The organism is Micromonospora sp. RTBAU3-60 (genome assembly GCF_054963695.1).
This window is the reverse complement of sequence record NZ_JBUEGB010000057.1, coordinates 1-43778: the sequence shown is the minus strand read 5'-3', so window position 1 is coordinate 43778 and position 43778 is coordinate 1. Positions and strand designations below refer to the sequence as shown.

Here is a 43778-nt window from a genome sequence, read left to right as displayed (position 1 = left end):
ACCCGCCAGGCTGTGAGGCCGGGTGGGGGAGGGTGCCCTACGTCGCCTGGGCGCGGGGCGTGGTGCCTTGCGCCGGGTGGGACCGGCCTTCGACCGGTCCCCCCGACTGGTCGTGGTGATGACCGCCGATACTTCGAGTTTGTCGACCACGGCGCGGATGACCAGGTGCCCGCTGGCCTTGTCGGTGACGGTCTTTGCCTGATGGGTCAGGCCGCGGGCGGCGATCCGCCGCCAGGCACCCTGGTCGCGGTCGCCTTGCCACCGGCAGGACTGGTGGGGGCAGATCGCCCACTTCCAGCCTGGGGTGGTGGGGCGGTCGGGGGCCTTGCGATGCTGCAGCGGAGCCAGGCACTGCGGGCAGTGCTTCGAGGTGTTGCGGGCAGGCGTGGTGACCACGGCGATACCCACCTCGGCGGCGAGGTGCCGCATCCGGTCGGCGATCTGCCCGCGCACCTGCTGGGACAGGCGCGTGTTGAGGGTGGCCCCCATGTCCCGCGCTTCCAAGGACCGCAGGTCTTCGACGTAGATGACGGTCGCCCGGGAGGCGATGGCCTGGTCGACGGCCCAGCGGGCGGCGGCCCACGCGAGCGCGACGTTCAGGTTCGTCCGGCGGGCGGAGACGTGGCGGATCTCGTCGCGTAGTACCGCCAGTTTGCCGACGAGGTGATGCTGCTCGTTGCTGCCGGTGAGGCGTTGGTAGTGGTCGGCTTTGGCGTGCAGCCGCTCACTGTGCCGGCGCAGCCGGTGCTGCTTGGCGAGGACCCCGGCCGCCCGGAACTGACCACCCGCCCCCAACGCCGTGATCCGCCCATCCTCGTGCAGTCGCAGGGCTCCCGCGCTGAGGAGAGTGTTCAGGCCCCAGTCCACACCGAGCGCCACCATGTGACCGGTGCGCCGGGCCTTCGGCACGGCGTGCGTGTACGCCATATCGGCACGCACCTGCCGGCCGGTCACGCGCAGGGTGGGCAGGTGCAGTATCGCCGAGGCGGGGACCGTGGGCGGCAGGCTGATCGGACAGGCCACCCACGTCCAATCCGCGTAGGCTCGCGGATCCGGGCGGGTGGGCAACTGCAACCGCAGCAACACCCTCGCAGGGTCGGTGTCGCTGCGTTCGATGCTGGCCTGCTGCCGGTCACACGCGGCCAGCAGCAGCATCCGCGCGACCCGTGGGACGCCTTCAAGCTCGAACACGTCCACTGGCAGCCGGCCATTGGCGGCAAGGAACCTGGCGGCCTGCCGAGTACGGCCCTTGACGATGCTGGACGGCAGATGCTCCCCGCCCGGAACCGCCTTGCGTACCTGCTCCCACTCCTGCGCGGTGCGCTGACGCGGATCGGCCGGCCACGTCGCCAACACACCGGAGGTCAGGCCCGCACGCCACCACGCCGAACGCAGAACCCGCCCCGCCTGCTCCTGCGCCATCCGCACGACCCGGTCATTGACCCTCACACCCACCGGCGCGGTAACCGTCCAACCCAGACGCCGCAGCGCCATCCACGCATTCGACGGAAGCTTCCGACCACCCGCGTCGTGTCCGGAGGCCAACACCTCCACATCCGCGCAGTTCCACCGCTCCGCCAACAGGCCGGACACCATCCCCGCCACCAGATCGGCACACCAGCCGATCCGCTGCGCAAGCACCGCCTGCGACAGAACCTCACCGCTCTCCTCGTCCACCCCCGAACGGAGCACGGCCTGGGCGCAAGCGGTACGGGAAGTCTCACCCTCAGCCAGGGGCAACTTTCCGGTCACCGGCTCATCGCCCCGCCATCGATCCAGGAGGACCCGCGATCACGACCGGCCCACGTCACCGGAATCTCCCCCGAACCAGCCCAAAAGCGGAAACGCCACGGTCCACACGGCTAACCTAGGATCACCGACGATTCCTAATCAAGTTGGTCAGCCTGCTCGCCACGCTCGCAACGCGATAGGTCAACGCACTATGCCGAGGCCATCGGCAGCAGCACGATGAACCGGGTGTCGCCGGGCTGCGACTGCACCCGGATGTCACCGTGGTGTTTGTTCACGATGATCCGGTAGGAGATGTCCAACCCCAGGCCGGTGCCCTCGCCGACCGGCTTGGTGGTGTAGAACGGTTCGAAGATCCGCGGCCGGATCTCCGGCGGGATACCGCTGCCGGTGTCGTGGACCTCCACGATCAGCCGGTCCTCCTTGCGGCCGGTCCGGATAGTCAGTGTGCCGGTTCCGCCCATCGCGCCGAGCGCGTTGTCGATGAGGTTGGTCCAGACTTGGTTCAGCTCGGCGGCGTAGGCCGGGATGGCGGGCAGGGTCTCGTCGTACTCCTTCACCACCTGCACTCCGGACGGGATTTTGGCCTGGAGCATGACCAGGGTGGCGTCGAGCAGGTCGTGGACGTCCACGGTCTGGTAGGGCGCCCGGTCCAGCTGGGAGTACTGCTTCGCGGCGCCGACGAGCCCGGAGATCCGGCCGACCGCGTCGTCGATCTCGCCCATCAACAGTTCGGTGTCGATGGTGTACGTGATCCAGTGGATCGCCGACTCCAGGTCGTCGGCCCCGACCGCGGCGTCGACCTGGCTCAGCCACCCCGCGTCGATGCCGCCGGCGACCAGCGTCGGGGCGATCTCCCAGGCCCCGCGGACACCGTGGTCGTCGAGCCAGTCGGCGAGCTCGTCCTCGGCGTCGCTGGCGGCCAGCGGGGTCAGCGGCGGCGCGGCGGCGGCCCGCTTCACCGCCTCCTCCTGCAGGGCGACGAGGTCGTGCAGGCGCCGGCCGTCGAGCCGACCGTCGGCGATCAGGGCGAGCTTGTGACGCATCTTCGCGACCCGGCCGCGCAGTGCGGAGGTGGCCCGGACGGCGGCCGCGGCCGGGTTGTTGAGCTCGTGGGTCAGCCCCGCCGAGAGCGCGCCCAACGCCAGCAGCCGTTCCCGTTCGCCGACGATGGTCTGTGTGTTGCGCATCCCGATGAACAGCCCCTCGAGGAGGTGGGTGGCCATCGGGAACCAGGCCCGCATCGCCTCGGCGATGATCTCGGCGGGCAGCGCGAAGACCTCGCAGTCGGTCACCGCGAAGAGGCTGTTGGCGTATTGCTGCTCGGCCAGGTCACCGATGTACGCCTGCATCGCCCCGCCGTACACGCCGCGCTGGCTGGTACGGCTCACCTCGACGTCGTCGCCCTGCACCCGGCGGCGCATCGCTACCGTGCCGCTGAGCAGCACGTAGAAGCAGCTCGCCGGCTCGCCCTCGACGTACACGGCGTCGCCGGCGTGGCGCTGTTCGACCCGGCCGTGTTCGGACAGGTGCGCCAGCTGGTGCGGGGTGAGCGCCTCGAAGAGGAAGAGGCTCCGCAGCTCGTCCGGGGTGAGCCGGCCGTCTGTCGTGGTCACTGTGCCTCCAGGTAGCGGTGCACGAGCGACACCGCCATCGCGCCCTCGCCGACGGCCGAGGCGACCCGTTTCACCGATTCGGCCCGCACGTCACCGGCGGCGAAGACGCCGGGCATGCTGGACTCCAGGTGGTACGGGTCGCGCGGCAGGGTCCAGCCGGGCGGCCGGCGGCCGCCTCTGGTCAGGTCGGGGCCGGTGAGGACGAACCCGCGCGGGTCGCGGGCGACGGCCCCGTCGAGCCAGTCGGTGCGGGGCTCCGCGCCGATGAACACGAACAGCCACGAGGTGTCGACCCGGCGGACCTCGCCGCTGCGGATGTCGCGCAGGGTCACCTGCTCGAGGTGTTCCTGGCCGGCTCCGGCGGCCACCTCCGTGTGGGGGTGGACCTCGATGTTGTCGATCCGCGCGATCTGCTCGATCAGGTAGCTGGACATCGACCGGGTCAGGTCGGCGCCGCGGATCAGCAGGTGCACCCGCTGGGCGTACCGGGAGAAGTGCACGGCGGCCTGGCCGGCGGAGTTCGCCCCGCCCACGATGTAGACGTCCTGCCCGGAGCAGCTCGGCGCCTCACTCGCCACGGAGCCGTAGAAGCAGCCGCGGCCGGTCAGCTCCGCCAGGCCGGGTGCCGGGAGCATCCGGTACGAGACGCCGGTGGCGAGCACGACCGTGTGGGTGGCGATGCTGCTGCCGTCGGCGAACCGCAGCACCCGCGCCGCCCCGGCGTCTTCCAGGGCCACCACCTCGCGGGCGGTGAGCAGTTCGCTGCCGAAGCGCAGTGCCTGCCGGCGGGCCCGGTCGGTCAGCTGGGCGCCGGAGACGCCGTCGGGGAAGCCGAGGTAGTTCTCGATCCGGCTGCTCTGCCCGGCCTGGCCGCCGGTGGCCCGCCGCTCGACCAGCACGGTCCGCAGCCCCTCGGAGGCGCCGTAGACGGCGGCGCCGAGTCCGGCCGGGCCGGCTCCGACGACCACCAGGTCGTAGAAGTCCGCGGCGGGCGCCGTGGTCAGGCCCACGTGCGCGGCCAGGTCGGCCTCGGTCGGCTGCACCAGCGATTTGCCCTCGGTCGTGACGATCAGGGGTACGTCGTTCGCGGTCACCCCTGCGGCCGCCAGCAGCTCGGCGCCCTCTGGCTCGTCGGCGAGCACCCAGCGGAACGGCACGAGGTTGCGGGCTAGGAAGTCGCGCGCCTTGAAGGACGGGGCCGACCAGCGGTGCCCGACCACGCGCAGGTCGGTGGTGGGCGTCGTCGCGGTGGCCAGCCAGGCCTCCAGCAGCGAGTCCAGCACCGGATAGAGCTTCTCCTCCGGCGGGTGCCACGGCTTGAGCAGGTAGTGGTCGAGGTCGACGACGTTGATCGCGTTGATCGCGGCGTCGGTGTCGGCGTACGCGGTCAGCAGGACCCGACGGGCGGCCGGGAAGAGATCCATGGCGGCCTCGAGGAACTCGATGCCGTTCATCTGGGGCATCCGGTAGTCCGCGATCAGCACGGCGACCTGCTCCCCGCGCAGTTTCAGCTCGCGGAGCGCCTCCAGCGCCGCCTCGGCGGAGTCGGCCCGCACCACGCGGTAGCGGTCGCCGTAGCGGCGGCGGATGTCGCGGGCGACCGCCCGGGAGACGGCCGGGTCGTCGTCGACGGTGAGGATCGCGGGGTTGGGCATGCCGTCAACTAAAGCACCTCTCGGGGAGTGGGTCCGAGCGGGAAGCCGGGCGACGCCGTGTTCTGGATGCAATCAAGAACAAAGCGGAGCATACTGCGCAACGTGGCCACGATTCCGGACTTCGAGCGCATGCTGCGCGGCGCCGCGCTCCGGGTGACCCGTCCACGGCTGGCGGTGCTGAGCGCGGTGCACGCGCATCCACATGCCGACACCGCGTCGATCTTCGGCGCCGTGCGCAGGGCGCTTCCCGAGGTGTCCCACCAGGCCGTGTACGACGTGCTGCACGCGCTCACCGCCGCGGGGCTGCTGCGGCGTATCCAGCCCGCCGGCTCCGTGGCGCGCTACGAGTCGCGGATCGGGGACAACCACCACCACGTGGTGTGCCGGTCGTGCGGCGTCATCGCCGACGTCGACTGCGCCGTCGGCGAGGCGCCCTGCCTGACCGCGTCCGACAACCGGGGCTTCTCGGTCGACGAGGCCGAGGTCACCTACTGGGGTGTTTGCCCCGAGTGTCTCGCGGCACCAGCAGCCAGTTGACAGAACGAGTCATCAAGACGGGAGAAGGACCGACGTGTCTGACAAGAAGGCCGCGACGGAGAGCGTCAGCGAGAGCGAGAACCCAGCAATCCCCTCCCCCACTCCCAAGCCGATCCGGCGGCCCAGAACCAACCAGGACTGGTGGCCGAATCAGCTGAACCTGCAGGTTCTCCACCAGCACGCGCGGCGGGTCACTCCGATGAGCGAGGACTTCGACTACGCGGAGGAGTTCAAGAAGCTCGACGTCGAGGCGTTGAAGCGGGACGTCTTCGAGGTGATGACGACGTCGCAGGACTGGTGGCCGGCCGACTACGGCCACTACGGGCCGCTGTTCATCCGGATGACCTGGCACTCCGCCGGCACGTACCGGATCGAGGACGGCCGCGGCGGTGGCGGCGACGGCGCCCAGCGGTTCGCCCCTCTCAACAGCTGGCCCGACAACGCGAACCTCGACAAGGCGCGCCGGCTGCTCTGGCCGGTCAAGCAGAAGTACGGTCGGAAGATCTCCTGGGCCGACCTGCTGGTCTTCGCGGGCAACTGTGCCCTGGAGTCGATGGGGTTCAAGACGTTCGGCTTCGGCTTCGGCCGGGAGGACGTCTGGGAGCCCGAGGAGATCTTCTGGGGGCCGGAGGACACCTGGCTCGGCGACGAGCGCTACAGCGGCGACCGGGAGCTCGCCGGCCCGCTCGGCGCTGTGCAGATGGGGCTGATCTACGTGAACCCGGAGGGCCCCAACGGCACTCCGGATCCGCTGGCCGCCGCCCGGGACATCCGGGAGACCTTCGGGCGGATGGCGATGAACGACGAGGAGACGGTGGCGCTCATCGCCGGCGGCCACACGTTCGGCAAGACCCACGGCGCCGGCCCGGCCGAGTACGTCGGCCCGGAACCCGAGGGCGCCCCGCTCGAGCAGCAGGGCCTGGGCTGGAAGAACAGCTTCGGCAGCGGCAAGGGCGGGGACACGATCACCAGCGGGCTCGAGGGAGCCTGGACACCCACCCCGATCACGTGGGACAACAGCTTCTTCGAGACCCTCTTCGGCCACGAGTGGGAACTGACCGAGAGCCCGGCCGGCGCGAAGCAGTGGCGGCCGAAGGGCGGCGCCGCGGCGGACGCCGTACCGGGCGCCCACGACCCCGCGGTCAGGTACGCCCCGATGATGGCGACGACCGACCTCGCGCTGCGCGTCGATCCGATCTACGAGCCGATCTCGCGGCGGTTCATGGAGAACCCGGACCAGTTCGCGGACGCGTTCGCCAAGGCGTGGTACAAGCTGCTGCACCGCGACATGGGACCCGTTTCGCGCTACCTCGGCCCCTGGGTTCCGGAGCCGCAGCTGTGGCAGGACCCCGTCCCGCCGGTCGACCACGAGCTGATCGGCACCGACGACATCGCCGCCCTCAAGCGCACGGTCCTGGCCTCGGGGCTGTCCGTCTCGCAGCTGGTCGCGACCGCCTGGGCGTCGGCGGCCAGTTTCCGCGGCACCGACATGCGCGGCGGCGCCAACGGGGCGCGGATCCGCCTCGAGCCGCAGAAGAACTGGGAGGTCAACGAGCCGGCCCAGCTCGCCACCGTGCTGCAGCGGCTGGAGCAGATCCAGCGGGAGTTCAACGACTCGCAGTCCGGTGGGAAGAAGGTGTCCCTCGCCGACCTGATCGTCCTCGGCGGTTGCGCGGCCGTCGAGCAGGCGGCCAGGAACGCCGGGCATGAGGTCACGGTCCCGTTCTCGCCCGGACGCACGGACGCGTCCCAGGAGCAGACCGACGTCGAGTCGTTCGCCGTGCTCGAACCGAAGGCGGACGGGTTCCGCAACTACCTGCGAGCGGGACAGAAGCTGTCGCCGGAGACCCTGCTGCTGGACCGCGCCAACCTGTTGACGCTGACCGTTCCCGAGATGACGGTCCTGATCGGTGGCATGCGGGTGTTGAACGCCAACGTGGGACAGGCACGGCACGGCGTCTTCACCGACCGGCCCGAGACGTTGACGACCGACTTCTTCCGGAACCTGCTCGACATCGGCACGGAGTGGAAGACCTCCGCCTCCGCCGAGAACGTGTACGAGGGCCGGGACCGCGCCACGGGCGAGGTCAGGTGGACGGCTACCGCCGTCGACCTCGTCTTCGGTGCGAACTCCCAACTCCGAGGCATCGCGGAGGTCTACGGCAGCGCCGACGGGCAGGAGAAGTTCGTCCAGGACTTCATCGCGGCCTGGGTCAAGGTCATGAACCTGGATCGCTACGACCTCGCCTGATGGGCAGGGGGCCCGGTCCGGCGAGGAGCCAGCCCGGGCCCCGTGTCCGTTCGAGCCGGCGACGTGGTCGGGATCGTCCTCGTTCCGACCGGTTCGGTGCCCACAGCACAGGGGCATGCCTGGTGGGCATGCCCCCTGAACGCTCCGGTGGCCTGTCAGCGCATGTCGACGCCGATCTCGGCGGCCGACGCCCACGGGCCGCCGTTGATCTCGGTCAGCGCGACCAGGCGCACGTACCGGGCGTCGCGTTCGGCGAACGGCGTCCACTTCTCGCCGCTACCCGGGGCGAAGGTGCCGCTGGCGACCGGGCTGCCCCAGGTGGCGCCGTCGGTGCTGAGGTAGACCTCGAACCGACTGATGGTGCCGTTGACGCCGCTCTGCCGGGGCAGATAACGGAAGGCGCAGACGGCGTCGGTACGGCCGAGGTCGACCTGGATCTCGTGCGGGTAGCCGGCCCGGGGGGTGCTGTACCGGGTGTGCCAGATGGTGTCGACGTTGCCGTCGATGGCGTTCGCCGCCGCACCGTTCTCCGCCGCGGTCTCCTCGCTGTCCGCGTGGACGACGGCCGTCGGCGTGGTGGCGTCGGGCGCGCAGGACAGCCGCAGTGCCGCCTGATACCGCACCTCGCCGGTGCTGCCGTCCGGCGCCTGCCAGGTGACGCTGGTCCGCGAGCGGCTGTCCCGCGCCCCCGCGGCGTCCGGGAAGGCCACTGCGTACGTCACCTGCCGGCTCTCCCCCGCGGGCAACCGCGGCAGCTCAGCGCCGCCGGTCGCTACCGCGCTGGCGCCATCGATGTCCAGATCCACGACGACGTCGCTGAGCAGAGCATTGCTGCGGTTGGTGACCGTCACTGTGACCGTTGCGGTGCCGTCCTCGGCGTAGACGACCTGCTCGTCCGTCGCGACCGTCACCGGCGCGGGCTCACCCCATGCCACCTCTGGGGACCGGTAGTAGTTCACCGACATCACGTCCCAGCGGGGCCCGTGCGCGCCCAGCCGCACTCGATACTCGTCCCACGAGCGCCCCTGTGCGCTGGACCAGCCACGCTCGGCGACCCCGGGGATCCGGGGAAACGCCAGGAACTCGACGTCGTCGATGTCCTCGACCGTCTCGCCCCAAAGCGGCGCCTCGACACCCCGGATCCGTGCGGGGTCGAGGCCGCTGACGAAGCTGCCCGGGTCCCACTCGTAGTTGTCGCGCACAGTGGTGTAGCCGGCCCAGCTCAGCCCGATCGGGGTGCTCGCGTCGTACTTCATGTCCAGGTAGACCTTCTGAGCCGGGGACATCACCACGTCCAGGCCCTTCTCGGCGGCCTGTCGGGCCTCCGCGGCGGTCCACCAGTACTGCGCCATCGAGGGCGGCTCGACATCGGCCGCGCTGATCTCCTCCCAGCCGAGCGTCGCCTTGCCGTGCCGGTTGACGATGTCCTCGACCCGGTTGATGAAGCGTACGTAGTCGTCGTGCGGGGTGACGTGCGCCTCGTCGCCGCCGATGTGGATGTACCGGCCCGGGGTCATGGCAGCGAGTTCACCGATGACGTCGTCGAGGAAGTCGTACGTGACCGGCTTGTCGATGCAGAGCGAGCTGAAGCCGACGCTGGTGCCGGTGTACAGCGGCGGTGCTACGCCGTCGCAGTTGAGTTCCGCGTAGGACGCCAGGGCCGCGTTGGTGTGTCCCGGCATGTCGATCTCCGGCACGACCGTGATGTAGCGCTGCGCGGCGTACGCGACGATGTCGCGGTACTCGTCCTTGGTGTAGTAGCCGCCGGGCCCGCCGCCGACCTCGGTGCTGCCGCCGTAGGTGGCCAGCCTGGGCCAACTGTCGATCTGGATCCGCCATCCCTGGTCGTCGGCCAGGTGCAGGTGCAGCGTGTTCATCTTGTAGAGAGCCAGCAGGTCGATGTACCGCTTGACCTCGGCCGGGGTCAGGAAGTGCCGGGCCGGGTCGAGCATCGCCGACCGCCAGCCGAAGCGGGGCTGGTCCACCACGTGCACCGCGGGGATCGTCCAGGGTCCCGGCTGCTGGGCGACCGCCTCGATCGTGGCCGGCAGCAGCTGGCGCAGCGTCTGCACGCCGTGGAACAGCCCCTCGGCCGTGCCGGCCCGGAGCAGGACGCGGCCGGGCGTGACGTCGAGCCGGTACCCTTCCCGGCCGAGGTCGGGGTCGTCGTCGAGGTGCAGCGCGATCGCCCCGGCCTCGGCGGTGGCCGGCTCGTCGGAGACGGGCAGCGGGTAGCCGGTCGACGGCCGCAGCAGGCCGGCCAGGTAGTTGCCCACGGCCCGCGCGTCGTCCGAGCCATGCGTGACGACCTGGGTGGACGGCGTCAACGCGAACGACTGGCCGGGCACGACGGTCAGGGACGCCGGCTCGGGGATCACCGCCGGTACGGTGACCGAGGCCCGGCCCGGTTGGCTCGCCGTCACCGCGGTGCCCGGCAGCACGGCGGCTCCGGTGGTCGCCAAACCCAGCGCGGCTCCGGTGAGCAGTCTCAGGAATCTGTGTGGCATCGGACCTCCTCGTCGCAGGCAGGTGTTTTCACCACATCGCACGGTGGGCCGAGCCTCGTCCGGCTCGGCCGGGCTGACGACACCGCAGGCAGTCGGGAGCGCAGCGGTCATCCGGTGCACGGCGGATGATGCGGGGACTCCGACGCGGCGCGTCTCGTCGGGCTTTGAACGTTTGTGATTGATCTGCTGCCAGACTAGGCAGATTCAGTCATCTAGCGCAATATTTAAATGTGACGAAATGTGGGGCGCTCGAACTGGCCGGCTGCTTTCCGGCCTCGGAGCTACCGGTGAAGCCGGCTGACCAGCGACAACCGCACCGCCGACCGGTACAAGATCTTCGGTCTCGGCTTTGGCCGACCCTGTCCGCCGGTGCGGTGCCCGCTTCACGCGACGGTCAGTCTGCTCCGCCACACCTCGTCCAAGGCCATCCGGAGCGCTCCGGTGAGCACCGTCTCCTCCGCCAGCCCGGACAGCTCGACATTCAGCGAGGTAAGCGTGAGGCGGTCGAGATGGCGCGCCACGGCGTCCCGCAAGACGCTGCCGGCCCGGGCGATGCCACCGCTGATGATCATCGTGTGCGGGGACAGCACCAGGACGCAGGGAGCGATCGCCTGGGCGAAGACGAAGGCGATGCGATCCACGACGTGGTGTGCACACAAGTCACCATCCGCGGCAGCCCTGAAGACCGTGGCGGGGTCGGTCGAAAGGGAGCCAAGAGTCGACTCCGGGTGCTCGGCGGCGTACCGACGGGCGAGATCGGTGATCGCCTCGGCCCCGATCGCACGCTCCAATGGCCCTCGGCCGTCCCCGGTTTCGTCGGGCAGGTCGCCGACGGGGCGGATGAAGCCAATCTCACCGGCCGCCCCCGCACCTCGATGCAGCCGCCCGTCGATGACGACTCCGGCACCGAGCCGCTCGCCCCAGTGGACCGCGAGCAGGGTGCCCGAGCCGGTGTGTTCGTGGGCCACCGCGAGCGCGGCCAGGTTGGCGTCGTTGTCAACCATCACCGGGCACGTGAAGCGTTGACGCATGCGGTCGACGAGGTCGATCGCCGACCAGCCGGGCACGCTCGGCGCGAACAGCACGCGGCCGCTGGTCGCTTCGACGATGCCGGGGGTCGCCGCGGTGACCGCGGCGATCTGGTCGGCAGACACCACGGCCGCCGACAACGCCTCGCTGATTGCCTCGTCCACCACTTCGAGCAGCTGACGTGCACCGGGGCGGCGGACGGTTCGGTGGACCACGGCGAGACGTTTGCCGGCGAGGTCTGCGACACCGGCGGCGACGGTGTGCGGTCCGACGTCGAGCCCGAGGACCGGGGCTGCCCGGCCGTTCAGGGAAAATCGTGTCGCCGGTCGGCCCACCGCGGATGGTTCCGGTGCGTGCTGCTGTAGCCAGCCGGCCGCCAGCAGGTCCTCCACCGCCTGAGTGACCGTCGGACGGGTCAGGGCGGTCATCCGGGTGAGTTCGGCCAGTCGGACGGGATCCGGTGCGGACTGCCGGAACGCGTCCAGCACCGCGGCACGGTTGATCCTGCGCAGCACCGGCGTCCCGGCCGGCCGTCCGTCCTTCATCCCGCCCCCAGCCCGTCATCCTCAACCTCGACGTTGACGTCCGTCATTACGTCTTGACGGTGCGCTCGCCATAGGGCGAGGATATTTTGCAGTGACTTTACGAAAGAACTTTGAATAACGCCCACCCATGCTTTGCCCCCGCTTGGAGGTGGCCGCCCAATGACCCCCAATCAAGGAGTGCAAGGGCCCGTCCGCACCAGACTGCCAAGTCGACGGCGGCGAGATCGACGGCGGCCAGCCCGTGTGGTGGTGCTCGCCGTCCTACTCACCTTGGTTGGTGCTCCGCTCGCGGCCCCGCCTGCTGTGGCGGCCGAAGTACCGGCGCAGTCGACACAGCCGGTGCTCGACAATCCGGCCGCACAGGCGTTGGAGCGACTGATCGGGACGTCGCGGGCCAAGCAGGTGACGCTCCGCCTGATCGACAAGGGCATTGGTAAGGATCGGTTCGAGGTGTACGCCGAAACCGGCCGCCTCGTCGTCGCGGGTACGACCCCGGCGGTGCAGCTGACCGGGTTCGGCTATTACCTGCGCCAGGTCGCTCATGCGGACATCTCGATCAACGGCTCCCAGGTCGACCTGCCCGAGCAGCTGCCGTTGCCGTCGGCACCTATTGCCAAAGACTCATCGGTGGACCATCGCTTCGCCCTCAACGACACGAACCAGGGCTACGCGGGTCCGTACCTGAGCTGGGCCGAGTGGGAACGGCGAATCGACGTCCTCGCGCTCCACGGCATCAACGAGGTGCTCGTCTACGAGGGCCAGGAGGCGGTTTACCAGCGCACCTTCATGGAGTTCGGCTACACCTCGCAGGATATGCGCAACTGGATCCCACAGCCGGGCCACCAGTCCTGGTGGCTGCTGCAGAACATGTGCTGCACCGACAGCCCGATCTCCCAGCAGCTCATCGACCAGCGGTCCGAGCTGGGTCGCAAGATGTCCGACCGACTGCGCTCGCTGGGCATGGTCCCGGTCCTGCCCGGCTACTTCGGCACCGTGCCGACCGACTTCGAGGTCCGCAACCCCGGAGCCAACACCGTCCCGCAGGGCACGTGGAACCTGCTCGAGCGACCCGACTGGCTCGACCCCACGGATCCGGTCTTCGGGCGCGTCGCGGCCACGTTTTACCAGGTACAGACCGAGTTGTTCGGGACCAGCACCATGTACAAGATGGACCTGCTGCACGAGGGCGGCAAGGCCGGAACCGTCAACGTCGCGGAGGCGTCCCGAGCGGTGCAGCGAGCGCTCAACACCGCGCACCCGAACGCCCTCTGGACGATCCTCGGATGGCAGAGCAACCCGCTGCCGGCGACCCTGCAGGCCATCGACCGTTCGAAGATGTTCATCGTCGACGGCATCAGCGAAGAGTCCGGCATCACCGACCGCGACAAGGCCTTTTTCGGCACCGGGTACGCGTTCGGCACCATCTGGAACTTCGGTGGCCACTTCAACATCGGCGCGAGGCTGCAGGTCTGGAACGACAAGTTCCATGCGTGGCTGAAGCGGCCCGGGACAACCATGAACGGCATCGCGCTGATGCCGGAGGCGATCGACAACAACCCCGCCGCCGTGGCGTTCTTCACCGACCTGCCATGGCAGGACGGACCGGTCGACCTAAAGCACTGGTTCGAGGACTACGCGACCGCACGGTACGGGGCGGCGGATTCCCATGCCCTGGAGGCGTGGCGGATCATGGCCCGGACGGTCTACAGCTGGCCCGCGGGCGCGGACACCCGGCACGTCACGGGGCTGTACGACGACCAGCCCGGTTTGGCCAACACTGGCTATCCGCTGCAGTACGACATCCGCACCTTCGACCAGGTCCTCGACGAGCTGCTCAAGGTCGACAAGAGCCTGCGCGGCTCGGGCGCGTACCGCTACGACCTGGTCGACGTCGGCCGGCAGGTGCTGGCCAACCACAGCCGGCTGCTGCTACCCAAGATCCGCGCGGCCTACCGGGCCAAGGACGTCGACCGGTTCAAGCGGCTTACCGGACAGTGGATGGACGAGATGCGGCTGATGGACCGGCTGCTGGGCACCGATGAGAACTTCCTGCTGGGTGCGTGGCAGAAGGAGGCCCACAAGCAGGCCGCCACCCCCGCCGAGGCCGCGACCCTGGACTACAACCTCAAATCGCTGGTCACGCTGTGGAGCACCGGCACGGACCTGCAGGACTACGCCCGCCGGGAAATGAACGGCCTGGTCGGGCAGTACTACGCCAAGCGGTGGCAGTTGTTCTTCGACAGCCTGGAGACGGCGCTGCGCCTGGGGAAGGAGTATCCGGAGCGGATCGACTGGCAGGCGGTGGCCGAGCAGTGGTCGCGGGCGGGCACCCAGCTCGCGTCCGAGCCACGCGGCAACGCGTACCTGGAGGCGAGCAAGGTGGCCGCGCTGCCGGACGGTCAGGTGGCGGTCAGGGTGGACCGCAAGGGTGTGAAGCCAGGGGGCGCGGTGCAGCTCACCGCGACGTTCGCCAACGACAACACCCTGCGGCCTGCGGACGAGGTCAGCCTTCAGGTCAGCGCTCCGGACGGCTACCAGGTGCGGGCGACCACGCCGACCAGCGCGGCCGACGTCGCCCCGGGCGGTGAGGTCACGGCGGCATGGACCCTGACCGTCCCGGCCGACGCCACCCCCGGCGCCCTACCAGCCCTCACAGTCACCGCCTCCTGGACCTCCGACCGGATCCGCTCGCAGGACACCGCTTCGACGAGTCTGCTGGTGGCCGGCGCCCTGCCCTCCTCGTACGAGACGATGGCCAACACGGAGGCCGAGTTCGCACCGACCGCCGGTGGGATCGCGATCGCCGCCGGCGGCGAGGACCTGTGGAAGGAGACGAACGAACTCGCCACCGCATACCGGCCGGACGCCCTGACCGACGGAGAGGCGCTCACCAGCACGGTGCTGCGGCAGGACGGCTCGTCGGAATTCACCCGGGCCGGGCTGGTGGTGAGCAACGACCTGGCGAGGGTCGGGTCCGCCGGCTACGCCAACATCGCGGTCACCCCACGCCACGGCTGCGTCTTCAGCTGGGACTCCGACGGCAACGGCCAGGTCGACGCCTATGCCGAGGTGGGTGGCTTCGCGCCGCCGGTGCGGGTCCGCATCGGCAGGTCCGGGGACCAGCTCACCGGCTCCTGCAGCAGCGACGGCAGGAACTGGTCGGTGATCGGTTCAGCCCACGTCCCGGGCGCCGACTCCGTCCAGGACGTCGGTCTCTTCGCCACCGCGGTCGACCGGTACTCCGGTCAGCAGACGATCGCAGTGTTGACCGCCCCAGCGTCGGCCGCGTCGACAGCACGCGACGGCTCGACGGACACTCTGCAGAGCCTCCGCAAGCCGGTCACCGCGCTGAGCTGGGAATCAACCCGGGGCCCGGAGCACGCGAACGACGGCAACCGCGCCAACTCGCCGTACTTCGCCAGCCAGATGACCTGGGACACCACATGGTGGCGGGTCGACCTGGGCGCGGTCAACGACGTGTCCCGCATCAACGTGCGCAACTACGTCTCGGGTGGGCGCTACTACGAGTACCGCGTGGAGGGCAGCCTCGACGGCACCACCTGGTACACCCTCGGCGGTCGAAGCGGACCCCGCGCCGCTACCGATGCCGGCGACACCATGACAACCGAGGCCAGGGCCCGCTACATCCGGATAGTCGGCACGCACAACACCGCCAACCTGTCGTTCCACCTCACGGAGGTCAGTGTCTACGGGACGCCCGTCCCCTGATCCGCCGGCGGCGGGGGCGCACCGAGACGGAGCGATGAGCAGGCCCGCGACGGGATCTGCGTCATCGCCCGGTGCGACCCCGCTTCCTCGGCCAACCGTTCTCCTGCTGGCCCCGAAGGATTTGGGATCATCCACCCCTACGCGGTGGCCAGCCGGGATGGTGAGGCCTTGTTGGTGTCGGGGCGGGCGATCTCGTCGCTCACTTGACGGCTCCGGAGGTCAGGCCACCGACCAGGTGTTTCTCGATGAGCGCGAAGAGCACCACCACCGGCACGATGGCGACGATCGACGCGCCGAAGAGCTGGTCCCAGTTCTGCTCGTATCCGGTGACGTAGGAGTTGATCCCCACCGTCAGGGGCTTGCGGTCGTCGTCGAGCATCAGGGTCAGTGCCACCACGTACTCGTTCCAGGCGGCGATGAACGTGAAGATCGTGGCGGTCACCAGGCCCGGCCGGGCCAGCGACAGCATGATCCTGAGCAGAGTGGCGAGCCGGCCGCAGCCGTCGAGTTCGGCCGCCTCCTCGATCTCCTTCGGGATGGATGAGAAGAAGCCGTGCAGGATCCAGATCGCGAAGGCGAGGTTGAAGGCGGCGTTGGTCAGAATGATCGCCATGTAGGTGTTGACCAGGTTGAGAGTGAAGAACTCCCGGTAGATACCGACCACCAGCGAGGTGGGCGAGAACATCTGGGTGACCAGGACCAGGAACAGGAAGGCGACCCGGCCCGGGAAACGAACCCGCGCGGTGAAGTACGCCGCCGGAATGGCTACGACCACGACCACGGCCGTGGAGGCGAGGGCCACCACTACCGATGTGCGCAGCCACGCCAGGAAACGCTCGTCGCCCAGCACCTCTGCGAAGGTGGTCCACTTCCATTCACGGGGCAGGACTGATGAGGGGGTCTGGACCACGTCCGCGCTGGGGCGGAAGGCGTTGAGCAGCATCACGAGGTAGGGCCACAGGAACGCGAACGCCACGAGGAGGCCGAGCACCGGCATGACATACGGGCGGAGCGTTCGCCAACCGACGGTGGCGTCCCGGGGCCGGACTGGGGCCTTGGTGACGACGGACATCACGACTCCTTACGCCAGCGTGTGATCCGCAGATACGCCAGAACCGCGATGAGGATGATGCAGACGTTGAACAGCCCAGCGGCGGCCGACTGACCGACGTCCTTCTCGGCGCTCTTGAACGCGAGCTTGTACATGAAGGTGATGGTGGTGTCGTGCCCGAAACCCGGGTTCGACTCGTTGAGGGTGTAGATGATCGGGAAGCTGTTGAACACGTAGATCATGTTGAGGACGGTCGCCACCATGATCGCGGGACGCAGCAACGGGAGCGTGACGAGCCGCCACGCCTGCCAGGGCGATGCACCGTCGAGGCGGGCCGCCTCGTAGACGTCCCCTGGGATGGCGTTGAGCCCGGCGACGAGGACGTACGCAGTGAACGGAATCGAGACGAAGACTCCCACCGCCACCATGGACGGCATCACCCAGGCGTCGCTGCCGAGAAAGTCGATCGGCGTGTCGATCAGGCCGATCTTGAGCAGCAGCGCGTTGAGTACCCCGTAGTAGTAGCTGTAGATGAGCGTGAACAGTCGCGCGGTGATGACCAGCGAGGCGGCCCATGGGACGATCACGGCCCACCGCACGAGTTTCCGGCCCCGGAAGTCCTTGTTGAGAAACTGCGCCACTCCCAGACTGACGAGCATCGTCAGCGCCACCACCGCGACAACCCAGACGAGGGTGTTGACCAGGACGGTGTCGAGAGCATCGTTGGCGAGGACCTGCCGGAAGTTCTCCAGCCCGGCGTCACCGCGGCGCAGCCCGGTGATCGAGTAGCGGGACAGGGACGCACGGACAAGTTCCACCACGGGCCAGACGACCACGCCGAGGATGAGCGCCAGAGCCGGTCCCAGCCACAGCAGCGCTACATGTAGGGGTTCGCGCCCGCGGCGGGCGCGGGCACGGCGGCGGCGAGGTTTGCTATCGGAGGGGGGTGCGGTGCCGGGTGCGGCGTTTGCCGCCGCACCCGACACCATGGGCCTGGCAGAGGACACGTCACTTGCCCTCGGCCTGCGCCTGCAGCTTGTCCAGCACCGTCTTGGGATCACCCGTGATCGCGGTGCCGAGGTTCTGCTGGACGGCGAGCTTCACTCGGTCCCAGGCCGGATCGTCGGTGGGCGTCAGTTGCGCGTTCGGTAGCGTGTCCAGGTAGGTGCCCAGCGAGCTCAGGGCAGGGTCGGCCCGGAACGCTTCGACACCGGACTTGGTGACGGGCAGGAAACCCTCCGCCTTGATGAAGGTGTTGACCTGATCCTTCTGGTAGTACAGGTCGTAGAAGGCCTTCACGGCCTCCCGGTTGCCGTCCTTCTTGAACGCCATCAGGTAGTCGGTCACACCGAATGTTTTTGGTTCGCTGCCGGCCTGGCTGGTCGGCATCGGCGCCACCCCGTAGTCCACCTTCTTCGCCTCGTCCAGTGTCGCGGCGAGCGGCGAGAAGCCGACCACCATGCCGACCTTTCCGGAGGCGAAGAGGTCGAAGGCGTCCTGGCGGTTGGTCTTGCCTGGGTTGTTCTGCGTCAGTCCCTTCCCCGCGAGCCCCTTGAGGAAGGTGAGCGTGGCGATGTTCTCAGGCGAGTTGACGGTCCAGGCCCCGTCCTTCTTCCAGTCACCGCCATTGTTGAACGTCCAGATGGAGAACTCGCCTTGCGCCTCCTCCGGGCCCAGCGGCAGGCCGTAACCAATTGCGCCGCCACCGAGAGCCTTGATCTTGCTGGCGGCGTCCTCGAACTCCGCCCAGGTCTTGGGCGGCGCCGCGATCCCGGCACTCTTGAACAGCGTCTTGTTGTAGAACATCGCGCGGGCTGAGCTCAGGTCCGGCATGCCGTACAACTTGCCGTCGTAGGTGCCCGACTTGACGAAGGCGTCCAGCAGGTCGGACTTCACGCTGTCGGAGAGGACCTCATCGGCGTTGTAGAGCAGGCCGTCCTTGGCGTAGCTGGCGTACGCGTTGAGGTTGAGGATGTCCGGCGGATTGTTGTTCTGCACCATCGTCGAGCTCTGCTGGTCGATGTCGTCCCAGCTGACGATCTGCACGTCGAGGGTGTAGCCGGTTTTGTCGTGGTAGGTCTTGGCGAACTGGTCCCAGAAGGCCTTGGTGTGGTCCTTCGAGTACTCCGCGGCCACCAGCTTGATCTTGGTGGCCTTCTCCGACGACGAACCAGCGCCGGTCCCGCCCGAGCAGGCGGCGAGGCCTAATGTCACCGCTGCGGCGAACACGCCCAGCCTGGCCGCTCCTGCTGTCCACGAGGAGATCACGCGCACGAGTACCTCATCTCTCTGCCTGAGCATGACTGATTCGTAGCGTTTCAAGCTCACTTCGCTCAACTCTGCGACGCCTGTCGCACAGACTGACGGTGGTCAACACCTGACGTCAAGACCCTTCTGTCGCCCGTTGGCAACTTTGGGGCGCCCGAAGAGGCGAGAGCCTGACTGATCGTTTCTGAGCAGTTAGGACTCTTGTCAGTCCCTATCACTCACCGGATGGCTGCCGATGATGACCTGACGACGCACCTCGGGGGCTGAGGCCGCGACCCGACTCGCAGCCTCGCGCGCCGTCCACAGCCGAGTCGACGAAGCCCGCCAAGCGCTGCCAGCCGCCGGGCAGGGTTGCCTGGGCATTGCGTACCGGCCCCGCGTTCCCGGAGGGACCGGGGTGCGGGGCCGGCAGCAAATTCCCCTATGGCGCGACCGGGTAGACCTCCATTTCGTAGAGCGAGTAGCCGTACCCGGTGCCACGCAGAACGCCGTGCATCCGGACGAACTTGGCCGACGGCGCGTCGAAGCGCAGAGTATCCACGCCGCCATCGCCTGCCGTCACCGCCGCCGCGGTCGTCCAGGTGGCACCGTCCGAGGAGGTCTCGATCCGGTACGCCTTGCCGTAGGCCGCCTCCCAGCGCAGGACGACCTTGCCGATCCGCTGTGGCTGCGCCAGTTCCACCCGCAGCCACTCGTTGTCCGTGTGGTTGGACGACCAGCGCGTCGCGCCATCACCGTCGATCCCATGATCAGGGGTGAACCGCGCGAGCCCCTCCTCCGTGCTCGATGCCGTGGCCGTGGCACCGTTCGTGGCCAGCGCCAGGTTGGTGTTGCTGGTCTTGGGGTAGACGTGGACGGTCAGCATCGCTGTGACCGGCTCACCGCTGACCGGGGTGTAGACGACCGGCAGGTCGTATGAACCGGTCGGCGTGCCGGCCGAAACGGCGACGGTCAGGGGGATGCCCGTGTCCTGGCCACGGATGACAGTGGTCTCCTGGCTCGCGGGCTGCGCGGTCAGCCCGGCGGGCGTGGTGACGGTCAGGGCTCCAGCGACGTCCTCGGCACGGGTCGAGCCGAGACGCAGCGTCGCCGTCGCGGACTGGCCGCCGGCCTCGGCGTCAACGTTCACCGGCTCGACGGCGAGATCAGCGATCGGGGTATCGCCGAACCAGGGAATGAGCTCGTTGATCTGCGGCGTTGGGGCACCGTCCTTCCAGGTAAGCCGGATCGCGTCGGCCTTCACGCCTGCCGCGTCGAGCTGGGTGTAGCCTCCGGACAGGTCGCCGATGGTGGTCCAGTTGCCATCGACGGAGCGCACCTGCAGGGCGGCTGCCGACGGTGCGCCCGACTGGAGGACCACCACCTGGTCGATGGGGCGGGCCGGCGAGACTGCGACCTGAAGGGATTCGCCGGGCTGCGGCGCCCGGTCCGCGACGTACGCCGTACTGACGTCGCCGTCGACGGCCCGTGCCAGGCTGGATCCGGCGGCCGGCGGTGGGGTGCCGGTCGCGGTCAGTTCAGTGCCGCCGACCACGGTGACCTGGAACTCCCGCACCACGACCCAGGTGTCCTGTGCCGCCGTCGCGCGTATCCGGGCGTACCTCGCCTTGGCCCCTGGCGGGACGGTGGCGTGGATCTCCGGCTGGTCCTTGTATGTGCCGATGGCGGTCCAGGTGGATCCGTCGGCGGAGAACTCGAGCACGCCCTGGCGGATGTAGTCCGTCGGGCTGGTGGGCTTGCTCATGTAGAGGTCGATCTTGCTGATTTCCTGGACCGACCCGAGGTCGACGCCGACGTAGGCGCCTGGGTTCGCCGCCCGGTCGCTCCAGTAGAACGTCGTGAGGTCCCCGTCGACCATGTTGGCGGGCGAGTTGGCCTGCCACTGTCCCATCGAGGTCGTGCCCTTCGCCTTTCCCCCGGTCGCCCCGAGCCAGCGGTCACTTGCCGATGCTGCCCGTTCGAGGAATGACGGCATCACGCCCGGCGAAACGCTCTGGCTGATCGCGTCGGCCTGCGCCCGCGCTGCATCGAACGCCTGGCGCTGGGTCCACGCTGTGTTGCCGTCACCTGCCCGCTGCGCCAGCAGCATCCGCACCGCGTGCTGGCCCGCCTGGCCGTAGAGGCCGAGTTTGTCCAGCCACGGCTTGACCTCGTCCAGGAACGCAGGGTTGTGCAGCTCGGAACGCAGCGTGGCCGGGGTGCCAGCCATCTGGTCGAAGTAGTCTGCGATCGCGGCGGCGGCTTCGGGTCCTCCACCGCGCTCATAGGCCGACCAGAACGCGTCGATCAGCCGTTTGAGGCTCGGCGACTCGACAGGATCGATGTTCGACGAGTAGTTGTTCTCCGCAAAGATCTTCAGCGCTGGCCATGCGGTGCCACCGAGGTCCTGCAGCGCCGCGGTCCACGCCGCCGCCGGGTCGTACGCGCCAGGGTTCCAGTAGAAGGCACCTGAGGTGAATTCGGCGATCTTCGACGCCTCGGCTTGGATCATCGGGTTGGCGGTCACGCCGACGAGACTCCGCTCGATGCCGGGCTCGCGCCCGACGTACGGGCCGAGCAGGAGGCGGTTGGTCACGTAGTCGTTGACCGGATAGTTGTCCCACACCAGGATGTCGTGGTCGAAGACCTCACGCGCGTTCTTGGCCTGGGCGGTGGTGATGACCGGGGCCACCACGCCTACACCGGTCCACTCAACGATCACCGCGGGATCGAGTTTGGTACGGATGGCGGTCTTGTAGGGCGAATCGCTGACGTCGTAGTACTCCGTCGGCACTGTCTGCAGTCGCTCGGCCCCGGGGTGGGTGGCAATGAAGTCGTGCTGCACCCGGTTGAGCAGGAATGCTTGCGCCGCACCCGCCGCGCCGCCGCCCGTACCGAACTTGGCTGCGTCCTCGGGACAATTCCACTTCGTGTAGCTGATGTCGTCCAACGGAATCGCGAACGAACGCACTCCGATGTCCCACAAAGATTGGAACTTGTCGACCAGTGCCCGCTCGTCGCCGTCAGAGCTGTAACAGACCGACAGACCCGGCGAGAGCGCATAGGTGAACTCGACGTGGTTGCTCGCAGCCGTCGCCACGAGCTCCTGGATCGGGGCGAGCTTGTCCGGCGGGTACGCCTGGCGCCACTGATCGCGTAGGTAGGGGTCGTCCTTGGGCGAGTAGACGTAGATGTTCTGCTTGGTACGGCCGTAGAACTCGAGCTGACTCAGCCGGTCCTGCTGCGACCACGGCTGCCCGTAGAAGCCCTCGATCACCCCACGCAGCGGCATCGCCGGCCAGTCCCGGATGGCTACGGCGGGGAACACGTCCCGACCCGGGTGCGACACGAGAAGCTGGCGGAGCGTCTGCGCCGCGTAGAACGTACCGGTCGCATCCACCCCGTCCAGGACGACCCGTGCCTTGCCGTCGCCGCCCTTACCGATGCCTAGGACGTAGCCCTCCCTGGGAAGGCCGTTGGCACCGGTGGCGATGCCGATTTCGTGGAGGGCCTCATCGGAGGCGGAGTTCTCGCTCCGCCCACCGACGTAGATGGTGAGCCCGGCGTCCGGTACTGGATCTGTGTCGGACACCGTCGTCACCTTCTTGACGCCCGCCCTGGTCAGCACCTGGTTGACCACCACGACTGCCGATGGGTCGGTCTTCGCCCCCGCGACAAGTGCAACATTGGGCGTGACGGGTATCAGGTCCTTCTTGTCCTGCACGGACTGCGGCGTAGGCCAGATCGGCGGCACCGAGACCGCTGCCGTAGCTGCTGGACCCTGGGTTACCAGTGAAATCGGCAGTGCGGTCGCGACCGCGACGAAGAGAGCGCCGAGCCGTGCTGGCGTTCTCCGCCGCCGAGCGCCCACCCGAGCTCCGAGGGCATGCCGTCCCGATACGCGCGTTCGTGTGCTTGGCATGTGTCTCCTTCCGCGGACCACATGCGAGGGTTCGCGCGGACGACCGTTCGTGCGCGACTCCCCGATCATTTGCGCACATTCACACAAGCCACAAGGCGTGTCAAGGGTTGATTACAGAGAGTCAGGAATGGCACGACGGCCGTCGTCTCGCCGGTCGCCGGCGCCTACTCCTTGATCAGGACACACACCTTTCGCTCCGGGCCCTTTCAGCCGGGAACGGGCCGCCCACCAGGGGCGACAGGGACGAGGCGAAGTCCTAACTCCTCGTCGGGGGCACGTGGGCGATCAGGGACCGAACCTTGACCTTGAGCTTTACCGCATTTAGCTTGGTCTCTGCGCAAAATACGGCGAAAGGCTGCGGCCCATGGTTCGACCGACGACCGCGCGATCCCGGCTGAGAACGTTGACCGGCCTCGCGGCCGTCCTGCTGCTGCTGGCCCTGGTCCCGGCCGCCGCAGCCGCCGGCAGAGCCGCCGCCGCATCGCCGCTACCGGCGGCAGGTCGGCCGCTCTTCGACATAGGACCGGCGCACGATGTCATCCGCCGGCTCGTCGGCCCCAGTCACGCCGCGCAGGTCGGACTCGAAACCATCGCCCCGCGGCAGGGCGACGAAACCTTCCGAGTGACCCACCGCGGGGCCCGGCTCCTCGTCCAGGGAAGCAGCACGTCAGCGCTGCTTATGGGCTTCAACTGGTACCTGAAGCACGTCGCGAAGGCCGACGTTTCGTGGACCGGCGATCAGCTCAACCTCCCCAACCGGCTGCCCGTCCCCGGCCAGCCCATCGAGAAGTCCTCCGTCGTACGCCACCGGTTCGCCGGCAACGACACCGAGGACGGCTACTCCGGCCCCTACCGCACTTTCGCCGACTGGGAGCGGCTGATCGACGTGCTCGCCCTCCACGGCATCAACGAGATGTTCCTTCCGGTGGGCACGGAGGCCGTCTACTACGAGACGCTCCAGCAGTTCGGGTACGCGCCCGATGAGTTGCGCGCCTGGATCCCCACACCCGGCTACCAGCCGTGGTGGTTGTTGCAGAACATGTCAAACTTCACCGAGCCGATCAGCGAGCACCTCATCCACGAACGCGCGGCACTCGGGCGCCGGATCGCCGATCGGATGCGAGAGCTCGGGATCACTCCGGTTCTCCCGGGCTACTTCGGCACTGTGCCTACGGACTTTGCGGTACGCAACCCGGGTGCGGTGACGGTGCCCCAAGGCACCTGGATGGGGTTTACCCGACCGGACTGGCTGGCTCCGACCGACCCGACCTTCGCACAGGTGGCCGAGCGGTTCTACGCCGCGCAGCAGCGTCTGCTCGGACCTTCGACGATGTACAAGATGGACCTCCTGCACGAAGGCGGACGCGCCGGTGGCGTCTCGGTGGGTCGCGCCTCGATGGCGGTCCAGGCCGCCCTCGAGAAGGCACACCCCGGTGCCATCTGGGTGATCCTCGGTTGGCAGGACAACCCGAAGCGCGAGACCGTCGAGGCGATCGACCGGAGCCACATGCTCGTGGTCGACGGGCTCTCCGACCGAGCACTCAGCCCAGACCGTGACGCCGACTGGCAAGGCACGCCGTACGCCTTCGGCTCCATTTGGAATTTTGGTGGCAACTCGACGATGGGCGCCCCGGTCAAGGCCTGGAACGAGCGGTTCTGGGACTGGCTGGCGCGTCCGGACAGTGCTCTGGACGGCATCGCCATCATGCCGGAGGCCAGCTACAACAACCCGGTCGCCGTCGAGTTCCTGGCCGAACTGCCCTGGCACGACGGCCCAGTGGACCTGAGCCGGTGGTTCACCGACTACGCCGACGCCCGTTACGGCGCCCCAGACACCCAAGCGCGGCGGGCTTGGCAGGTGCTGGCGGACACGGCGTACGCCATTCCACCGAACGGCGGGCGATCCTCTGGCCACGGCGGGTTGTTCGCCGCGACGCCGAGCCTGAGCACGTTGCGGCCGCACAGCTGGGCACAGGCGGCGTTCGCCTACGACCCTGCCGCGTTCGCCAAGGTCATGCCCGCGCTGCTCGACGTGGACGAGTCATTGCGCGAGAGCGACGCGTACCGCTCTGACTTGCTCAAGGTCGCGCGGCAGTCGGTCGCCGACCGATCGCGGACCCTGCTCCCGCAGATCAAGGCTGCCTTCGAAGCGCGGGACACCGCCGCGTTCTCCCGGCTAACCCGGACCTGGATCGACTACCTCAACGGCCTGGATGACCTCGTCGGCACCGACCGACAGCACCTGGTGGGCCCCTGGCTGGAACGGGCCAAGGCCGCTGCTGCTGATCCGGAGGAGGCGGCGAGGTTGGAGTACGACGCGCGCAAGCTGATCACCTCCTGGGGTCAGAAGACGACCGACCTGCACGACTACGCGTACCGCGAGTGGTCCGGACTGCTGCGTGACTATTATGCGCCGCGCTGGCAGCGCCTGTTCGACTCGCTCACCAGCGAGCTCCAGACCGGCCGACCCGCTCCGGACATCGACTGGTATGCGCTGGCGGAGCGGTGGTCCACCGATCGGAAGGCCTATCCGACGATGCCGACGGGCGACACGTGGACCGAGGCGGTCCACACGCTTCAGCGGCTGGCCGACGACACCTACGACCTCCCCCTCACCCTGCGCCCAGCGGGTGCCGTATCGGATCAGCCGTCCGCTCGGCTGGTTGCCTCGGTGACGAATACCAACTACTACGCGCCGGTGACGGGAGTGACCTTCGACATCACGGCGCCCGCGGGGCTGGAGGTCAGCGCGACGACCAACGAGCCGAGGGAAGAGGTACCGCCCGGCGCCACGCTGGAGCAGTCATGGGCCCTACGGCGCACGAACCAGATGCCACCCGACATCACGGAGGCCGAGGTCCGCGTCACCGTCGGCTTCGACCAGGCCGGTAAGCACCTGACCCGGACGGCGACCGCCGTGCTGCCCGTGACCGGTGCCGGACGCCACCAGCTAAGTGACCTGCCGTTCGAGTCATCGCGCAACCACGACGGCATTTACCCCATCGCCCGCGACACGTTGACGCCAGGGACGCCTGCCGGAAACGGTGCACCGCTCCGCCTGGATGGTGTCAGCTACAGCAAGGGCCTGGGCACGAACTCGAACGCCGACGTACGGTTCGAGCTGGGCGGCAACTGTCAGGGGTTCAGCACGGTCGTCGGCATCGACGACGCAATGAACCACACCGCTGATGGAGACGTGGTCGTGCGGGTCTTTGGCGACGGTCGGCAGCTCTACGAGTCCGACGTCTTGCGCAGTGGCCTGGCTGAGACCGGGAGTGAAGCCGTCCGCCTCCACGTAGACGTCACCGGTGTCCACCAGCTGCGGCTGCAGGTCCACCAGTACGACGTAAACCGCTACTTCGACGCCGTCTCGTTCGCCGTACCGACGCTTACCTGCGACGCACCCCTGCCCACGATGCTCAGCCAGAACAAGCCCGCCACCGCGTCGAGCGAGGAACCGAAGCGGGAGCCGGCCAAGGCGGTGGACGGGGACCTGAGCACCGGATGGTTCTGCAACCCAACCGAGTGCAACGGCAAGCCCGCGTACCTCCAGGTCGACCTCGGTGCACAGCACGAGCTGACGAGCGTGCGGGTGACGCCCTACTACGCCGACCGGCGGTCCTATCTGTATCGGATCGAGGGCAGCGTGGACGGGCAGAGCTGGGCACTCCTCGCCGCCAAGACCCAGCATCGGCCGCAGAGCGACGTGGGTGACCGTTACGACGTGTCCGGCACATACCGCTACGTCCGCGTGACCGGGTTCGGCAATACCGTGAACCCCTATACGCTCCATGTCCAGGAGTTGGCCGTCTATGGCGGGGCTGTCTCTCGCGCGACATCGGGCGCTCACTGAGCGGTGGGAGCGGATCCGATGGTGACCACGCGTGCCCACTCGGGCGGCGAGTCCGGCACGTAGTCGGGATCGTCCTCGGAGCACCGGGAGACCCGGGGAAACAACCCGACCACGGTCCGGCAGGGTGGCCGCGAGGTCGGCCAGGGTGTCTGCCCGTCGGTCAGCACGACGATGACGTCCGGGCACGGCCTGTCCCGTAGCGCCCGGTCGAAACCAGCGCGCAGATCCGTACCGCCACCGCCGACGAGCGGGATGTCCTCGGTCCGGCACAGGGGGCGTACGACATCAGCGGCCGCGTCGCACGGCAGCACGGTGACCAGGTCGCGCCGGCCGCCCACGGCCCGGGAGATGGCGGTGACCTCGAGCAGCGCGCTGCCCAGTTCGGCGTCGCTGACCGAGCCGGAGGTGTCGATGATGACGCAGACCCGTGGGGGCCTGCGCCGCAGCGCCGGCAGGACGACGCCGGGTACCCCTGCGGAGCGCCGCGACGGTCGGCCGTAGGTGTAGTCCTCACCCACGCCGGGCGCGGACACCGCCGTGCGGACCGCGGCTCCCAGTAGTTCCCGCCACGGCTGCGGTGGATGGAACGCCTGCTCCGCCCACCGTCGCCAACCCTGGGGGACGTTTCCCGGTCGGGCGGTGATGCCTTCCGCCACCCGGAACCGCACCGCGTCCCGTTCTTGTGGGCTGAGCCCGTGCGCGCCGTCCGGTCCGAGGTCCCACTCCCGCTCCAGCCCGTCGGCGCCGCTGCCGCAGTCCAGCCAGGCCAGGTGCTGGGTACGCGGTCCGAGCCGGAACTGCCGCAGGTAGTCCTCCATCAGCTGTCCGGCGGGCAGCAGCAGGTCGCAGGGCTCGACGGCGCCTTCGGGGCGGGCCAGCCCGTCGCCGAAGACGTCGTCGTTGATCTCGCAGTCGGCGGCGATGTTCATCCGCAGCCGCTCCCCCGGCCCGGTCAGCCCGCGTTCCCGCGCGACCCGGTCGCCGCGCCCGTGGTGGTCACGCAGCAGATGCGACACCTCGTGCACCCACACTCCGGCCAGTTCCTCCAGTGGGGTCCGGTCCACGAACAGGGGCGAGACGTAGCACCGCCAGTGCCGGTCCACGGCCATCGTCGGCACCCGCCGGGACTCGACCACGTGCAGGGCGAACAGTGCCGTCGCCAGGTAGGGGCGAACCCGGGCGGCGTGCAGTCGGGCGGTGAAGAGCTTGTCCCGGTCCAGTGTCCCGGTCTGGCCGGGCGTCATCGGCCGCTCCCCGCGACCGCCGCGACCCGGGCCGCCGCCCGGTCGGCCCGGCGGGACAGGGACACCGCCCCGGTGAGCCGCTCGATCGATGCGGGCACGTCCCAGTCCTCGCGGCGCAGCCGGGCGAGGGTGGACGCGGGGACGACCACCAGGTCCGGTGCACCCGTTTCCAGCGCCCGGACCAGCAGCGTCCAGGCCGCGTCCCAGCGGGATCGCTCCGGACGTCGGCGCACCGCCTCCACGACGCCGTCCAGCACGGCCTGGCGCAGGTCGCCGCGCTCGGGCAGGACGGCGGCGGCCGGGTCGGCCAGCAGCACCTCGGGGTCGGGAAGATCCATCCGGTCCAGGCTGGCCAGCAGCTCCAGTCCTGGGCCGTCGCCCACGGTGCCCCTAACCAGCATTGACAGGACCTCCCGGGAGGTGTCGGCCGCGGTGGCGAAGGCGATCAGGCGCAGGGTCATCTCCCAGCTGCGGGGCGACGGCCATGGGCCGCCGCGACCGGCCTCACTGGTGGGCAGGCGGTGCACGAGCGTCGGGCGGGCCGACAGGAGGCCGCACACCGCGCGACGGGCGAAGGCGACGGCCTCCGGCAGCCGCCGCGGATCGAGCCGGGGCAGCGCCGCCCGGGGCCAGGTCCCGCCGAGGCCGCGTACGACGACGTCGTGGTCGTGTGTCCACTGCAGGTGGACGAAGCGGTTGGCCAGCGGCGGGCTCAGCTCCCAGCCGTCGGCGGCCGAGGATCGTGGGTTGGCGGCGGCCACGATCCGGACCCCGGCCGGCAGGCGCAGGCTGCCGATCCGCCGCTCGAGCACGAGGCGGAGCAGGGCGGCCTGCACGGCGGGCGGGGCGGTCGACAGCTCGTCCAGGAACAGCAGTCCGCGACCGGCGCGTACCAGGCGCACGGCCCAGTCCGGCGGCGCCATCGGAACGCCCTGGGTCGCGGGATCGTCGCCGACGACCGGCAGCCCCGAGAAGTCGGACGGCTCGTGGACGCTGGCGATCACCGTCGTGAGCGGCAGGTCCAGCGCGGCGGCGAGCTGCGTCAACGCGGCGGTCTTGCCGATTCCCGGCTCGCCCCAGAGCAGCACCGGCAGGTCGGCGGCCACGGCGAGGGTCAGTGCCTCCAACTGCGGATCCGGGCGGGTCTCGGTGGTGGTGTCGCACAACAGCGCAACCAGTTCGGCGGCGACGTCGAGCTGCGGCACGGGGCTGGGGTCGGTCGAGGTACGCGTGGGAAGCATCTGAGATCACCTGTGGGTTGTGATGGGCGGCCTGAAGCCGCGGAAGGAAGAGGTTTCCGCTGGTCAGCGGGCGATCGTGTGGCGGGGGTGGGAGCGGCGGTCGCGCTTGGTCTGCCGCTCCTGGCTGGAGGGGGGTGGCGCGTGCCCGGTCAGCCCGGCTCGGAACAGGCCGTACGTGATCCGCCGCAGCGCGGCGTTGTCCAGTTCCTCCCGCAGATCCCCGTGGCGCAGGAGCGCATCGGGTCCGAGCAGGGCCTCGACGGTGGCCAGCGCGCCGGCGGTGTCTCCGTGGTCCAGGCGGGCGCGGATGTCGGGGAGGCATTCCGGGCGGCGGTGTGCCTCATCGATCATCCGCAGGCACGGCAGCGGGGTGCCGGTCAGCGCGGCCAGCAGTTCCTCCCGGCGGATCTCCGCCGGGTCGTGGTCCAGGGGTGCGAGCACCCCGTTCACCAGCCCGATCCGGTGCCACGCGCCCCGGCAGGCCACGAGACGTGGCTGTGCCGCCGGGTACGGAGCCGCCGGGGTGTCGGCCACCGGATGACCGGGCGCGAGCGCCGACGCCACCAGTGGGTGAAGCCGCTCGACCTCGATCAACCCGCGGCGCAGCAGCTCCAGGTCGGGTGCCATCCAGGTTGCCGCGTCGGGCAGCACCGGCAGCGCGGCGACGTGGCCGGCCCGGACGCCGCCGGTCTCAGGCGTCCGCAGGTCGGCCCCTTCCGGAGCGACCTCGAGCACCAGCCGACGTCGCGGCCCGAGACGGACCGCCACGGCACCGCTGGCCCGGCCCTCGGCCTGGAGCAGCACCCTCGCCTCGTCCGCCCACCGGTGCACCGCGTAACCGCGCTCCCCCAGCGCCGACCATCGTGGATCGGGGCGGGCCGTGGCAGCGCCGTCGCAGGGCAGTTGCTCGGCGCCCGACCGGCTTCGCAGCTCATCGGCTCTCCGTGCGTCCCACAGGTGGCGGTGCAGGTCGAGGCGGAATCGACGGTCGGGACCGGGATGCGGATGAGGGCAGGAACTCGCGTCGCGGGATCCGGCCCACAGCGCCAGGCTGAATCGCTGGCCCGCATCCGCCCAGGCCGGTGGCGTTCGAGCGACCAGATGCACCGGCTCGGTACCGTCGTGGTCCGCCACGCGGTACCGGGCAAGCGAGACGGCCACTCCCGGACGCAGCAGTCCGTCAGGGGCGATCCTCGGCATGTGCCAGCGCAGCAGGTCGGGTGCGAGGTGCCGGAGGTCAGCCCGGAGCCGGCCGGCCAGTTCCCGGCCGTGGTGGCGAGCCACGGCGCGCAGGTCGAGGTCGACATCGACGCGAGCGGCAGCGCACGCGCCGGCCCAGTCACCGACACGACGACGCGCCGTCGCGACCTTGATCATGGAGGGGGGCACGGCGTACTCGCGCACGCGCCGCCAGAGGGAGAGTCGGGAATCCGCATCCGCGGCCAGGGAGCGCATCAGCACTCACCTTGCGCGAACCGGACCCCCAATCTGAGAGAAGGTTTCATCGCGGCGGAGCTTAGCGCCCCGCCGTGAGCTCCGCCAGGGGTTAGCGCCGATCACCACCCGGCCTGCGTGAAAGGGTCGGGTTCCTGGTCAGGTTCGGGTTTGCGGGCCTCGTTCCGGGCACCCTCCGGAGAACAGCCAGTGCTCCCCCGGCGGAGGTAGATTGTGGCGGTTGTCGGAGCAGCGGATGGGGCAGACGTGTCGTACGGGTACATCGGATCGATGAAGGCCAAGCCCGGCCGCCGCGACGACGTGGTGGCCATCCTGCTCAGCGGCGTCGATGGCCTTCGTCAGGCGGGTTGCGAGCTCTACGCGGTGGGCGTTTCCAACACCGACGACGTCACGATCTGGGTCAGCGAGGTGTGGCAGTCGAAGGAGCACCACGACGCCTCGCTGACCCTGCCAGAAACCAGGGCTGCCATCGCCAGGGCCATGCCGATGCTCACCGGCGAATTCACCAGCCAGGAACTGACCATGGCTGGCGGTCTCGGCATCTGAAGCTGATCGGCGTTTGACGTACTCCGACCTGCCGGTGGCTACGCCTTGCCGGCGGCCGCCGTCGCGGCACCGACCATGGCGTTCTTCACCAGCGGGGCGTACCCGCTCGACTGGCCGGTGCGGTTCGGGTGGTAGGACTCCATGACCGGGTTCGACAGGCCGTTGACCCATTCGATCGAGTCGCAGACGGCGTGCCCGGTGAACGCGGCACGTGGGTCCACGAACGGGAACGAGTGGGCGACCGCCCGGGCCTTGATGGTTGCGTTGAGCAGATCGGCGGTGTCGTTCAGCGCCGCCTGCTCACCCGGGCTGATCCGGGCCAGCGACTGGCAGTCGCTCTCGTTGAACAGGCGCGGATACCCGACGATCACCACCCGGGCGTACGGAGCCCGTGAGCGGATTTTGTTGTAGAGCGCGTCCAGGGTGCCGGGCAGGGTGTTCCGGATGTAGTTGTTGGCGTTGTCGATGTCGCCCCAGCAGGTGTAGGGCCAGGGCTTGGCGCACTGCGTGATGACGGAGGAGAACCCGGCGTCGTTGCCGCCGACGGTGAGCGTGACGTAGTTGGTCGACGAGCTGAGGCTGCCGAGCTGGTTGTTGGACACGTCGGCGACCCGTGCGCCGGAGCAGGCGGCGAACGTGAGGGTGGCGCCGATCTGGTTCACGTCGAGGACGGGGTACGCGTACGGCGAGCGGTAGCAGCTGGTGCCGTCGGAGTAGTACGAGCGGGTGCCGACACCCGAGGAGTACGAATCGCCCAGGGCGGTGTAGAGCGGGGCGGCCGCCTGTGCGGGCAGCGCCCACAGGGCGACCGGCGCCAGGCCGGCGAGGACGGCGATCGCGAGTGAGACGAGGCGGCTTCTGCGGCGGGGGACGACGGGTGCCATGCTTCCTCCTCAGCTGCCCACCGGACAATCGCATCGACGGATATCGAAGCTAGGTGGTGGTCAGACTTTCGGCGGCAAGCATTGGCGCGCGCAAGAGGTCGAGCGGAAGTTTCCTTCAGTCGAACAAGTAAGCGGGACTACTTGGCAGGAAAGCCACTGACCACAGTCACCACCGCGGCGGCGCCGGGGATCCGCCCGGGCCGCCGGGACCGCCTGCGGGGGCGCCCCCACCGGGGGCCGCCCCGCCGGTGGGGGTCGTGGTGGTGTCGACACCGACCACCAGGGAGACGATGTAGCCGCTGGTGACATCACCGGTCACGGTGGCCAGCTGCCGCACTCCGCCGTCGTCGCCGAAGACGTTGTCGCTCGTCAGGCTGACCTGCGCGAAGGTGGTGACGGACGCGGCATAGCCCTGCTCCGCGTAGACCGTCCGGCACACCTCCTCCGGCAGGGCCACCTGTGAGGCGGCGATGGCCTTGGTGGAGTCGGCGATGCTGGCCTGGTCCGGATAGACCTCGAAGTGGATGTGCGGCCACCGCCCCGAGTAGCAGGCGGGGAAGATGCTGGTGAAGCGTACGCGGCCGGCCGCGTCGGCGATCTGGACGCCCCGCAGATAGTTCTCGTCGGTGATCCCCTCCGAGTAGAGGGAGTATCTGCCGTCGCGGTCACAGTGCCAGACGTAGACGGCCGTTCCGGCGAACGGTGCACCCCCGGTAGTCAGGTCCTTGATGGTGAGCTCCAGTGTCATCGGGACGCCTTCGGCCGTACCGCTGGCGGTGCCGAAGCTTGACCGGATGTCGCTGCGAACGACGCCGCCCTGTTCCAGTACGTCCGGTCCGTTGGAACCGTCGCCCGGATAGGGGCCGGCGGTCTCGTCGGGGCCCTCGCCGGACGGGTCTGTGCTCGCCGACGCGGTGGCCTTCGCTGGCGCGTCGCCCGAGCCGCCGCCACACGCGGCGAGGCTGACCAACTTGATTAGGAATCGTCGGTGATCATAGGTTGACCGTGTGGAGCGTGGCGTTTGGCCTTTGGGCTGGTTCGGGGGAGATTCCGGTGAGGTGGGCCGGTCGTGATCGCGAGTTCTCCTGGATCGATGTCGAGGCGTCGAGCCGGTGAGCGGGAAGCTGCCGCTGGCCGGGGGTGAGGCCTCCCGTACCGCTTGCGCCGGCGTCTTGCTGCGATCAGGGGTGGACGAGGAGAGCGGTGAGGTCCTGTCGCAGGCGGTGCTTGCGCAGCGTGTTGGCTGGTGTGCCGATCTGGTGGCGGGGATGGTCTCCGGGTTGTTGGCGGAGCGTTGGAACGCGAGCGATGTGGGGTGCTCGCCTCCGGTGGACGCGGGTGGCCGGAAGCTTCCGTCGAACGCGTGGATGGCGTTGCGGCGTCTGGGCTGGACCGTCACCACGGCCGAGGGTGTGAGGGTCAATGACCGGATCGTGCGCATGGCCCAGGAGCAGGCGGGGCGGGCACTTCGTTCGGCGTCGTGGCGTGCTGATCTGACCGGCGGGGGTGCTGGCGACGTGGCCGGCCGATCCGCGTCAGCGCACCGCGCAGGAGTGGGAGCAGGTACGCAAGGCGGTTCCGGGCGGGGACCATCTGCCGTCCAACATCATCAAGGGCCGGACCCGGCAGGTTGCCAGGTTCCTTACCGTCAATGGCCGGCTGCCGGTGGACGTGTTCGAGCTGGAAGGCGTCCCGAGGGTCGCGCGGATGCTGCTGCTGGCCGCGTGTGACCGGCAGCAGGCCACCATCGAACGCAGCCAGACCGACCCAGCGAGGGTGTTGCTGCGCTTGCAGCTTCCCACCCGCCCAGATCCGCGAGCATACGCAGATTGGGCGTGGGTGGCCTGTCCGATCAGCCTGCCGCCCACGGTCCCCGCGGGCGCGATGGTGCACCTGCCCACCCTGCGCGTCACCGGCCGGCAGGTGCGCGCCGATATGGCATACAGCCACCCGGTGCCGAAGGCCCGGCGCACCGGGCACACTGTCGCGGTCGGGGTGGACTGGGGTCTCAACACCCTCCTCAGCGCGGGCGTCCTGCGACTGCACAAGGATGGGCGGATCACGGCGGTGGGGGCCGGTGGCCAGTTCCGCGCCGCCGGCATCCTCGCGAAACAGCACCGGCTGCGCTGTCAGAGCGAGCGGCTGCACGCCAAAGCCGACCACTACCAGCGCCTCGCCGGCCGTGACGAGCGGCATCACCTCGTCGGCAAACTGGCGGTCCTGCGCGAAGAGATCCGCCACGTCTCCGACCGCCGCCAGAATCTGAACGCCGCGCTCGCGTGGGCCGCCGCCCGCTGGGCCGTGGACCAGACGCTCGCCGCCGGGGCGAGCGTGATCTATGTCGAAGACCTGCGATCGCTGGAAGCCAAGGGCATGGGCGCCACCCTCAACACCCGCCTGTCCCAGCAGGTCCGCGGGCAAATCAGCGACCGGATGCGGCACCTCGCCGCCGAGCACGGCATCGCCGTGGTCACCACGCCTGCGCGCAATACCTCGAAGCACTGCCCGCAGTGCCTGACTCCGCTAAGGCACTGCAAGGCCCCCGACAAGCCGACCGTGACGGGCTGGAAATGGGCCCTGTGTCCCAACCAGTCCTGCCGTTGGCAGGGCGACCGCGACCACGGGGCATGGCGGCGCATTGCCGCCCGCGGCCTCACCCATCAGGCCAAGACCGCCATCGACAAGACCAGCGGGCACATGGTCATCCGCGCCGTGGTCGACAAACTCGAAACGGCAGCGGTCATCACGACAAGCCACCGGGGGGACCGGTCGAAGACCGGCCCCACCCGGCGCAAGCCACCACACCCCGCGCCCAGGCGACGCAGGGCACCCTCCCCCACCCGACCCCACGGTCAGGCGGGAAAGCGTCCGGAGGGACACGCACCAACGGACCGGAGGCTGCCCCGCGCAGCCCACCGACACCAGGACGTGAACACGACCAGCACACCCACCACTGGCCACCGGCCGCGCGGAGCCGCCCTGGGCGCAGGATTCCACCTGCACGCCCACGCGACCCCACCACGGTGGGAAACGATCCCGGAAACCCCATCCGACTCAGGATCAATAAGCTGATCAGGGACGCTGAACCCGGCGACGCCAAGCGCGCGCAGCAGCTGGCGACGGCCCAGCATGGTGCCGAGGTCGAAGCCGAGGCCCTGGTCGAAGACCTCCTCATCGGGTCTGGCCAGGCGGCGGCCCTCGTACGTCGGTGGCTGCCCGTTTTGCTCCATCCAGGTTCTCCTCATCGTGGCTGTTGACGTGCTACCGATGACCGATGCTGAAAGCGGGTCCTCGGAAGCAGCCATGCCCGATCCAGGAGCCAGCTGTGAGTCTGGTGGCCGTCCGTCTCCCCGCTGCCGGTCCGGCCACCCTCGGCGTTCGCGCGGGGCACCCCGTCACGGCTTGTGCGCCGAGATCAGTTCGAACGGGCCGGGTAGCACCTCGATCTCGTGGAATCCGGCCCGCCGCAGCGCGCTCGTGTAGAAGGTGATCTCCCGCAGGCGGCTGGCGCAACTGTCGACGCCGATCAGGAAGTAGGACCAGAAGAACTGCATGGCCAGCCGCTCCGAGGTGCGGAACTCCTCGCAGATGAGCAGGCGGCCGCGGGCCGGCAGCGCGTGGTAGGCCTGCTCGATCAGGCGGTGGGCGGTGCCTGCCGGCCAGTCGTGCAGGACGCGGACGAATGTCATGGCGTCGTAGCCGGTGGGCAGCGGTTCGGTGAGGAAGTCCCCGCCGACGAACCCGAGCCGAGGTCCGTGGCCGGACCGCGCGCGGGTCTCGTCCACGAGGGGCTGGACTGCGGGCAGGTTGTAGACGTCGATGGTCAGGCCGGGCGTATCGGTGAGCAGGTGCGTGGCGAGGGTGCCGTCGCCGCCTCCGACGTCCAGCAGCCGGTGACGGTCGGGCCAGAGCCGGGGTGCGTGGGTGCGGAACGCCTCGATGATCGGGCCCAGACCGGCGGCCATGCTCTGCTCGAAGCCGGCGATCTGCGCGGCCGTCTTCGGCGGCCAGGCGAAGTCGTCCTCGGTGATGCTGAGCCGTCCGCGGAGGGTGTCCGCCAGCCTGCCGTGCAGCTGTCGCCACGGGTACTTGTCGCGGTCGCGTTCGATCGCGTCGGGTCCGACTACCGCGACGGCGGCGTCCTGGAGGCCCGGGACGGCGCGGTACTCGGCGTCGTTGATGTCGTCGGTCCGCTCGTCGCGGTGCACGAAACCGAGGCTCTCCAGGCAGTCGAGGAGCTTGTAGAGCCGGTCGGGTCGCAGGTCGAAGCGGACGCTGAGCTGTCCGAGGCGTACCGGGCCTGGTTCCAGGGCGTCGAGCAGTCCGAGGTCAAGGGCGGTCTCCAGCACGTCCATGGCCTTGGCGCCGTTGGCGAGCAGGCTCATGAGCGCTCGCGGGGACAGCGGCGTGGCCGTCATCGTCCGGCCTGCTGAAGCTCCAGTTCGAGCGCGTCCATGAACGCGTCGACCTCGTCGATGGTGTTGTAGATGTGCGGAGCCACCCGGAGGCCCCCTCGCCAGCTGCAGATCATCTGCCGCTGGGCGAGGCCGCGTTTGACCGCCTCACCGTCGGGGACGGCGAGGCAGATGACGCCGCCGCGTTGTGCGGGCGCGGTGGGGCCGAGCGCCGGGATGCCAGCGGCCGCGGCGCGGTGCAGTATCCGATCGGTGCACTTCAGTGAGTGCTCGCGGATGGTGTCGATACCCACGCCGGCCAGCAGGTCCAGCCCGACTCTGGAGATCTGGGCGCTGAGTGGGAACGGTGTTCCACCGGCGAACCGGCGGGCGTCGCCGGCCCAGTCCGACGACGGTCGGAAGGTCAGCGCGGCGTCGCCGGCGAACCATCCCGTCGCCGCCGGTCGCAGGGCGGGTAGCAGGTCGGGGCGGACGTACAGGAACGCGGTGCCGACTCCGCAGAGCCATTTGTGGGCGCCGCCGAGGACGAAGTCGACATCGAGCGACGCCACGTCGAAGGGGACCGTGCCGATGGTTTGGAAGGCGTCGACGACGACGAGTGCGCCGACGTCGTGTGCGCGTTTGACGAGCCGGGGAAGGTCGATCATCGCGCCGGTGGCGTAGCTGGCGTGCGGCACGCACACCAGCAGCGTACGTTCGTCGATCCGCTGCTCCAGGGCGTCTTCGTCGAATCCGGGCGCGTCGGCGCCGACGACGTCGAGTCGGGCGCCGTACCGGCCGAACGCGCGCCAGATGAACGGCACCGTGGGGAATTCCAGGTGCGTCGTGACCACCCGGTTGCGGGGCGGGCGGTAGTCGAAGCAGGAGGCGATGCGGCCCAGCAGGGTGCTGACGTTGGCGTCGGTGACCACGCTGCCTGGGGGGCGCCGATGAACCGTGCCACGGCGTCGCCGTAGGCCCGCAGTTCGCCGAGCCACTCGTCCCACACGTCGTCGCGCCAGGCGCACAGCGTCTCCCAGTACCGGCGCAGCACGGGTTCGGCCCCGCGGGGCACCGCTCCGGTGGAGTTGCTGTTCAGGTACACGCAGTTCTCGAGTACGGGAAAGTGGTGCCGCAGTCGCGAGGTCACGCCGGCACCCGCGCTTCGCGGCGATCCGCTCCGGGCGCCAGACCACCCTCCCGCCGCCACTCGCCGGTGAGCTGGTTGCGGACCGCCCAGAGTGAGCGGAACAGCGGCTGGGTCATCCGACCGACGAGAATCTGGGTGGGCATTCCGTCCAGCGCCGCGACGTCCCGGCCCACCCCGATCGTCCGGCGCACCAGCATGTAGTGGGTGAACAGCCACGTCTGATAGCCCTCGTCCAGATCGACGAGGAGTTCGCAGACCCGCTTCAGTTCCGGCCGGGCACCTGCGTAGACCTCGGCGAGCGCGACCTCGTGACGCGCGAGGAGCCGGTCCAGCGCCGCGGCGGCGTACGACGCGGCCACCCGTACGGCGTTGTAGCCGGGGGACTCCTGCCCGCTGCCGTTGCCGAGATGCCGGCGGATCACCTGGTAGGTGTCGGGTGCGAGCGTCTCCAGCACCCGCAGCTCGTTCGACAGGCAGTGGGTGATCCGCACCGCCCGGTCCAGCCGAGCCGCCGCCTCCCACAGCCGATCACCATCGAGATCGTCGACGACCTCGGCCACCTCGTGGGCGAGGAGTTTCAGCAAGAGTTCCTGCGCCTGATGCACGATCTGGAACATGAGCTCGTCCGCATGGACAAGCTCCGACCTGGGTGTCTGAAGCCGCAGCAGATCGGCGGTGCGCAGATATACCTCGTAGTCGAGCTTTCCTTCGCCGACCGTCACTTTCAACACCGGGTTGAACAGCGGCCGGTCGAGCACCTCGTGCACGTTCCCGACTGCGTTTTCCGGATCCGGTTTGCTCACGCGGCACAGCCTCCAGTCAAGCCCCGACTCCTCCACGGCACTGGCGCACAGTCAAGCAAACAACACATTCGGCTACCAGAGCTCACGACGCGAGGTGACTCACAAGGCCGCCATATTGTCGAATTAGCATTGACGTCTTACTATGCTCGGCCCCCATTAACGTCGGACGATCCGTCACCTGACCACCCCGTGCGACGGCGTCCGGCAGGGCGGGCAGGATTAGGTGCATGGAGTTCTTCTGCTACCACCGCGACCGGCCCAGCTCCGTGGCACTGCGCCGCGAGCTACTGGAAGAGCACTGGTCCTACATGGACCGGTACGCGGCGGAGATGATCGCCCGCGGTCCGACCTTCGCCGACGACGGCGACACGCCCACCGGCAGCGTGCACATCGTCGACCTGCCCGATTCCCCCGCCGCCCGGGCGTTCGCCTTCGACGAGCCCAACTACCAGGCCGGCGCGTACCGGGACGTGCTGCTGCGCCGGTGGCGCAACACGCTGGGGCGCACCATGTGGGACTTCCCTGGCGGCCGGACCGGCGGCAACCGGTACCTGGTGCTCGGCCTCGGCGCGGGGCAGGCCACCGACCTCGCCGCGCCGCCCGACCGGGAGGACCTGATCGCGTACGGGCCGCTGCTGTCCGACGACGGCACCACCTGGCTGGGCACCGCGGCGCTGGTCCGGGCACCGGACCCGGACAAGGCGCGCGCCGTCCTCACCGCGGACCGATACGCCGACATCGAGGTGCACAAGTGGGCATTCGGCGGGCGACCGTCATGACATGAGACTGTTCGATGCCACCGCCTCGTCCACGCCCATCGCTGCGTCCGGCTGCGGGCCCGCTGGCGGCTGCGGCGGCGAAATCCACGTGACCAGCACGACCGAGATGATCATGAGGAGGAACCACGACGCGAGCTTCGCCGGTGAAACCGGGTGCCAACCGCCCACCTGGCTGGGGTAGAGCCAGGCATTCGACCAGGTGGCGATGTTCTCGGCAAGCCAGATGAAGAAAGCGACGAGCAGGAAGGCAAGCAGGAGCGGCATGCGCCACCGGAACCGGAAGATGCGGAACTGCATGACACAGCGCCCGAACACGAGGGCGACGACGGCGATGAGCAGCCACCGGATGTCCGGGACGTAGTGGTTGGTGAAGAAGTTGGCATAGATGGCGGCGGCCACGACAGCGGTCGCCCAGCGCCTCGGGTAGCGCACGAAACGCAGGTCGAACAGCCGGTTGACCCGGACCAGGTAGGAGCCGACCGCGGCATACATGAATCCGCTGAAGAGGGGCACCGCGCCGAGCCGCAGCACCCCGTCGGGCTCGTAGGACCACGAGCCGATGTGGGTCTTGAACAACTCCATGACCGTGCCGACCACGTGGAACAGGACCACCACCCGCAACTCACGCAGGGTTTCCAGGCGCCCGGCCACCATCGCGATCTGGATGGCGACCGCGGCGAGCGTCAGGAAGTCGTTGCGAGCGAATGCCGCGTCCTTCGGGTACCAGAGATGCGCCGCGAAGATGACCGCCAGCATCGCCCCACCGAACACGCATGCCCAGGCCTGTTTGAGCCCGAAGACCGCGAACTCGATCAGCCAGCCGACCGGTCCGCGCCGGGGCAGCCGGGCCAGGATCGCGCGGAAGCGGTCATCGATCGCGCGTTCGGCAGTGGTCAGGGCGGCTGGTTCGTTGGGCGTGAGCATCGCCCCGACGCTATCGTGCCGCCGCAGGTCAAGCCCGGCACCGCGGTCGGTCGGTGACCTGTGCGACCTTCTCCCCGACGCCGTCGCGGCGGATACCGCGGCGAACGGGCGCAGTTCGGCGGGAACCCAGCCCGGGACAGCCACGTCGTAGGACCCATGACGGACAGCAGCGTCCACGTACCCCAGCGCACCGCCGCCACCGGCGTCCTCCGCGTCATGGCTCGGGTTCGAGTCGTGCCAGTGGTCCTGGTCGTCGGCCTGTCCCTGGTGGCCGGCTGTACGGCGGAGCCGGCCAGCGCCCCACCGCGTGACCGGGGTGTGCCGGCCGGAGGGTTCCGGCTGGTCGCTTTCGACTCCTGCGCGGAGGCGCTGCAGCAGCTGAAGACGGCGGCCAAGGCGTACGTCGGGCCCTGGGGTTTCGGGCCGAACGGGGGCATCCGTACGTTGGGCGGCGCGGAACAGGCCGCCGGGGCGCCGGCCGCAGCGAAGCAGGCAGACGCGGCACCCGGGGCCGGCACTGCCGACTACTCGGGTACCAACACCCACGAGGCCGGGGTCGACGAGCCGGACCTGGTCAAGACCGACGGCAAGCGGATCGTCACCGTCAACCGGGGGAAGCTGTACGTGGTCGATCCGGCGGACCGCCGCGTTGTTGGGGAACTGGACCTGGTGCCCGATGCCGACGGGTTCGGCGGCGCCGACGCCAGCCTGCTGCTACAGGGCGACCGGGCGCTGGTGCTGCTGCGCGAAGGGTGGGCCCCGATGGCGAAGCCCGCCGTCCCCGGCGGCCGTGCCATGCCGGCAGACGGTCGCTCCGCCGCGACGCCGGAGGACATCGTCGGTCCCCGCCTGATCATGGTGGACCTCTCCGGCTCGCCGAAGATCATCGGCGAGTACCGCGTCGACGGCAACCTGGTGGACGCTCGCCAGGTGGGTACGAGGGTCCGTGTCGTGGTCCGCTCCGCGCCCCGACTGACCTTCCCCTACCGCGAGAAGGTCACCGACGAGCAGCGCACCGCCGCCAACCGCCAGATCATCGACGACGCCACCGCCGACGACTGGCTGCCCCGGTACGAGGTCACCGCCGGCGGGCGGACCAGCACCGGACGGGTCGGCTGCGACCGGGTGAGCCGGCCGGCCAGCTACTCCGGCACGTCCCTGGTGACCGTGCTCAGCTTCGACCTGGCTGCGGCCACCCTCGGCGCCGGCGACCCGGTCACCGTGCTCGCCGATGGCGACACCGTCTACAGCACCGCATCCCGGCTGTACGTCGCCAACGACCAGCGCTGGCGGGTGCTGCCGATGCTGACCATGGGCAACCGCGCACCCGATCCGAAGGACGAGACCACCGAGATCTACCAGTTCGACACCTCCGGCGCGGGCGCTCCGCGGTATGTCGCCGCCGCGTCCGTACCGGGCTGGCTGATCAACCAGTACGCCATGTCGGAGTGGGACGGGCACCTGCGGGTGGCCACCACCAGCGGCCGCACCTGGGGCGCCAAGCCCGACTCGACCTCCAGCGTGTACGTCCTGCGCGCCGACGGCACGACGCTGCAGCAGGTCGGCAAGGTCACCGGGCTGGGCAAGGGAGAACGGATCCACGCGGTACGGTTCGCCGGCAGCACCGGATACGTGGTCACCTTCCGGCAGACCGACCCGCTCTACACCGTCGACCTGCGTGATCCGACGGCGCCGAAGGTGAGCGGCGAACTGAAGATCACCGGGTATTCGGCGTACCTGCACCCGGCCGGCGACGGGCGGCTCCTCGGCGTCGGGCAGGAGGCGTCTGACCAGGGCCGGGTCCAGGGCACCCAGCTCTCGCTCTTCGACGTCTCCGACCCGGCCAAGCCGACCCGGATCGCCCAGTATCACGTCAAGCAGGGGCACTCCGAGGCGGAGTTCGACCCGCACGCGTTCCTCTACTGGCCGGCCGAACGCCTCGTCGTGGTCCCGTTGACCGTCTACGCCGCGGGCGTCGTGGCCCGCCCCGGTCCGCCGAGCAACGTGGCGTTGGCCCTGCGGGTCGGCGATGGCGGGTTCACCCAGGTGGGCACGGTCGACCACCCGCTGGCCGCGGGGCGTCCCCAGGATCTGGCGCCGATCCGGCGGTCACTGGTGGTCGACGGAGTCCTCTGGACCGTCTCCGACGCCGGCCTCCGGGCGACCGACATCGCCACCATGAAGACCCTCGGTTGGCTGCCGACGGCGTGACCTCATCACCGCGTCAGCGGCTCATCAGGTACGCCACCACGATCGCCGCGACCAGCGCCAACGCGGCCAGCACCGCCGCCGTGATCTTCGCGGCGCTGTACGGGCGCTCGCCGATGACCTCCCCGGTCCGCGCGTTGACCAGGACCTGGTACGACCGGCCGGCGTGCAGGTACGCGGCGATCCACACCGGCAGCAGGAGCAGCTTGTACGTCACGTCCGAGTAGGTGGTGTCCACGGCGGTGACCCGCTGCTCGTCGCCGCCGATGTCCGACCGGCAGTCCCGCTCGATGACCGGCGCCATCCGGGTCTTCGCCTCGGCCAGCCCCGCCTCGGGCTCGGTGTCGTACCGCAGCGCGTGATAGCCGGCCAGGTAGTCCCCCTGATACGCGACCGCCTCGGCCAGCGGCCACGGGGCCAGCTGATCCAGCTGCTTCTCCGGCAGGTGGGTGGTGGCGGGCACCAGCACGTCGTCGAAGTCCCGGCGCACCGTGCCGCTCGCCGGGTACCACCGGGTGCGCCGCACCCGCCGGGTCCGCGTCTCCTGCCTGCCGTTCACCGTCACCGTGTACGACTCGGTGACGTAGTAGTACTCGCCACGCTGACCCTGATAGTCCGAGACGGTCCGCGCGTCGAACGTCCAGTGCGGCAGGTAGGTGCCCTTGAGCGTCTCCGCCTCGCTGACCTTCTTCAAGCTGTTCGGCGCGAACCAGCGGCTCCGGCACCACTGGCCCAGGGCGGTACGCACGCCGGCCTGGTCCACCGTGAACGGCAGCACCGCCTCCGGCGCGATCAGCTCGCCCGCCGCGGCGTCCGCCACCAGCGGCGTGGCGCAGAACTGGCAGCGCTGGGCGAGCGCGTCGCTCTCGGTCCGGGCGCCGCAGCCCGGGCAGACGAACGTGTGCACGCCGACGCTGGCCACCGGCTTGCGGGGCAGCGTGGCCAGCTCGGCGTACGCGTGCTCGCGCACCTCCCGGCCGGCGCCGGCGATCTGCTGCCGGTGCCCGCAGTACGGGCAGCGCAGCACCGTCGTGCCCGGTGCGTACTCCACCCGGGCGCCGCAACCCCCGCACCGGTACGACGGCGGAGAAACAGCCGTGTCGCTCATGCCGGCACTCCGCTTCGCTGCGCGCCGGCATGAGGCACGAGCGCGCAGCATTGATGATTCGCTCGCTGACGCTCGCTCATGCCGGCACTCCGCTTCGCTGCGCGCCGCCATGAGGCACCAGCGCGCAGCATCGATGATTCGCTCGCTGACGCTCGCTCATCGGATTTGCGGCGTGGAAACCCGGCCGTTCAGGGCCGGGAGGAAACGCCGCTTCCTCCCTTGGGATGAGTGTCGTACATGGACGGTAAATTGTGAGGTGTGGGTGGGGTGGTGAAGCGGGCGTACAAGTACCGCTTCTACCCGTCTCCTGAGCAGGCCGCACAGTTGAACCGGACGTTCGGGTGTGTGCGG

Annotated in this window: 28 protein-coding genes; 9 read left to right on the top strand and 19 right to left on the bottom strand. The window is 69.5% G+C overall.

Annotated elements, in window-relative coordinates; genetic code table 11:
• From ACY34I_RS31900 to ACY34I_RS31890, 3 genes are all read right to left on the bottom strand, one after another.
• A partial coding sequence (locus ACY34I_RS31900; RefSeq protein ID WP_462758889.1) for a zinc ribbon domain-containing protein occupies window positions 1-1752 on the bottom strand: 1752 nt, incomplete at its 3' end.
• A 188-nt stretch (window positions 1753-1940) separates the two neighbouring features.
• Entirely contained in the window at window positions 1941-3365 is a 1425-nt protein-coding gene (locus tag ACY34I_RS31895; RefSeq protein ID WP_462758888.1) for an ATP-binding protein, read from the bottom strand.
• Window positions 3362-5020 (bottom strand): NAD(P)/FAD-dependent oxidoreductase, encoded by a 1659-nt coding sequence (locus ACY34I_RS31890; RefSeq protein ID WP_462758887.1) that lies wholly within the window; start codon window positions 5018-5020, stop codon window positions 3362-3364. Before ACY34I_RS31890 ends, ACY34I_RS31895 begins: the two co-directional genes overlap by 4 nt.
• A gap of 129 nt (window positions 5021-5149) precedes the next feature.
• Here ACY34I_RS31890 and ACY34I_RS31885 point away from each other — a divergent pair, with 129 nt between their 5' ends.
• A complete protein-coding gene (locus tag ACY34I_RS31885) occupies window positions 5150-5557 on the top strand; it encodes a Fur family transcriptional regulator (protein WP_462758894.1) in 408 nt (135 codons plus the stop codon).
• Between the two features lie 34 nt (window positions 5558-5591).
• Window positions 5592-7808 (top strand): catalase/peroxidase HPI, encoded by a 2217-nt coding sequence (katG, locus tag ACY34I_RS31880; RefSeq protein WP_462758886.1) that lies wholly within the window; start codon window positions 5592-5594, stop codon window positions 7806-7808.
• Between the two features lie 155 nt (window positions 7809-7963).
• Here katG and ACY34I_RS31875 read toward each other — a convergent pair whose 3' ends face one another.
• Together ACY34I_RS31875 and ACY34I_RS31870 are read right to left on the bottom strand one after the other, a co-directional pair.
• Complete coding sequence (locus tag ACY34I_RS31875) at window positions 7964-10315, bottom strand: family 20 glycosylhydrolase (protein ID WP_462758885.1); 2352 nt, start codon at window positions 10313-10315, stop codon at window positions 7964-7966.
• A 383-nt stretch (window positions 10316-10698) separates the two neighbouring features.
• Window positions 10699-11889, bottom strand: a complete 1191-nt coding sequence (locus ACY34I_RS31870; protein WP_462758884.1) for an ROK family protein — start codon at window positions 11887-11889, stop codon at window positions 10699-10701.
• 339 nt (window positions 11890-12228) lie between these two features.
• Between ACY34I_RS31870 and ACY34I_RS31865 the strand changes: the two genes are divergently transcribed.
• Complete coding sequence (locus tag ACY34I_RS31865; protein ID WP_462758883.1) at window positions 12229-15618, top strand: alpha-N-acetylglucosaminidase TIM-barrel domain-containing protein; 3390 nt, start codon at window positions 12229-12231, stop codon at window positions 15616-15618.
• Between the two features lie 199 nt (window positions 15619-15817).
• Here ACY34I_RS31865 and ACY34I_RS31860 read toward each other — a convergent pair whose 3' ends face one another.
• From ACY34I_RS31860 to ACY34I_RS31845, 4 genes are all read right to left on the bottom strand, one after another.
• On the bottom strand, window positions 15818-16690 hold the full coding sequence (locus ACY34I_RS31860) for a carbohydrate ABC transporter permease (RefSeq protein WP_462758882.1): 873 nt from the start codon (window positions 16688-16690) through the stop codon (window positions 15818-15820).
• Window positions 16690-17505 carry a carbohydrate ABC transporter permease gene (locus ACY34I_RS31855; RefSeq protein ID WP_462758881.1) on the bottom strand — a complete coding sequence of 272 codons (816 nt, stop codon included), beginning with the start codon at window positions 17503-17505 and terminating at the stop codon, window positions 16690-16692. Before ACY34I_RS31855 ends, ACY34I_RS31860 begins: the two co-directional genes overlap by 1 nt.
• Window positions 17506-17677: 172 nt before the next feature.
• Window positions 17678-18997 (bottom strand): extracellular solute-binding protein, encoded by a 1320-nt coding sequence (locus ACY34I_RS31850; protein WP_462758893.1) that lies wholly within the window; start codon window positions 18995-18997, stop codon window positions 17678-17680.
• 361 nt (window positions 18998-19358) lie between these two features.
• Window positions 19359-22907, bottom strand: a complete 3549-nt coding sequence (locus ACY34I_RS31845; RefSeq protein ID WP_462758880.1) for a beta-N-acetylglucosaminidase domain-containing protein — start codon at window positions 22905-22907, stop codon at window positions 19359-19361.
• A gap of 334 nt (window positions 22908-23241) precedes the next feature.
• On the opposite strand from ACY34I_RS31845, the gene ACY34I_RS31840 reads away from it, so the two are divergent.
• Complete coding sequence (locus tag ACY34I_RS31840) at window positions 23242-26691, top strand: alpha-N-acetylglucosaminidase TIM-barrel domain-containing protein (RefSeq protein WP_462758879.1); 3450 nt, start codon at window positions 23242-23244, stop codon at window positions 26689-26691.
• On the opposite strand, the gene ACY34I_RS31835 is transcribed toward ACY34I_RS31840, so the two are convergent.
• From ACY34I_RS31835 to ACY34I_RS31825, 3 genes are all read right to left on the bottom strand, one after another.
• Entirely contained in the window at window positions 26685-27935 is a 1251-nt protein-coding gene (locus ACY34I_RS31835) for a vWA domain-containing protein (protein ID WP_462758877.1), read from the bottom strand. The genes ACY34I_RS31840 and ACY34I_RS31835 overlap by 7 nt on opposite strands.
• Window positions 27932-29176, bottom strand: a complete 1245-nt coding sequence (locus ACY34I_RS31830; protein WP_462758876.1) for an AAA family ATPase — start codon at window positions 29174-29176, stop codon at window positions 27932-27934. The genes ACY34I_RS31835 and ACY34I_RS31830 overlap by 4 nt, the downstream gene beginning before the upstream one ends.
• 63 nt (window positions 29177-29239) lie before the next feature.
• The gene (locus tag ACY34I_RS31825; protein ID WP_462758875.1) at window positions 29240-30631 is read right to left on the bottom strand and encodes a hypothetical protein; all 1392 of its coding nucleotides are present in this window, start codon (window positions 30629-30631) and stop codon (window positions 29240-29242) included.
• A gap of 270 nt (window positions 30632-30901) precedes the next feature.
• Here ACY34I_RS31825 and ACY34I_RS31820 point away from each other — a divergent pair, with 270 nt between their 5' ends.
• On the top strand, window positions 30902-31177 hold the full coding sequence (locus ACY34I_RS31820; RefSeq protein ID WP_462758874.1) for a putative quinol monooxygenase: 276 nt from the start codon (window positions 30902-30904) through the stop codon (window positions 31175-31177).
• Window positions 31178-31215: 38 nt separating this feature from the next.
• On the opposite strand, the gene ACY34I_RS31815 is transcribed toward ACY34I_RS31820, so the two are convergent.
• Both ACY34I_RS31815 and ACY34I_RS31810 read right to left on the bottom strand, forming a co-directional pair.
• On the bottom strand, window positions 31216-32061 hold the full coding sequence (locus ACY34I_RS31815; protein ID WP_462758873.1) for an SGNH/GDSL hydrolase family protein: 846 nt from the start codon (window positions 32059-32061) through the stop codon (window positions 31216-31218).
• Between the two features lie 166 nt (window positions 32062-32227).
• Window positions 32228-33502 carry an intradiol ring-cleavage dioxygenase gene (locus ACY34I_RS31810; RefSeq protein ID WP_462758872.1) on the bottom strand — a complete coding sequence of 425 codons (1275 nt, stop codon included), beginning with the start codon at window positions 33500-33502 and terminating at the stop codon, window positions 32228-32230.
• Window positions 33503-33567: 65 nt separating this feature from the next.
• Here ACY34I_RS31810 and ACY34I_RS31805 point away from each other — a divergent pair, with 65 nt between their 5' ends.
• Window positions 33568-35133, top strand: a complete 1566-nt coding sequence (locus ACY34I_RS31805) for a zinc ribbon domain-containing protein (RefSeq protein WP_462758871.1) — start codon at window positions 33568-33570, stop codon at window positions 35131-35133.
• 323 nt (window positions 35134-35456) lie between these two features.
• Here ACY34I_RS31805 and ACY34I_RS31800 read toward each other — a convergent pair whose 3' ends face one another.
• From ACY34I_RS31800 to ACY34I_RS31790, 3 genes are all read right to left on the bottom strand, one after another.
• Entirely contained in the window at window positions 35457-36479 is a 1023-nt protein-coding gene (locus ACY34I_RS31800) for a methyltransferase (RefSeq protein ID WP_462758870.1), read from the bottom strand.
• Complete coding sequence (locus ACY34I_RS31795; RefSeq protein ID WP_462758869.1) at window positions 36476-37387, bottom strand: aminotransferase class V-fold PLP-dependent enzyme; 912 nt, start codon at window positions 37385-37387, stop codon at window positions 36476-36478. The genes ACY34I_RS31800 and ACY34I_RS31795 overlap by 4 nt, the downstream gene beginning before the upstream one ends.
• A gap of 214 nt (window positions 37388-37601) precedes the next feature.
• Window positions 37602-38444: a tryptophan 2,3-dioxygenase family protein gene (locus ACY34I_RS31790; protein ID WP_462758868.1), complete on the bottom strand. Its 843-nt coding sequence runs from the start codon at window positions 38442-38444 to the stop codon at window positions 37602-37604.
• A gap of 191 nt (window positions 38445-38635) precedes the next feature.
• On the opposite strand from ACY34I_RS31790, the gene ACY34I_RS31785 reads away from it, so the two are divergent.
• Complete coding sequence (locus tag ACY34I_RS31785) at window positions 38636-39187, top strand: YciI family protein (RefSeq protein WP_462758867.1); 552 nt, start codon at window positions 38636-38638, stop codon at window positions 39185-39187.
• Here the strand turns inward: ACY34I_RS31785 and ACY34I_RS31780 are convergent.
• Window positions 39182-40111 (bottom strand): DUF817 domain-containing protein, encoded by a 930-nt coding sequence (locus ACY34I_RS31780; protein ID WP_462758892.1) that lies wholly within the window; start codon window positions 40109-40111, stop codon window positions 39182-39184. The two genes, ACY34I_RS31785 and ACY34I_RS31780, sit on opposite strands and share 6 nt — an antisense overlap.
• Before the next feature lie 216 nt (window positions 40112-40327).
• Between ACY34I_RS31780 and ACY34I_RS31775 the strand changes: the two genes are divergently transcribed.
• Complete coding sequence (locus ACY34I_RS31775) at window positions 40328-42322, top strand: beta-propeller domain-containing protein (protein WP_462758891.1); 1995 nt, start codon at window positions 40328-40330, stop codon at window positions 42320-42322.
• 13 nt (window positions 42323-42335) lie between these two features.
• On the opposite strand, the gene ACY34I_RS31770 is transcribed toward ACY34I_RS31775, so the two are convergent.
• Window positions 42336-43427: a TFIIB-type zinc ribbon-containing protein gene (locus ACY34I_RS31770; RefSeq protein WP_462758866.1), complete on the bottom strand. Its 1092-nt coding sequence runs from the start codon at window positions 43425-43427 to the stop codon at window positions 42336-42338.
• Window positions 43428-43685: 258 nt separating this feature from the next.
• Here ACY34I_RS31770 and ACY34I_RS31765 point away from each other — a divergent pair.
• Window positions 43686-43778: helix-turn-helix domain-containing protein (locus ACY34I_RS31765; RefSeq protein ID WP_462758890.1), on the top strand; the 93-nt coding region annotated here is incomplete at its 3' end.

Bases quoted from the DNA above. Each gene is read 5' to 3' on its own strand.
- ACY34I_RS31775 (WP_462758891.1), top strand. From the start codon at position 40,328: ATGGCTCGGGTTCGAGTCGTGCCAGTGGTCCTGGTCGTCGGCCTGTCC.
- ACY34I_RS31820 (WP_462758874.1), top strand. From the start codon at position 30,902: ATGAAGGCCAAGCCCGGCCGCCGCGACGACGTGGTGGCCATCCTGCTC.
- ACY34I_RS31830 (WP_462758876.1), bottom strand. From the start codon at position 29,176: ATGCTTCCCACGCGTACCTCGACCGACCCCAGCCCCGTGCCGCAGCTC.
- ACY34I_RS31845 (WP_462758880.1), bottom strand. From the start codon at position 22,907: ATGATCGGGGAGTCGCGCACGAACGGTCGTCCGCGCGAACCCTCGCAT.
- ACY34I_RS31810 (WP_462758872.1), bottom strand. From the start codon at position 33,502: ATGCGCACGATCCGGTCATTGACCCTCACACCCTCGGCCGTGGTGACG.
- ACY34I_RS31780 (WP_462758892.1), bottom strand. From the start codon at position 40,111: ATGCTCACGCCCAACGAACCAGCCGCCCTGACCACTGCCGAACGCGCG.
- ACY34I_RS31825 (WP_462758875.1), bottom strand. From the start codon at position 30,631: ATGCGCTCCCTGGCCGCGGATGCGGATTCCCGACTCTCCCTCTGGCGG.
- ACY34I_RS31770 (WP_462758866.1), bottom strand. From the start codon at position 43,427: ATGAGCGACACGGCTGTTTCTCCGCCGTCGTACCGGTGCGGGGGTTGC.
- ACY34I_RS31800 (WP_462758870.1), bottom strand. From the start codon at position 36,479: ATGACGGCCACGCCGCTGTCCCCGCGAGCGCTCATGAGCCTGCTCGCC.
- ACY34I_RS31885 (WP_462758894.1), top strand. From the start codon at position 5,150: ATGCTGCGCGGCGCCGCGCTCCGGGTGACCCGTCCACGGCTGGCGGTG.
- ACY34I_RS31870 (WP_462758884.1), bottom strand. From the start codon at position 11,889: ATGAAGGACGGACGGCCGGCCGGGACGCCGGTGCTGCGCAGGATCAAC.
- ACY34I_RS31835 (WP_462758877.1), bottom strand. From the start codon at position 27,935: ATGACGCCCGGCCAGACCGGGACACTGGACCGGGACAAGCTCTTCACC.
- ACY34I_RS31860 (WP_462758882.1), bottom strand. From the start codon at position 16,690: ATGTCCGTCGTCACCAAGGCCCCAGTCCGGCCCCGGGACGCCACCGTC.
- ACY34I_RS31890 (WP_462758887.1), bottom strand. From the start codon at position 5,020: ATGCCCAACCCCGCGATCCTCACCGTCGACGACGACCCGGCCGTCTCC.
- ACY34I_RS31875 (WP_462758885.1), bottom strand. From the start codon at position 10,315: ATGCCACACAGATTCCTGAGACTGCTCACCGGAGCCGCGCTGGGTTTG.
- ACY34I_RS31785 (WP_462758867.1), top strand. From the start codon at position 38,636: ATGGAGTTCTTCTGCTACCACCGCGACCGGCCCAGCTCCGTGGCACTG.
- ACY34I_RS31815 (WP_462758873.1), bottom strand. From the start codon at position 32,061: ATGGCACCCGTCGTCCCCCGCCGCAGAAGCCGCCTCGTCTCACTCGCG.